The organism is Streptomyces sp. MspMP-M5, from assembly GCF_000373585.1.
Lineage (GTDB): Bacteria > Actinomycetota > Actinomycetes > Streptomycetales > Streptomycetaceae > Streptomyces.
The window spans coordinates 1-56,531 of sequence record NZ_KB891854.1; the positions used below are offsets into that span (position 1 = coordinate 1).

Here is a 56,531-nt window from a genome sequence, read left to right on the forward strand (position 1 = left end):
GGCAAGATGCTGGACGAGCGGCTGGGCAAGATCACGTTCTGGACGCTGTTCATCGGCTTCCACGGCACGTTCCTCGTCCAGCACTGGCTCGGCGCGGAGGGCATGCCCCGCCGCTACGCGGACTACCTCGCCGCCGACGGCTTCACCACGCTCAACACGATCTCCACGATCAGCTCGTTCCTGCTCGGCCTGTCGATCCTGCCGTTCTTCTACAACGTCTGGAAGACCGCCAAGTACGGCCAGAAGGTCGGCGTGGACGACCCGTGGGGCTACGGCCGCTCGCTGGAGTGGGCGACCTCCTGCCCGCCGCCGCGGCACAACTTCCTCACCCTGCCGCGCATTCGCTCCGAATCGCCGGCGTTCGATCTGCACCACCCCGAGATCGCCGCGCTGGACGCGCTGCACAACGGTCACGAGGGTGACAAGGCGCTGGCCGGCGGCAAGGAGGCGGGCAAGTGAAGATCCAGGGCAAGATGTTCATCTGGCTGAGCGTCTTCATCCTCGCCATGGCCGTGGTCTACGGCGTGTGGTCGAAGGAGCCGGCCGGTACCACGGCGCTCTTCCTGGCCTTCGGCCTGTGCATCATGGTCGGCTACTACCTGGCCTTCACGGCCCGGCGGGTCGACGCGGGCGCGCAGGACAACGAGGACGCCGAGGTCGCGGACGACGCCGGTGAGCTGGGCTTCTTCAGCCCGCACAGCTGGCAGCCGCTCTCCCTGGCGATCGGTGGCGCACTCGCCTTCCTGGGTGTCGTCTTCGGTTTCTGGCTGCTGTACTTCTCCCTGCCGGTGATCCTCGTGGGTCTCTTCGGCTGGGTCTTCGAGTACTACCACGGCGAGAACCGCACCCAGTAGTACGCGGTAACGCGACAACGCGGCAGACCCGCCGCACGGCCGGGCCCGGACACTCCAACAGGTGTCCGGGCCCGACCCGTTTGCAGTCATCCAGCGCGCCGCCGAACGGGATCCTTCGTACGTTTGGGGCATGAGTCACAGACCTCGAACCCGGACGGTGCTGAGCTGCGGCCTTCTGCTCGTGCCCCTCGCGGTGAGCACCACCGCGTGCGGTGGCTCGTCGTCGGAACCCCTCTCGGCCAATCCCTACGACGCGTCCGACCAGATATCGGCGAACATCCCGGCGGACGGCAGGCACAAGGCGGACCCCGACAAGCCGCTTGAGGTCACCCTCAACGGCGACGACTCCCGGATCACGGATGTGACCGCCACCGACGCGGCCGGCCGCCACGTCCGCGGCGAACTGAGCGCCGACGGCCGGCACTGGCGCACCACCGTGCCGCTGGCCGCCGGCACCCGCTACACGGTGCAGGTCAGCACCGAGGAGGAGGACGGCACCCCCGGCGCCAAGACCCTGGTGGTCGACACCAAGGACGCGGACGACCGGCTGACCGTCAAGTTCGGCCCGCAGAGCGGTGTCTACGGCGTCGGCCAGCCGATCACCGCCGAGCTCAGCAAGCCGGTCAACGACCCGAAGGCCCGGGCCGTCGTCGAGAGCGCCCTGAAGGTCGACTCCTCGCCCCGTGTGGAGGGCGCCTGGCACTGGGTGGACGGCAAGAAGCTGCACTTCCGCCCCAAGGACTACTGGCCCGCGCACGCCACCGTCGCCGTCCACAGCAACCTCGACGGCCTGAAGATCGCCGGCGGGCTCTACGGCGGCCCGGCCAAGCCGGTCCGGCTCACCACCGGCGACCGGCTGGAGGCCGTCACCGACGCCGCCGCGCACCGGATGACCGTGCTGCGCAACGGCAAGGCGATCAACACCATCCCGGTCACCACCGGCAAACCCGGCTTCTCCACCCGCAACGGCGTCAAGGTCGTGCTCGGCAAGGAGAGCTTCGTACGGATGCGCAGCTCCACCGTCGGCATCGCCGCCGGGAGTTCGGACGCCTACGACCTGCCCGTCTACTGGGCGACCCGGGTCACCTGGAGCGGCGAGTACGTGCACGCCGCGCCCTGGTCGGTCGGCTCCCAGGGCGCCGCCAACGTCAGCCACGGCTGCACCGGCATGTCCACGGGCAACGCCCAGTGGTTCTTCAACACCGTGCGGGTCGGCGACATCGTCAAGGTCGTCAACAGCGGCGGCGCCACCATGACGCCGTTCGACAACGGCTTCGGCGACTGGAACATGCCCTGGAAGGACTGGCGCGCCGGCAGCGCGCTCAGGAACCAGGCCCCCACGACCACAGGCGCGGCCGAGTGGGAGCAGGACCCCGCCGCCGACGCCCGGCTGCGCCCGCAGGTCTGAGGACCGCTCAGCGCCCCCGTGAGGGCCCCAGGGCGCTTGTGACCTAGGCCGGCACCGTGTCCTGGGCGAGCGGCCGGCGGCGCAGCAGTCCGGCGAGTGCCCCGGCGAACGCCACCGGGTCCAGCGGATGGGTCACCGCGGCGTCCGCGCGGCTCCAGGTGGCCAGCCAGGCGTCCTGCGGGCGGCCGATCAGCAGCAGCACCGGCGGGCACCGGAAGACCTCGTCCTTGATCTGCCGGCAGACGCCCATACCGCCCGCCGGCGCGGTCTCGCCGTCCAGCACGCAGACATCGATCCCGCCCTGCTCCAGGGCCTCCAGGACGGCCGGGGCGGTGGCGCACTCCAGGATCTCGATCTGCGGGGCGTCGGGGGCCGGGCGGCGTCCGGCCGCCAGCCGGACCTGCTCGCGGGTGTTGGCGTTGTCGCTGTAGACCAGCACCGTGGCAGTCGCCTGCATCGTTCCTCCACCTTTGTCGCGGCACGTTCATAGCGGCACGGTTCCGGATCAAACCGTTGCGCGATGCTACTCCCGGACGGGGCCCCGGCAGGAGAGGCCGTACGGCCCCCGGATGCGGCCGATGGCCCGTCAGGACCGGCCTTCCCAGGGGCTGCGACCGGCCCCGGGGTGCGCGTGTCCCCCCATCGGGCGACCGTCGTGACCGTCCGGACGAGCAGCGCATATGGCCTTGACACACCGAACGGCACCCCCCGGAGTGAGGGCGGGATAAGCGACCGACATAATGTCGGTCGTGGCGACAGCAACGACAGTAGAAACCGGGCACGCGCACCCGTCGGTCAATCGGCCGAACCTCACCAGCGTCGGAACCATCATCTGGCTGAGTTCCGAGCTGATGTTCTTCGCGGCCCTCTTCGCGATGTACTTCACCCTTCGATCGGTGACGGGCGAGGCGTATTGGAAGGAATCCGCCGATGCGCTGAATCTTCCGTTCTCCGCAACCAACACCACGATCCTGGTGCTCAGCTCCCTGACGTGTCAGCTCGGCGTTTTCGCCGCCGAGCGGGGCGACGTCAAGAAGCTCCGCGCGTGGTTCATGGTCACCTTCGTCATGGGTGCGATCTTCATCGGCGGTCAGGTCTTCGAGTACACGGAGCTGGTCAAGCACGAGGGCCTCTCGCTCTCGTCCGGCCCCTACGGCTCGGTGTTCTACCTGACCACCGGTTTCCACGGACTGCACGTGACGGGCGGTCTGATCGCCTTCCTGCTGGTCCTGGGCAGGACGTACGCGGCCAAGAGGTTCACCCACACGCAGGCCACCGCGGCCATCGTCGTGTCCTACTACTGGCACTTCGTCGATGTCGTCTGGATCGGCCTCTTCGCCACGATCTACCTGATTCGGTAACAGGTCCGACCGGGATCGGACCGGAACCGCATATCGGACAGACATAGCCAAAGCATCGACGCAGAAGATCCTGACACCGGGGTAATCCGTGAAAAAGCTCTCCGCACGACGGCGCCATCCACTGGCGGCGCTCGTCGTCCTACTCTTCGCGCTGGCGGTCACTGGGGGGCTGTACGCCGCGTTCGCGCCGGCGGACAAGGCTCAAGCCGATGACACCGCCCAGTCTCTTGCCATCAAGGAGGGCAAGAAGCTCTTCGCCGTGGGCTGCGCAAGCTGCCACGGCACCGGCGGTCAGGGCACCTCCGACGGCCCGAGCCTGGTCGGCGTGGGCGCCGCCGCCGTCGACTTCCAGGTGGGCACCGGCCGTATGCCGGCCCAGCAGCCCGGCGCCCAGGTGCCGCGGAAGCGGAACATCTACAACAACGCCCAGATCGACCAGCTCGCGGCCTACGTCGCGTCGCTGGGCCCGGGCCCGTCCGTGCCCGACAAGTCGCAGTACAGCGCGGACGGCGCCAACGTCGCCAACGGCGGCGAGCTGTTCCGCACCAACTGCGCCCAGTGCCACAACTTCACCGGTAAGGGCGGCGCCCTCACCAACGGCAAGTTCGCACCGACGCTCGAGGGCGTGGACCCCAAGCACATCTACGAGGCCATGCAGACCGGCCCGCAGAACATGCCCTCCTTCGGTGACGGCACGCTGAGCCCGCAGAACAAGAAGGACATCGTCGCGTACCTCGGTGCCGTCAACGGCGACAAGACCGCGAGCCCCGGCGGTATGGAACTCGGTGGTCTGGGCCCGGTGACCGAAGGTCTCTTCGGCTACATCTTCGGCCTGGGTGCGTGTGTCGCGGTCGCCATCTGGGTCGCAGCCCGGACTACGAAGGCCAAGAAGTCATGAGTGAGACAGAAGAAAACCTTCCCAGTGAGCGGGAGACGGCTCACGAGGGCGCGGTGGGGAAGGCGGACAACCCCTTCGCCGACCCCGGGCTGCCGCCCCACGAGCACCGCATCCAGGACATCGACGAGCGGGCCGCCAAGCGCTCCGAGCGCACCGTCGCCCTGCTCTTCCTGGTCTCCATGCTCGCCACCGTCGCGTTCATCGCGTCGTACGTGGCCATTCCGATCGACAAGATCGTCTACATCTTCCCGATCGGCCACATCAGCGGCCTGAACTTCGCGCTCGGTCTGACGCTGGGCGTGGCGCTCTTCTGCATCGGCGCCGGCGCGGTCCACTGGGCCCGCACGCTGATGTCGGACGAGGAGGTCGCCGACGACCGGCATCCGATCGAGGCCACCCCCGAGGTCAAGGCCAAGGTCCTGGCGGACTTCGCGCAGGGCGCCAAGGAGTCGCAGTTCGGCAGGCGGAAGCTGATCCGCAACACGATGTTCGGCGCGCTGGCCCTGGTGCCGCTCTCCGGCGTCGTCCTGCTGCGCGACCTCGGCCCGCTGCCCGAGAAGAAGCTGCGGACCACCGGCTGGAAGAAGGGCATCCGCCTGGTCAACCAGTCGACGAACCTCCCGCTGCGTCCCGAGGACATCGCGGTCGGCTCCCTCACGTTCGCCAAGCCCGAGGGCCTGGAGGAGAGCGACGAGAACTTCGCCAACAAGATCGCCAAGGACGCCCTGATGCTCGTGCGGATCCAGCCGCAGAACATCAAGGACAAGCAGGAACTCGCCTGGTCGCACGAGGGCATCGTGGCCTACTCGAAGATCTGCACCCACGTGGGTTGCCCGATCAGCCTGTACGAGCAGCAGACGCACCACGTGCTCTGCCCCTGCCACCAGTCGACCTTCGACCTTTCCGACGGCGGTCGCGTCATCTTCGGTCCGGCCGGACACGCCCTGCCGCAGCTGCACATCACGGTGAAGGACGGCTACCTCGAGGCCGTCAGCGACTTCGCGGAGCCCGTCGGCCCGAGCTTCTGGGAGCGCGGATGAGTAACGAGACAACCGCGACCACTGCGCGCCGTGGCCAGGCGCCACGGGGTGAGCGGATCGCCGACTGGGCCGACGGCCGGCTGGGCATCTACAGCCTCGCCAAGGCCAACATGCGCAAGATCTTCCCGGACCACTGGTCCTTCATGCTGGGCGAGGTCGCGCTCTACAGCTTCGTCATCATCATCCTGACCGGTGTCTACCTGACGCTGTTCTTCCACCCGAGCATGGCCGAGGTCACCTACCACGGTTCCTACGTGCCGATGCACGGGATCAAGATGACCCAGGCGTTCGAGTCGACGCTGAACATCAGCTTCGACGTGCGCGGCGGTCTGCTGATCCGGCAGATCCACCACTGGGCGGCGCTGGTCTTCCTGGCCGCGATGATGGTCCACATGATGCGGGTGTTCTTCACCGGCGCGTTCCGCAAGCCGCGTGAGGTCAACTGGCTCTTCGGCTTCCTGCTGTTCGTCCTGGGCATGTTCACCGGCTTCACCGGTTACTCCCTCCCGGACGACCTGCTCTCCGGCACCGGCGTCCGCTTCATCGAGGGCGTCATCCTGGCGATGCCGCTGGTCGGCTCGTACCTGCAGATGTTCATCTTCGGCGGCGAGTTCCCCGGGCACGACATCATCCCGCGGTTCTTCACGGTGCACGTGCTGCTGCTGCCGGGCATCATGCTGGGCCTGCTGGTGGCGCACCTGATCCTGGTCTTCTACCACAAGCACACGCAGTTCCCGGGTGCCGGCAAGACCAACAACAACGTGGTCGGCATGCCGCTGCTGCCGGTCTACATGGCCAAGGCCGGAGGCTTCTTCTTCCTGGTCTTCGGTGTGATCTCGGTGATCGCCGCGGTCGCCAGCATCAACCCCGTGTGGGCCATCGGCCCGTACCGGCCGGACCAGGTGTCCACCGGTGCGCAGCCAGACTGGTACATGGGCTTCGCCGAGGGCCTGGTGCGTGTCATGCCGGGCTGGGAGTGGAACTTCTGGGGCCACACCATCAACTTCGGTGTGCTGATCCCGATCCTGGTCTTCCCGCTGGTCCTGATCGCCATCGCGGTCTACCCGTTCATCGAGTCCTGGGTCCGCGGCGACAAGCGCGAGCACCACATCCTGGACCGCCCGCGCAACGTGCCCAACCGCACCGGCTTCGGTGTGGCCTGGCTCGTCGCCTACTTCGTGATGCTGATCGGTGGCGGCAACGACCTGTGGGCCACCCACTTCCACCTGTCGATCAACTCGATCACCTGGTTCGTCCGGATCGCGTTCTTCGTCGGGCCGGTGCTGGCCTTCATCGCCACCAAGCGGATCTGCCTGGGTCTCCAGCGCCGCGACAAGGACAAGGTGCTGCACGGACGCGAGTCCGGCATCATCAAGCGCCTGCCGCACGGTGAGTTCATCGAGGTCCACGAGCCGCTCGACCAGGAGCAGCTGCACGTCCTCACCCAGCACGAGCAGCCCGAGCCGTTCGAGCTCGGTCCCGAGGTCGACGAGAACGGTGTCCGGCGCAAGTTCAAGCGCTCGCAGAAGCTGCGCGCCAAGCTCTCCAAGAGCTACTACGGCGAGGACAGCGTCATCCCCAAGCCGACCGTCGAGGAGTACAAGGAGATCACCAGCGGCCACGGCCACCACTGATCTGCGCGGGCGCGGCGACGCGCACCGCTGGTAGTACGCCACCCAGAGGGCCCCGTCCACGAAGAGGACGGGGCCCTCCGGCATGCCCGGGGGTCGATAGGGTGACGACACAGGCAGGAGACGAACCAGGAGCGTGCACCATGAACGTCGTGACCCCGGCAGGCGGCGGCAACGTGGCGGCCCGCACCTGGCCGGCCGTACTCAACGCCCTCCTCGACGGCCGGGACCTCACCGCCGACGACACCGCCTGGGTCATGGACCGGATCATGCGCGGCGAGGCCACCGACGCGCAGATCGCCGGCTTCGCGGTGGCGCTGCGGGCCAAGGGCGAGACCGTCGCGGAGATCTCCGGCCTGGTCCGGACGATGTACGCGCACGCCAGCCTGATCGAGGTGCCGGGCCCCAGCGTCGACATCGTCGGCACCGGCGGCGACGGCGCGAACACCGTCAACATCTCCACCATGTCGGCCATCGTGGTCGCCGGCACCGGCGCCAAGGTCGTCAAGCACGGCAGCCGCGCCGCGTCCTCGGCCAGCGGCGCCACGGACGTCCTGGAAAAGCTCGGCATCAATCTGGACCTGTCGCCGCGGCGGGTGGTGGAGGTCGCGGAGGAGGCCGGGATCACCTTCTGCTTCGCCGCCAAGTTCCACCCCGCGCTGCGGCACGTCGCGGCCGCCCGCGGCCAGCTGGGCATCCGGACGACCTTCAACGTCCTGGGGCCGCTGACCAACCCGGCCCGGGTCAGGGCCCAGGCCACCGGCGTCGCCGACGCCCGGATGGCGCCGATCCTGGCCGGTGTGCTGGCCGAACGCGGCTCCTCGGCCCTGGTCTTCCGCGGCGACGACGGCCTGGACGAGCTGACCACCACCGCCACCTCCCGGGTGTGGATCGTCCGCGACGGCGCGGTCCGTGAGGAGCCCTTCGACCCGCGGGACGTCGGCATCGGGCTGGTTCCGGTGGAGGCGCTGCGCGGCGGCGACGCGTCGTACAACGCGGAGGTGGCCCGGCGGCTGCTGGACGGCGAGACCGGCCCGGTCCGGGAGGCGGTGCTGCTGAACTCGGCGGCCGCGCTGGCCGCGCTGGAGCCCTCCGCCGCCCCGCTGACCGACCGGATCCGGGACGGTCTGCGCAAGGCCGCCGAGGCGATCGACTCGGGCGCGGCCCGGCGGACGCTGGAGCGCTGGGTGGCGGCCAGCAACGCCTGACGCCCGTCGGATGTGACGCGGCTCCCGGTCCGGAATGCGGACCGGGGCTTGCGCCCCGATGATCGTGTGGCATGATTCAGCGCAGGTCACGAGTGACAGCGACACAGGCCCCGGCCCGCTGTCCGGCAACCCTCCTTCCGTGGCGGGGTGCCCCGGGTGATGACCAGGCCGCAGGCAGCGAGGTCTGCGGCAAGCGCGGATCCCTCGCCAGGGATCCTGGTCCCCGAGGGAGTCCCCCCGTGATGAAGCGAATGCGCTAGGGCCCAACGGCCCCTTTCCACGCCTCCTTTCTCTTTCCCTTTCACGCTGCGACGCCGCGTCCGCCGCGCCTTGACGTTTCCCGTGCCGGAGACATCCGCCGCACCTTTCACGTCCCGCGCGACGCCCCCGCCGCAGCGAACTCGCCTACTTCTCACGGGAGTTCGCCATGTCTGTCTCCACCGCTGCCGCCGACCGCTCCGTCTGTGCCCCACTGCCGGTTCTGGGCCGGGATGTCCTCGTCCCGCTGGTGACCGGCGGCGAGGCCGTCTACGCCGCGCTGGACTACGCCGCCAGCGCCCCCGCCCTCCAGCGCGTCTGGGACGACGTCGCCGCCTACGCCCCGTACTACGGCAGCGTCCACCGCGGCGCCGGCTACCTCTCCCAGCTCTCCACCGACCTCTTCGAGAACGCCCGCAGGACCGTCGCCGACTTCCTCGGCTGCCGCGCCGAGGACCAGGTGGTCTTCACGCGGTCGACCACCGACTCGCTGAACCTGCTGGCCACCGCGCTCCCGCAGGGCACCCGGGTGTTCGTCTTCGAGACCGAGCACCACGCCTCGCTGCTGCCCTGGGAGCACCGCGCGGACCTGAAGGTGACCTACCTCGACGCCCCGCGCACCCCGCGGCAGGCGGTCGACACCCTGGAGAAGGCGCTGGCCGCCCGCGAGCCCTACGGGCCGGCGCTGCTCTGCGTCACCGGCGCCTCCAACGTCACCGGCGAACTGTGGCCGGTACGCGAACTGGCCGCCGCGGCCCACGCCCACGGCGCCCGGATCGTCCTGGACGCCGCCCAACTCGCCCCGCACCACCCCGTGGACCTCGCCGACCTCGACGTCGACTGGGTCGCCTTCTCCGGCCACAAGCTCTACGCCCCGTTCGGCGCCGGGGTGTTGGCCGGCCGCGCCGACTGGCTCCGGGCGGCCGAGCCGTACCTGGCCGGCGGCGGTGCCAGCCGGAAGGTCGCCCGCCGGACCGACGGCGGCGTGGACGTCGAGTGGCACGAGAGCGCCGCGCGGCACGAAGCGGGATCGCCCAACGTGATCGGCGCCTACGCCATCGCGTCGGCCTGCAAGGCGCTCACGGAGGCCGGTTGGGACACCCTGGTCGCCCGTGAACGGGAACTGATCGCCCGCGTCCAGGAGGGCCTGTCCGACATCCCGGAGGTCCGCGTGCTCTCCCTCTTCGGCGACGACGCACCGCGGGTCGGCGTCCTCTCCTTCGTCGTCGACGGCTGGAACAGCTCGCACTTCGCCGCCGCCCTCTCCGCGGAGTACGGCATCGGCGTCCGCGACGGCCTCTTCTGCGCCCACCCGCTCGTCCGCACGCTGCTGGGCTCCGCCCCCCAGGCCCAGGGCGAATGCGGCGCCCCGGAGGCCGCGCCGGGGGAGCGGTCCCTCAACGCGATCCGCGTCTCCTTCGGCGCCGGCACGCCCGACGAGCACGTCGACCGCTTCCTGCGCGCGGTCCGCGAACTTGTCTCCGACGGGGCTCGCTGGAACTACCGCGTCGAGGACGGGCGTTGCGTGCCGGCGCGAAGCGCCGTCTGATTCCCACGTTGTCGGCCGCCCCGCCGTAGGGGTTCGCCTTGTTGCGCCCGGCGGCGCTTGCCGTTCCGCTTCGCGGGATTGTTGTCCGCTGCGCGGGGCGATGCCGCTGCGCTTGGCTGGCTTCCCACGTTGCCGGGTGCGGCGCCGTGTCGCCTGGCGGCGGGCGTTGTCCGCTGCGCGGGGCTGTTGGGTGCGGTGACGGGCCTGCGGGGGTGGTGTGCCGGACTGCTTCGCTTTACGTCCGGCACACCACCCCCTCCGGCCCGTCCCCTCCCGTTGAGGGTCATAAAGACGGTGAGTGGGGGCCGATCCGGCTGGTCCGCTGACGGTCGCTTGTCGATGGCTGACGGCCAGTCGTTGAGGGGCGGTCGCCCATCAGTCCAGAGCCTGCAGAGACCCGGCAACAGGCGCTCCGTCTACGGGTTTTTCTGACCCACAACGGGAGGGGACGGGTCGGAGGGGCAGGGGGTGTGTCCGGACGTAAAGCGAAGCAGTCCGGACACACCCCCTGCCCCGGAGGCCCGGCACCGCACCCAACAGCCCCGCGCAGCGGAATCGCACCGCGGCCGAACAGCCCCGCGCAGCGGACAAAGCAAAGCGCCGCAGGCGCACAAGCCAAGCGCCGCAGGCGCAAAGCAGCGGCGAACCCTACGGCGGGGAAGCCGACAATGTGGGAAGCCAGCCAAGCGCAGCGCTACGCTACGCGTCTAGCCCGATGGAAAACGCGGCCTCAAGGTCGTGTTGTGAATACGTCCGGAACGCGATATGCGTCTCCGTCGACGCGACGCCCGGCACCTTGCTGATGCGGCCGGGGATGACGTCGGCCAGATCGTCGTGTTGGGCGACCCGCACCATCGCGATGAGGTCATAGGCGCCGGTGACGGAGTAGACCTCGCTGACGCCGTTCAGAGCGGCGATCCGCTCGGCGATCTCGGGGATCTGATCCACGCTGGTCTTGATCAGCACGATCGACGTGATCACGGCTGGCTCTCTCCCTCGGCCGACGGTCCGTTGTCCCTGGTGGCACCCACAGTATCCCGCCGTCCGTAGCGGGCCCACGCGTAGAGGAAGCCCAGGGCGAAGCCGACGACGTGGGCGAGGTAGGCGACGCCGGGGCCGGCCGGGTCGTGGCCGGCCGCCTGCCACTGGAGGCAGAACCAGAACGGCAGGACGAGCCAGGCCGGGAACCGCAGCGGCAGGAAGAACAGGAACGGGAAGAGGCTGGTGACCCGGGCCCGCGGAAAGAGGAAGAGGCAGGCGCCGAGGACGCCGGAGATGGCGCCGGAGGCGCCGACCAGGGTCTGCGCCGAGGAGGCGTGCGCGGTCGCGTAGCCCAGCAGCGCCAGGTAGCCGACGGTCAGGTAGAAGACGGTGAATGGGAGCCGGCCCATCCGTGTCTCGACCATGCCGCCGAAAACGTACAGAAACAGCACGTTGCCGAGCAGATGCAGCCAGTTGGCGTGCACGAACAGCGCGGTGAGCGGGGTGAGCAGGGCGCGTGGCGAGCCGCTCCACACATCGAGCGGAATCACGCCCCAGCGCGCGAAGTACTTGTTCTGGACGTGGACCAGCGCGTCCCCCGTGCCGTACGTCCGGTTCAGGCCGGAGACCGGGCCGAGCGCGAAGAGTGCGCAGCACAGCCCGATCAGCAGGTTCGTCATACGGGAGAACACCGCGCGCAGCGAGCGGACGGGGTGGACGGGCGCCGTCATGAAGTGATCATGGCGTAATGCGGGCACACGGGACAGACCGCCTCGCCGCGTCCCGCCTTCCGGGCGGGCCCGCGCCGGCCTGCCGTCAGGCCGTAGGGTTACAAGCAGTACGTTGCGTATTTCCGCAGTCCGACGGCGCACCGCGTGAGCCGCAGCGCAGCACGAGCACGAAAGAGGACGACACGATGGCTGTTCCCCTGCCGACGGCGGAAACCCGGTGGCGTTGCACGCTGTGCGGGAACCTCACCCGGTTCGACGTGACCCGCCGGTCCAAGGTCGTGGAGTACGTCCACCTCGACCTCGCCGGGGAGCCGCGGGTGGAGGAGCGCGAGGTCGTCAGCGAGACCGTCGAGTCCGTGCGCTGCCGCTGGTGCAATGCGGTCGACCAGATCGAGCTGGTGGACCGTCCGGGCGCGAGCGCCTGAGATCGGAGCGATGCAGCCGTGGTGGAACGTCCAGAAGGGGATCCGGGGGCCGAGTGTGCGGACGCGCCCGGAGGGGTGGCCGACGAGGTGCTCGACCAGCCGCTGCCCGAGGGCGTACGGCGCCGTGTCGTGGCGCTCACCGCGGAGTGGTTCGGGGCGCTGACGGTCGCCGAACTGCCGCCGCCCTTGCGGCAGTACGCCCGGTTCACCCCGAGTCGTCGGGCCAAGTTCGCCGGCAACGCGATGGCCGCGGCGCTGGAGAGCGACGCGGCCTTCCGGCAGCGGATCGCCGGCAAGTTCAGGGAGGCCCAGCCGGAGCTCGCCGAGGCACTGGAGCAGGGGACCCCGCCGGCCGCCGCCGACCCGCTGGACGTCGCGGCCGCGGCGTATGTGCTGCGTCCCGAGGGCTGGGTGAAGCTGGTCGCGGCGGCCGGCGAGGAGGCGCAGCGGGCGCGGGCCGAGCGGGCCGGCGAGGAGGCCGAGCGGGAGCTGGCCCGGCTGCGCGAGGAGCTGGCGCGGGCGCGCGGTGAGGCCCGTACGGAGGCGGACCGGGTCCGGGCGGACCTGGATGCGGCCCGCAAGGAGAACGAGTCGTTGCAGCGCCGGCTGCGCAGCGCGCTCAGCGACGTCAAGCGCGGTGAGGCGGCGGCCCGCAAGGCCGAGGCCGCGCTGGCCGAGGTGCGGGAGCGGGCGGCGACGGAGAAGACCGCGGCCGACAGTGAACTGCGCCGCCTCAAGGGCCGGATCGCGGAGGCGGAGGCGGCCTTGGAGGCCAGCCGGCGGTCCGTCCGCGAGGGCCGCAGCGTCGAGGACATGCGGCTGCGGCTGCTGCTCGACACGGTGCTGGACGCGGCCCAGGGGCTGCGCCGCGAGCTGGCGCTGCCGCCCGCCGCGGGCCGCCCGGCGGACACCGTCGACGCGGTCGCGCCGGGCCGCATGACGCCCAGGGACATCGCCGCCCGGGCGCTGTCGGAGACCGATCCGGCGCTGCTGGACCAACTCCTGGCGCTGCCCCAGGCGCACCTGGTGGTGGACGGCTACAACGTCACCAAGACCGGCTATCCGACCATGCCGTTGGAGAAGCAGCGGCTGCGGCTGCTGGGCGGCCTGGCGGTGCTGGCGGCGCAGACCGGTGCGGAGATGACGTGTGTCTTCGACGGGGCGGAGCTGGCCGCGCCGGTGCTGCTGGCGCCGCCGCGCGGGGTGCGGGTGCTGTTCAGCAAACCGGGCGTGACGGCGGACGAGTTGATCCGCCAGCTGGTCCGGGCCGAGCCGGCCGGCCGGCCCGTGGTGGTGGTCTCCTCGGACCGCGAGGTCGCCGACGGGGTGGCCAAGGCGGGGGCCCGGCCGGTCGCATCGGCCTTGCTGCTCAAGCGACTTGCCCGAACCTGACATATCCCCTGTTGACCGGAATGGTGCCGGGGTGCTGCGCCTGTGCTCCGTACCAGAGTGTCAGTTGACGCTCACGGGCCGTGTGATGTTGGTAAAAGTTGGGGCTCCCGATGCACATTTTCCCCGGGAGGATTTGAAGCGATCACAACTCGGTTACTAAGGTCGGGCCTCGAACCTTCATACAGGTGATTATCCAACCGGGATGGTCAGTGGAGGTACCGCCGAGTCCGCGGCGTTCGCGCGGAGCCGGGGCCATGCTCCCCCCACTCCCGGTAGGCGGCTGGAGGAAGAAGGAGCTCGCCCCCGTGGCGTCCCACCGTCGACCCAAGCAGCCGAGCCGTACTCGTGTGACCGTGCTCACCGCGACCGCCGCCGCGGCCGTCGCCCTCTCGGCCCAGGCGGCGCACGCCGACCCGGGCCAGTCGAAGCAGGACGTCAAGTCCGAGGTCGACAAGCTCTACAACGACGCGGAGCAGGCCACCGAGAAGTACAACGGCGTCAAGGAGCAGCAGGACAAGCTCCAGAAAGAGGTCGACGACCTCCAGGACAAGGTCGCCCGCGGCCAGGGCGAGCTGAACCAGCTGCGCAAGGGGTTGGGCGCCATCGCCTCCGGCCAGTACCGCAGCGGCAGCATCGACCCCTCGGTCCAGCTGTTCCTCTCCGGCGACCCGGACACCTACCTCGAAAAGGCCGCCACCCTCGACCAGTTGAGCGGCAAGCAGGCCGAGCAGCTCAGGACGATCGCGGACAAGCAGCGCCAGCTCGCGCAGGAGCGCGCCGAGGCCGCGAGCAAGATCCAGGACCTCTCCGAGACCCGCAAGTCGCTGGGCGACAAGAAGGACGAGATCAAGGGCAAGCTCGCCAAGGCGCAGGAGCTGCTCAACACGCTGACCGCCAAGGAGCGGGCGGCCGTGGAGGGCGCGAACGACCGCGCCAACCGCAGCAACGACCGGGTCGACCTCGGCAACGACGTGCCCGCCTCGCAGCGCGGTGCGGCCGCCCTGGCCGCCGCCCAGTCGAAGATAGGGTCCCCCTACGTCTGGGGCGCGACCGGCCCGTCCTCCTTCGACTGCTCGGGCCTGACGTCCTGGGCGTACGCGCAGGCCGGCCAGTCGCTGCCGCGGACCTCGCAGGAGCAGGCCAACGCCGGCACCCGGATCGGTTCCGAGAGCGCCCTCAAGCCCGGCGACCTGGTGCTCTTCTACGGCGACCTGCACCACATCGGCCTCTACGCCGGCAACGGCACTGTGCTGCACGCCCCGAAGCCGGGCGCCGCGGTCCGCTACGAGTCGATCAACAACATGCCGTTCCAGTTCGGCGTGCGGGTCTGAAAAGCCTCACAACACCCGCAACCCCCCGCCCGTTCGGGCGAATTGCGGCCTGCGCCGCTGACCTGCCGCTCCGCCGGTGACCTGCGAAGTCACCGGCGGAGCGGCTTTTCGGGCAGGCGAAGCGGTCTTTGGCCGGTGTGCCGGGACGCGGTTACTGTCTGCCCTCGCAGCTGCCGGATCACCGACCGTCCCACCCGGGCGGCAGGGGCTGCACACGGAAGGAGTTGCGGCCCTCGTGGTGTCCCATCGCCGTACCTCGCAGCGCGGTCAGACCACCCTCGCCTCGGTCACCGTCCTGTCCGCCGCCCTGGCGACCGCGGCCGCCGCCCTGTCGGCCCAGCCCGCCAGCGCGGACCCGGCAGAGCATCCGCCGGCCGGCCGGGAGGGCGCCGCCGCACAGGTCGGCAAGCTCTACGAGGAGGCCGAGCGGGCCACCGAGAAGTACAACGGCGCCACCGCCCGCACCGACGCGCTGCGTGACGAGGTGTCGGCCCTCCAGGACGGCGCCGCCCGCACCCTGGCGCGGGTCAACCGCATGCGGGCCCGGCTCGGCGCGCTGGCCGCCGCCCAGTACCGCTCCGGCGGGATCGACCCCACCGTCCGGCTGATGCTCTCCGAACGGCCCGAGAGCTACCTGGAGAAGGCGTCCGCGCTGGACCGGCTCAGCGGCACCGAGGCCCGCGAGCTGCACCGGCTCCGGGCCGCGATCCGGCAGCTGGAGCAGCAGCGCCACGAGGCGGCCGGGAAGCTGGCCGTGCTGGAGGTCGGCCGGGCCGAGGTGGCCCGCCACAAGAAGGAGGTCCAGCGGAAGCTGGCCAGTGCGCGGCGGCTGCTCGCATCCCTTCCCGCACCGGCCCGGGCGGCCTACGACCGGGCCACCCGCAGCGACGGCCAGGACGAGTTCATCCCGGACCTCACGGGGATCGTGCCGGACTCGGACCGGGCCTCGGCGGCGGTCGCCGCGGTGCGCGCTGCGGTCGGCTCCCCGTACGCCTGGGGCAGCGCCGGTCCCGGGGCGTTCGACTGCTCCGGTCTCACCCAATGGGCCTACGGCAAGGCCGGCGTCTCGCTGCCGCGCACCTCGCAGGCCCAGCGCGGCGCCGGCGCGCGGGTCCCGCTGTCCCAGGCCCGCCCCGGCGACCTGGTCATCTACCGCTCGGACGCCAGCCATGTCGGGATGTACGTCGGCAACGGGCAGGTCGTGCACGCGCCCTACCCGGGCGCCCGGGTGCGCTACGACCCGGTCGGCATGATGCCGATCGCGGCGATCACCCGGCCCTGAGCCGTCCCCGGCCGCGACCCCTGCGGTTTTGCCCCGGCCGGGCCGCGCTTACGATCGGCCGCATGCCGGACCACAGGGCGCGACGCAAGGGGCCGTGGCGGGCCGCACGGGCGGCCGGCTGCGCGGCGTCGCTGCTGGCGCTGCTCGTCCAGCTCACCGGTTGCGCCCCCGCGGACGGGCCCACCGACCAGTACCCCGGCGCCCAGCAGATGCTCGACGCGCGGGCTGACGCCGTCCGACGGCACGACGCCGCGGCCTTCCTGGCCTCCGTCGATCCCCGAGCCACCGCCTTCCGCGGCCGGCAGCGCGCGGTCTTCGACCACCTCGCCGCCGTCCCGCTCGCCGACTGGCGCTACGACCTGGTGTCCACCGGCGCCTTCCCGCTGCCGCTCGGCGCCGGGAAGACACTGGCCGCGCAGGTGCGGCTGCGCTACCGCCTCAAGGGCTTCGACACCGCGCCGGTCACCAGCGTCCAGTACCTCACCCTCACCGAGCGCGGCGGCCGCTGGCTGGTCAGCTCCGACTCCGACGGCGCGGGCGGCGGCAAGGGCGGGACCCGCCAGCTGTGGGACCAGGGCCCGGTCCGGGTGGTCCGCGGGCGGTACAGCCTGGTCCTGGGCGGGGCCGCGGACCTGTCGCGGCTGCGCGACCTGGCGTCCCGGGTGGACGCGGCGGTGCCCCGGGTCTCCGCGGCCTGGAAGGGGACCTGGGCGCGGAAGGTGGTGGTGGAGGCGCCGGACAGCGTCGAGCGGATGGCGCAGCTGATGGGCGGTGACGATCCGTCCGGGTACGCCGGGATCGCGGCGGTCACCACCGGCGAGGCGGGCGCGTCGGCCGCGGCCCCCGCGGACCGGGTGATCGTCAACCCGGACGCGTACGAGGAACTCAACGACCTGGGCCGCTCGGTGGTCCTCACCCACGAGACCACCCATGTCGCCACCCGTGCGCTCACCACGTCCGCCACCCCGCTGTGGCTCTCCGAGGGGTTCGCGGACTGGGTCGCCTATCGGGAGGTGCACCGGCGGCCCGCCGTCACCGCGCCGGAGCTCTCCCGGGCGGTCGCGGCCGGGCGGGAGCCGGGGAGCCTGCCGGGCGACGCCGACTTCGGCTTCCGGGCCGGCGCGGAACGGCTGGCCAAGGCGTACGAGGGCGGCTGGCTGGCCTGCCGGCTGATCGCGGAGAAGTGGGGCGCGGACCGGCTGATCGCCTTCTACCGGGACACCGGGCGGCGCGGGCTCCGCGACGCGGCGGCCGGCCCGGCGACGGCACCCATGGAGGCCCGTACCGCCGCCCCGACGGCCCCGGCCGGCCCGGCCGCCCCCGCGGTGGGCGGCACCCCCCGGAGCGGCCGCAGCGGCCTGGTGGAGCGCGCCTTGCGCGCCCAACTCGGCGTCGGGCTGGCGGAGTTCACCACGATGTGGCGCACCTACGTGCGCCGCGAACTGGGCTGAGGGAGGGGCGGGCGCCCCGGTCGTCAGACTCGCGTCGTCCGCCCGGCAGACGGGAGTTCGGCGGCAGGGCCGGGCAGCCCGGACGGTTGCCGGGGCCGGCCGGGGGCGGTGGCGGTCCGCAGCCGGCGGCAGGCGAGCAGGGACGCGGCCACCAGCAGGCCGTTGCGCAGCACCAGCAGGGCGATGCCCCGGGCGTCGCTCGCCACCACGTTGGCGAAGCCGACCGGGAACTCCAGCAGGGTCAGCCCGGCGGCCGGCAGCACCAGCACGGCCGGCAGGACCTGCCGGCTCGCCCGTACGGTCAGGCAGACCGCGGCCAGCCCGACCAGCCACAGCAGGTACTGCGGGCTGATCACCCGGCTGGTGGTGGTGAGGAGGAGGACGGCGGTGAAGGCGGCGTCGCAGAGCACCGCGGGACCGCCGGGCGTCCCGGCGCGCAGCCGCCAGTGGACCAGCCAGGCCAGCGCGGCGCCGGTCAGCGCCAACGAGAGGGCGCTGACGAGGGACACGCCGGGGCCGAGGAACTCCAGCGAGCCGTAGTGGAGTTGCACCTCGCCGGGCCAGCCGGCGTGCCGGGCGAGGTGCAGGACCAGCGCGCCCAGCGACTCGATCTCCGTGCCGCGGTCGCGCTGGAAGGTGAGGAAGGCCAGTGCGCCCGGCGCCGCCACGACCGCGGTCAGCGTCAGCCCGGCGGCCCAGCCGCCCGCACTCCGCCACAGGGCGCGGGCCCGGCGGCCGCGCAGCGGCGCCCCGGCCAGCAGCAGCGCCGGCCAGACCTTCAGCAGGGTGCCGCAGGCGATCAGCGCGCCCGCGGTGCGCGGCCGTCGGGCCGCCGCGAACAGCGCCGCCGCGGCCACCGCCGCCACCAGCAGGTCGTAGCGCGCGTAGGCGGTCGGGCCGAGCAGGGCGACGCCCGCGATCCATGCCCAGGCCCCGGCCCGGCGGTGCCCCGGCGTGCCGCCGACCCGCAGGAAGAGCGCCAGCGCGGCCGCGTCCACGGCCAGCACCAGCACGAAGAACGCGGTGGCGTAGGGGAGGAACGGCAGCAGGCCGGGGGCCAGGACGGGCAGCGCGGCGGCCGGCGGGTACTGCCAGGTGACGTCGTCCAGGGGGAAGGCGCCGGAGCGCAGGACCTCGGCCCAGCCGTGGTAGATCACCGAGACGTCGGTGGTGACGTCCGGGCCGGGCAGCACCAGCACCCGCAGGACGCACAGCAGGAGCAGCGCCCGGGTGGCGGCCCAGGCCGTCCAGGCGGCGGCTGCGGCACCGGCGGCCCGGGTGGCGCGGGCGGAGGTGCCGGGCGGCGCGGGCCGGGTGGGCCGGCCCGTCGTGTCCGTCCTGCTGTCGGTGCTGGTCATCGTCACCCCGTCGGTCGTCCTGCGTGCATGATGCCGGGAGGGGCGGTGCGCGCCGCCGAACGCGGCCGGGCGCCCCGGGCGCGGGGCGTGGCGGGGCGCGCCGCCCGGCCCCGGCCGGCCGCCGCCCGGACCCGCCCACCCGGTACTGTCGGCCCCGGACCCCGCGGGGCGCGCCGCGCCCCGCCCGCCGGGCGACCGCCGCTCACCGAGAGACCACCGACCGCTGAAGAGACCACCGTGCACAAGACCCTCATCGTCACCAACGACTTCCCGCCCCGGCCCGGCGGAATCCAGGCGTTTCTGCACAGCATGGCGCTGCGGCTGGATCCCGACCGGGTCGTGGTCTACGCGTCCACCTGGAAGCGGACCGAGGAGGGCCGGGCGGCCACCGCCGCCTTCGACGCCGAGCAGCCCTTCCCGGTGGTCCGGGACGCCACGACGATGCTGCTGCCCACGCCCCGGGTGACCCGGCGGGCGGTCTCGCTGCTGCGCGAGCACGGCTGCTCGTCGGTGTGGTTCGGGGCCGCCGCGCCGCTGGGGCTGATGGCGCCGGCGCTCCGCGCGGCCGGCGCCCGCCGGATCGTGGCCACCACCCACGGCCACGAGGCCGGCTGGGCGCAGCTGCCGGCCGCCCGGCAGCTGCTGCGGCGGATCGGCGAGGGCACCGACACCCTCACCTACCTCGGCGAGTACACCCGCACGCGGATCGCCGCCGCGCTCACCCCGGACGCCGCCGCCCGGATGGCCCAACTCCCGCCCGGCGTCGACGAGAAGACCTTCCACCCGGACTCCGGCGGCGACGCGGTACGGGCCCGGCTCGGGCTCGCCGGCCAGCCGGTGGTGGTCTGCGTCTCCCGGCTCGTCCCGCGCAAGGGGCAGGACACCCTCATCGAGGCGCTGCCGGCGGTCCGCGCCGCGGTGCCGGACGCGGTGCTGCTGATCGTCGGCGGCGGCCCGTACGAGGCGCAGCTGCACCGGCTGGCCCTGGAGAAGGGCGTCGCCGACGCGGTCCGCTTCACCGGTGCCGTCCCGTGGGAGCAGCTGCCCGCCCACTACGGCGCGGGCGACGTCTTCGCGATGCCCTGCCGCACCCGCCGCGGCGGGCTGGACGTCGAGGGGCTGGGCATCGTCTACCTGGAGGCGTCCGCCACCGGGCTCCCGGTCGTCGCGGGCGACTCGGGCGGTGCCCCGGACGCGGTGCTGGAGGGCGAGACCGGCTGGGTGGTCCCCGGCGGCTCCCCGGAGGCCGTCGCCGACCGCCTCGTCACGCTCCTGAAGGACCCCGGGCTGCGCCGCACGATGGGGGCCCGCGGCCGCGCCTGGGTGGAGGAGAAGTGGCGCTGGGACCTGCTCGCGGAGCGGCTCAAGGAGCTTTTGTAGTCCGGTCGTTGTGGCCGCACGGCGCGGGCCGGTGAGCGGTCACCCTGCTCACCGGCCCGCGGCACCGGCGTCCCCGCGTCAGCCGCGGTAGATCGCCTCGATCTCCTCCGCGAAGTCCTTCGCGACGACGTTCCGCTTCAGCTTCAGCGACGGGGTCACATGCCCCGACTCCTCGGTGAACTGGGTCGGCAGGATACGGAACTTGCGGACCGACTCGGCCTTGGAGACCGCCGCGTTGCCGTCGTCGACCGCGCGCTGCACGGCGGCCAGCAGCTCGGGGTCGTCGGCCAGCTGGACGGGCGTCGCGTCGGCCGGGCGGCCGTGCTCCTCGGCCCAGCGGGGCAGGAACTCCTCGTCCAGGGTGATCAGCGCGCCGATGAACGGGCGGCCGTCGCCGACCACCATGCACTCGGCGATCAGCGCGTGGGCGCGGATCCGGTCCTCGATGACGGCCGGGGCGACGTTCTTGCCGCCCGCGGTCACCAGGATCTCCTTCTTGCGGCCGGTGATGGCGAGGTAGCCGTCCTCGTCGAGGGTGCCGAGGTCGCCGGTGTGGAACCAGCCGTCGGAGAGCGCCTCCTGGGTGGCCGTCGGGTTGTTCCAGTACTCGCTGAAGAGGTGCTCGCCGTGCAGCAGCACCTCGCCGTCGTCGGCGATCCGGACCACCGAGCCGGGCAGCGGCTGGCCGACCGTGCCGATCTTCTGCCGGTCCCAGGGGTTGAACGCGGTGGCCGCACAGGACTCCGTCAGGCCGTAGCCCTCCAGGGCGGTGAAGCCGATGCCGCGGTAGAAGTGGCCCAGCCGCTCGCCGAGCGGGGCGCCGCCGGAGATGGCGTGGGTGGCCCGGCCGCCGAGCACCGCCCGCAGCTTGCCGTAGACCAGCCGGTCGAAGACCTTGTACTTCACCTTCAGGCCGAAGGACGGCCCGCCCGGGGTGTCCAGCGCCCGGCTGTAGGCCATCGCGGTCTCCGCCGCCTTGTCGAAGATCTTGCCCTTGCCGTCGGCCTGCGCCTTGGCCCGCGCGGAGTTGTAGACCTTCTCGAAGACCCGGGGGACGCCCAGGATCATCGTCGGCCGGAAGGAGGCCAGGTCGTCGGTGAGGTTCTTGATGTCCGGCGCGAGGCCCAGCTTGATGGGCGCCATGACGGAGGCGACCTGCACCAGCCGGCCGAAGACGTGCGCGACGGGGAGGAAGAGCAGCACCGAGGAGTCGCCGGTGCGGAAGAGGGGCTTCAGCCGCTCGACGACGTTGCCGCACTCGGCGAAGAAGCTGCGGTGGCTGAGCACGCAGCCCTTGGGGCGGCCGGTGGTGCCGGAGGTGTAGACGATGGTGGCGGGGGAGTCGGCGACGGCCAGCGCGCTGCGCTCGTCGACCTCCTCGTCGGTGATGCCGTCGCCGGCGGCCCGCAGCCGGGCGATGGCGTCCCGCTCGATCTGCCAGATGTTCGCCAGGTCCGGCAGCCGGTCGCGGACCGACTCCACCGTCGCCTCGTGGTCGGGCGTCTCCACCAGGCAGGCCGCCGCGCCGGAGTCACCGAGGATCCATTGGATCTGCTCGGCGGAGCTGGTCTCGTAGACGGGGACGGTGATGGCGCCCGCGCTCCAGATGGCGAAGTCCAGCAGCGTCCACTCGTAACGGGTGCGCGACATCAGGCCGATCCGGTCGCCCGGCTCGATCCCGGCGGCCATCAGGCCCTTGGCGACCGCCCGGACCTCGGCGAGGAAGGCGGCGGCGGTGACGTCCTGCCAGACGCCGTTCACCTTTCGTCCCAGGACCGCGACATCCGGGTACTGCGCGGCATTGCGGCGGATCAGGTCCGTCAGATTGCCGTCCGCGGGGACCTCGTACAGGGCCGGAAGGCTGAACTCGCGCAAGACTGCTGCTCCTCGAAAGCGCCGGCGCCACGACTGTGTGCGCACCGGCTGCGGTCCATGATCATGCGGGGGGATTGGACGGGCCGGACGTTACCCACCGGTATTGCCATTGGGATAGGGGTGCGCGGCCAGATGTTCGATGCGTCACATGCTGCGGACACGTCATGGGGACTGCACGCGCAGACTAGTCCAGCCCTGAGGTGACCCGAAAGTAACCGCCCAGCCGCCCCGCCTCCTCGCGGCGGCCCGCGCGCTCGTAGGGTGACGCCATGCGCGTGCATGTGGTGAGTGACGTCCATGGGAACAGCCGGGACCTGGCGACGGCCGGGGACGGGGCCGACGCCCTGGTCTGCCTCGGCGACCTGGTCCTCTTCCTCGACTACGCGGACCACTCGCGCGGCATCTTCCCCGAGCTCTTCGGCGCCGAGAACGCCGCCGCCCTGGTCGCACTGCGCACCGCCCGCCGCTTCGCCGAGGCCCGCGAGCTGGGCCGCCGCCTCTGGGCCGGGCTGGACCGCGACGGCGCGAGCCGCGAGGAGGTCATCGAGGCCGCCGTCCGCCGCCAGTACGCCGACCTCTTCGCCGCGTTCCCCGCCCCCACCTACGCCACCTACGGCAACGTCGACATCCCGCGTCTGTGGCCGGAATACGCCCGGCCCGGCACCACCGTCCTCGACGGGCAGCGGGTGGAGATCGGCGGCCGGGTCTTCGGCTTCGTCGGCGGCGGCCTGACCTCCCCGATGCGCACGCCCTACGAGATCGGCGACGAGGAGTACGCCGCCAAGATCGAGGCGGTCGGCGAGGTCGACGTGCTGTGCACCCACATCCCGCCGGACGTCCCCGAACTCTGCTACGACACCGTCGCCCGCCGCTTCGAGCGCGGCAGTTCGGCCCTGCTGGACGCCCTCCGCACCACCCGGCCGCGCTACGCCCTCTTCGGCCACGTCCACCAGCCGCTGGCCCGCCGGATGCGGATCGGCGGTACGGAATGCGTCAATGTCGGGCACTTCAACGCGACCGGCAGGCCGTACGTGCTGGAGTGGTGAGGCCCGGCACCGGGCCGCGCGGCCGGCCCGTCGCGGTGGGCCCGCTGGTGTCGGCCCGGGTTGCGCCGCGCGGTAGCCTTCAGCAGCACAGACACCGCGCAACGGGGTCGCCCCGGCTCGGAGTGGAGAGCCCGGGGAAGGGTCGGCGGACCGGCATGGATCGGCATGGAGGAGTCACGGCGATGGCCGAACACACCAGCTCGAACATCACGATCGAGGCGGCACCGGCCGAGGTGATGGGAGTGATCGCCGACTTCGCCCGCTATCCGGAGTGGACCGGAGAGGTCAAGGAGGCCGAGATCCTGGCCACCGACGACCGGGGCCGCGCGGAGAAGGTGCGCCTGGTGCTGGACGCCGGCGCCATCAAGGACGACCACACCCTCGCCTACACCTGGACCGGCGAGAACGAGGTCAGCTGGTCGCTGGTCAAGTCACAGATGCTGCGCGTCCTCGACGGCTCCTACCGGCTCGCCGCACTGTCCGGCGGCACCCGCACCGAGGTCACCTACCAGCTCACCGTCGACGTGAAGATCCCGATGCTCGGGATGATCAAGCGCAAGGCCGAGAAGGTCATCATCGACCGCGCGCTGGCCGGGCTGAAGAAGCGCGTCGAGGGCGGCCCCAAGGCGTCCGGCACGACCGCCGCCGACGAGGCCGAGAAGCACTGAGCGTGCGCACCGTCCTCGTCACCGGCCCCGGCGGCGCGGGCCGCACCACGCTCGCCGCCGCGACCGCCCTGGCCGGGGCCCGGCAGGGCGCGCGGACCCTCCTGCTCACCACCCAGAGCAGCGCCCCGGAGGCGGTCCTCGGCGTCCGCCCCGGCGTCGCCGAACCCGCGCCGATAGCGGCGGCCCCCGGCCTGCACGCCCACCGCATCGACCCCGCCGACCGCTTCCGCCAGGAGTTCCTCGCCTTCCAGGAGCGCGCCGGCGCCGCCCTCGACCTGCTCGGCGCGGCCCCGCTCGACGAGGACGAACTCACCGAACTCCCCGGCTCCGAGTCCTTCGCGCTGCTGCACGCGCTGCGCGCCGCACACGCCTCGGACGCCTGGGACCTCGTGGTCGTCGACATGCCGCCGGCCGCCGAAACGATCCGGCTGCTCGCCCTGCCCGCGCAGGTCCGCCGCTACCTCCGCCGCCTGCTGCCGCCCGAGCGGCAGGCCGCCCGCGCGCTGCGCCCGGTGCTCGCCCAGCTCGCCGGCGTCCCCATGCCGGCCCAGAAGCTGTACGAGGCCGCCGAGCGCTGGGGGCACGAACTCGCCGCCGTCCAGCGGGTGGTGGACGCCCCCGGCACCACCGTCCGGCTGGTCACCGACGCCGGCCCGGTCGCCACCGCCGCGCTGCGCACCCTCCGCGCCGGCCTGGCGCTGCACGGCCGCCGCACCGACGCCGTCCTCGTCAACCGGCTGCTGCCCACCGGCTCCGCCGACCCCTTCCTCGCCGGGCTCTCCGGCAGCCAGCAGACCGCCCTGAAGGCGCTGCGCGAGGAGTTCCCCGACGTCCCGGTGCACGAGGTGCCGCACCTGGGCCGCGACCCCCAGGGCGTCGAGGAGCTCGGCGCGCTGCTCGACGGCGCCGCCGACGCCCCGGCCCCCGCGGCCGCGCCCGCCGACCCCTGGACCGTCGAGGACCGGCTGGCGTCCGAGGGCCTGCTCGTCTGGCGGGTGCCGCTGCCCGGCGCCCGGCGGGACGGCCTCGGCCTGGTGCGCCGCGGCGACGAGATCGTGGTGACCGTCGGCCGCTTCCGGCGGATCCGCACCCTGCCCTCCGCGCTGCGCCGCTGCACCGTCTCCGGCGCCTCCCTGCGCGACGGCGCCCTGGAGATCCGCTTCACCCCCGACCCGGGGCTCTGGCCGCGGACCGCGCCGAGCGACTGATCCCGGCACCCCCGTTCGGGTAACGTCGTAAGACGTCACCGTCGTGCGTCCGCGCACGGCACCCGTACGGTCCGTACCGCCCGCAGGAGTCCACGGAGTCCGCCATGAGTGATGCCACCGAGCGCCCCGCCGACCGCCGCGCCGAGCCGGACGCCGACGCCTGGAAGACGGCCTGCGCCGAGGACCTCGCCGCGGAACAGGCCCGCCGCCGGGCCGAGTACGGCCCCCAGCCGGGCACCGCCGCCGAGGAGCTGCGCCGGCTCGCCGAGGCGGTGACCGACAAGCTCGCCGCCATCCAACTGCCCGGCGCGCTCGGCGGGATCGCCGCCGGCGGCGGCGAGCTGCTGCGGCAGGCCAAGGCCGCCGTCGAGCCGGTCATCGAGCGCAACCCCGACGTCTTCGACCACCTCGCCGCGGCCGGCTCCGAGCTGCTCGCCGCCTACCGCTCCGCCGTGGCGGGCAGCGAGCGCCGCTGGACCCGCGACACCGGCCCGGCCGACCGCCCCGAGGGCCCGGCCGCCGACCCGCGCGACGACGGCCCGGCCGGCACCGAGCGCATCGACCTCGACTGACGCCCGCCGCCCGCGGCCGGCGTCAGATCCCCCGCGATCCCCCGCCCCGGCGGCCCTGACCGGCGGGGAAGCTCCCGCTGCCTCCGGTACGGTGGGTCCCGGCGGGGTTCGAGCGAAAACTGAGGGACACATGGGACTCACCATCGGCGTCGACATCGGCGGCACGAAGATCGCGGCCGGCGTGGTCGACGAAGAGGGTTCGATCCTTGAGACGTGCAAGGTAGCGACCCCGCAAGGCCCCGATGCGCTGACCGAGGCCATCGCGGACGCCGTCCGCACCGTCGGAGCCGGCCACCACGTCGAGGCCGTCGGCATCGGCGCCGCCGGCTACGTCGACGAGAAGCGGGCCACGGTGCTGTTCGCCCCGAACATCAACTGGCGCCACGAGCCGCTCAAGGACAAGGTCGAGCAGCGCGTCGGCCTCCCCGTCGTCGTCGAGAACGACGCCAACGCCGCGGCCTGGGGCGAGTACCGCTTCGGCGCCGGCCAGGGCCACAGCGACGTCATCTGCATCACCCTCGGCACGGGCCTGGGCGGCGGCATCATCATCGGCAACAAGCTCCGCCGCGGCCGCTTCGGCGTCGCCGCCGAGTTCGGCCACATCCGGGTCGTCCCCGACGGCCTGCTCTGTGGCTGCGGCAGCCAGGGCTGCTGGGAGCAGTACGCCTCCGGCCGCGCCCTGCTGCGCTATGCCCGGCAGCGCGCCTTCGCCACCCCCGAGAACGCCGAGATCCTGCTGGCGCTCGGCGACGGCACCCCCGAGGGCGTCGAGGGCCGGCACATCAGCGCCGCCGCCCGCCAGGGCGACCTGGTCGCCATCGACTCCTTCCGCGAACTGGCCCGCTGGGCCGGCGCCGGCCTCGCCGACCTGGCCTCGCTCTTCGACCCCTCGGCCTTCATCGTCGGCGGCGGCGTCTCGGACGAGGGCGAGCTGGTCCTCGACCCGATCCGCAAGTCCTTCCGGCGCTGGCTCGTCGGCAGCCAGTGGCGGCCGCACGCCCAGGTGCTCGCCGCCCAACTCGGCGGCAAGGCCGGGCTGGTCGGCGCCGCCGACCTGGCGCGCCAGGGCTGACGCGGATGGCGGCGGAGCGCTCCGGACTCGCGCCCTCGGCCACGGAGGCCGACGGCAGCGCGGTCGTCCGGGTGCTCAGCTACAACATCCGCTCCCTGCGCGACGATCGGGCGGCGCTGGCCCGGGTCATCCGGGCCTGCGCCCCCGATCTCGTCCTCGTCCAGGAGGCGCCGCGCTTCTTCCGCTGGCGCAAGGCCGCCGAGCGCCTGGCCCGGGCGAGCGGCCTGATGTACGTCACCGGTGGCGCCACCACCGCGGGCCCGATGATCCTCGCCCGGCTCCGCGCCCACGTGGAGCGCACCGAGGACGTCCTGCTGCCCCGTACCCCCGGCCTGCACCAGCGGGGCCTGGCCACCGCCGTGCTGCGCTTCGCCGGGGCCCGGCTCGGGGTCGTCAGCTGCCACCTCAGCCTCGACGCCCGGGAGCGGTACGGCCAGGCCGGGCTGCTGCTGGAGCGGGTCGCCGGGCTGGGCGTGCCGCACGCGGTGGTCGGCGGCGACCTCAACGAGCGGCCGGACGGCCGGAGTTTCCGGCGGATCGCCGGGGCGCTCCGGGACGGCTGGGCGGCCGAGCCGTGGGGCGGGGAGTTCACCTCCACGCCGCACGCACCGCGGCAGCGGATCGACGCGCTGTTCACCACTGGTGGCGTCGAGGTGCTCGGCTGCGGTGTGCCGTACGACCTGCCGGGCCTGCGGGCGGCCGATCTGCTGGCCGCCTCGGACCATCTGCCGGTGCTGGCGGCCCTGCGGGTGCCGGCCGGCGGCTGACCGGCCGGCAGTCCTCAGACCACCGCGCCGCCGCCCGGCAGGTCCTCGTCGTCGTCCCGGTCGTTGCCCATCCGCGCGAAGAGGGTGGCCAGGCCGCCCAGGAAGCCGCCGATGCCCGGCACCGCGATCCACCAGGTGACCGGCTGCTGGAGGACGACCGCGCCGACCAGCAGCAGCGGACCGCCCAGGGCCGCGATCCAGGCGAACTTGGTGGTGGTGTCGGCGCTCGGCAGCGGCGGCGGCTCGGGCGGGGTGAAGTGGCCCTCGTCGGTCTCGTCGAAGTCGTCGTCGGAGGGCTTCTCGGGGGCCCAGTCGCGCGGCCCCACGCCGGGGGCGTAGACCACGAAGCTGCCGGGGCGCGGCGGCGGACCGTCGCCGGGCGTGCCGTCACCGGGGCGCGCGGCGGGGGCCTCCGGGGCGTCGCCGTCCGCCGGCGCGCGGTCCGGGCGCTCCCCGGTCGCCGGGAACTCCGGCCGCTCGCCGTACCCCGCGACGATCTCGGCCCACGCGGCCTCCTCGTCCAGCGGGTCCCGGGGATCGCGGGGGCTACGCTCCGCCACGGGCCGCCGCCCCCTCCTCGGCCGCCTCCGGCCGGGCCTCCGGGGCGAGCCGGGTGATGAAGTCGTGGGTGTCCTGGAAGATCCGCTCCGCGTCGTGGTCGAGCGTGGCGACGTGGTAGCTGCGCTCCAGCAGGACGTGCCGGACGTCGGTGGAGGAGACCCGGCCGAGGATGCGCTCGGAGTCGACGGGCGGGACGACGTGGTCCTGCCGGCTGGTCAGCACCAGCAACGGCTGGGTGACGCGCGGGAGTTCGGCGTCGACCAGCTGGAAGAACCGCCGCAGCGAGTGCGCGGCGTGCAGCGGCACCCGGTCATAACCCACCTCCGCCGCACCGGGCTTGGCGATGTCGCTGGCGATGCCCTTCGTCGAGCGGACGACGTGCCGCAGCGCCGGCAGCAGCGGCGCCGCCCTGTCGTGGACCCTGTTGCCCGGGTTGACCAGGGCGACGCCGCTGAGGGTGTCGCCGTGCCGGGCGGCCAGCCGCAGGGCCAGCGCGCCGCCCATGGACAGTCCGCAGACGAAGACCTTGGCGCAGCGCCCGGCCAGTGCGCGCAGCTCGCGGTCGACCTCGGCGTACCAGTCCTGCCAGGTGGTGAGCTGCATGTCCTCCCAGCGCGTGCCGTGGCCGGGCAGCAGCGGGACGGTGACGCTCAGGCCCCGGTCGGCCAGATACTCGGCCCAGGGGCGGACGGACTGCGGGGAGCCGGTGAAGCCGTGGCAGACGAGGACGCCGACGTCTCCGCCGTCGCGGCGGAACGGCTCGGCTCCGGGGAGGAGCGGCACCGGGGGACTCCGATCGGTGAGAGGGCTCGCGGGTTACCTCAGGGTACGCGGAGTGACCGCGGCGGGGGTAGGGCCATGGCCCGGCCGGGGGCGCGGACGCCCATGGAGACCGCCCCGCGCACGGCCTCCGGCGGGCCCGTACGCCGTCGCGTGGCTCGCCGCGGCCCCCGGCGCGCCGCGCGGGGGTTAAGGTCAGTGCGTCAGACACAGGAGGCAGTCGGTTGATCTACGGCGCAATGAAGTTTTCCATCGGCGGTCCGCTGAGGCTCGCGTTCCGTCCCTGGGTGGAAGGCATCGAGAACGTTCCCGCCGAGGGCCCGGCGATCCTCGCGAGCAACCATCTGTCCTTCTCGGACTCGTTCTTCCTGCCCGCGGTGCTCGACCGCAAGGTCACCTTCATCGCCAAGGCCGAGTACTTCACCTCCCCGGGCGTGAAGGGGAAGCTCACCGCCGCGTTCTTCAAGGGCGTGGGGCAGCTCCCGGTCGACCGCTCGGGCGCCCGCGGCGCCGGCGAGGCCGCCATCAAGAGCGGTATCGAGGTGCTGGAGCGCGGCGAGCTGTTCGGCATCTACCCGGAGGGCACCCGCTCCCCGGACGGGCGGCTCTACCGCGGCAAGCCGGGCGGCCTGGCGCGGGTGGCGCTGGCCACCGGGGCACCGGTCATCCCGGTGGCGATGATCGACACCGAGAAGGTGCAGCCGCCCGGCAAGGTCCTGCCCAAGATGGTCCGGCCCGGCATCCGGATCGGCAAGCCGCTGGACTTCAGCCGCTACCAGGGCATGGAGGGCGACCGCTACATCCTGCGCTCGATCACCGACGAGGTGATGTACGAGATCATGAAGCTCTCCGGCCAGGAGTACGTCGACATCTACGCGACCGCGGCCAAGCGGCAGATCGCCGAGGCGGCCAAGGCCGCGGAGGCGCAGAAGAAGGCCGGGGCGTAGGCCCTCTCGCGCGGCGCGGGGTCGTTCGGGCCACCGCCGGGGAAACGGGACGGACGAGCCGAGACCGGGGCGGGGCGGCCCCGTTGAGGGGTGGGGCCGGCATGACGGATGCCGACACGGACGACATACGGACGACGGGCGACGGCGCCGGGGGCGGCCGCGGCGCACGGCCGGGCGGCCCCCCGAAGGCGCTGCGGATGTCCGTCGAGCTGCCGCTGTGGCGGGCGCTCACCGGCTACCGCATCCTGACCCTGGTCTACGTCCTGGGCCTGTTCGCGGTCGCCTACCCGCGCTACGCGCACCCGCTGGGCGGCGCCGCCTACATGGCCGCGCTCACCCTCTGGACGGCGCTGACCTGGCGCCGGACGACGTCCGCCGAGCGCTGCACCCGGCAGTTCCTCCTCGGCGACCTTGGTTTCGCGGTCGGCGGCATCCTGCTGACGTCGCTGATCGACACCCAGGCCCGCATCATGGGCGGCGCCCCGACGCTGCCGTCCATCTGGGCGGCGGGGGCGGTACTGGGCTTCGCCATCAAGGGCGGCTGGCGGTGGGCCGCGGTGGCCTCCAGCATCGTGGCGGCGGCCAACCTCGTCGAGCGCCAGGCGCTGGCCCGGGACACCGTCCACAACGTGGTGCTGGTGTGGGTGGCCAGCGTCGCCATCGGCTATGTCGTCGAGGTGGCCCGGGCCAGTGAGCGCACCCTGGCCCGCGCCCTCCAGATCGAGGCCGCCACCCGCGAGCGGGAGCGGCTGGCCCGCGACATCCACGACAGCGTGCTGCAGGTGCTCGCCATGGTGCAGCGGCGCGGCGCCGCGATCGGCGGCGAGGCGGCCGAGCTGGGCCGGATGGCCGGCGAACAGGAGGTGGCGCTGCGCACCCTGGTCGCCGGCGGACCGGTGCCCCGGCAGCGGACGGCGGCCGACGCCGCGGAGGGCGCCGCGGTCCCGGCCGGCCCGGCGGTCCCCGGCCCGCCGCCGGGCGGCCCCTGCGACCTGATGGCGCTGCTCGCCCCGCACGCCGGGGCCGGGGTGGCGCTCTCCGGCCCGGGCACCCCGGTCGGGCTGCCGGCCGCCGCCGCGGGGGAGCTGGCCGCCGCTGTCGGTGCCGCGTTGGACAATGTCCGGGTGCACGTGGGGGCCGACGCCCGCGCGTGGATCCTGGTGGAGGACGAACCGGACGCGGTGCTGGTGACGGTGCGCGACGAGGGCCCCGGCATCCCCGAGGGGCGGCTCGCCGCGGCCGAGCGCGAGGGCCGCCTCGGGGTGGCCCTGTCGATCCGCGGCCGGCTGCGGGAGCTGGGCGGCAGCGCCGAGTGGATCTCGGTCCCCGGCCAGGGCACGGAAGTGGAGCTGAAGGTTCCCAAGGGCCGCGCGCCCGAGGGCGGACGACGGGGGAGGCACGGACATGAGTGACGAGACGGGCCTGCGGGTCATGGTGGTCGACGACCACCCGATGTGGCGGGACGCGGTCGCCCGGGATCTGGCGGAGGCCGGGTTCGACGTGGTGGCGACGGCCGGGGACGGGCTCCAGGCGGTGCGCCGGGCGCAGGCCGCGGCGCCCGACGTACTGGTCCTGGACCTCAATCTGCCGGGCCTGCCCGGCGTCCAGGTGTGCAAGCAGCTGGTCGGCGGCGATCCGTCGCTGCGGGTGCTGGTGCTCTCCGCCAGCGGCGAGCACGCCGACGTCCTGGAGGCGGTGAAGTCCGGTGCCACCGGCTATCTGCTGAAGTCCGCCAGCACCGAGGAACTGCTCGACGCGGTCCGCCGCACCGCCGCCGGCGACCCGGTCTTCACCCCGGGCCTGGCCGGCCTGGTCCTCGGCGAGTACCGCCGGCTGGCGACGGAGCCGTCCCCCGCGACCGCCGACGACCCGGGTGCCCCCCGGTTGACGGAGCGGGAGACGGAGGTGCTGCGCCTGGTCGCCAAGGGGCTCTCGTACAAGCAGATCGCCGAGCGGCTGGTCATCTCGCACCGCACGGTGCAGAACCACGTCCAGAACACCCTCGGCAAGCTCCAGTTGCACAACCGCGTCGAGCTGGTGCGCTACGCGATAGAGCGCGGCCTCGACGGCGTCTGAGGCGTCGGGCGTCCCCGCCGGGGCCGCGGCCGTCCGCTCGTAAGGGTGAACGCCGTGCGTCAACTCCCGTGCAGCGGACGGGATTCGGCCGCCCGCACCATCCCTGAGTGAGCCAGGTCACCATTAGCGTGGCCGACGTTAACGCTCACGGACGGCCGTACGCGGCCACGGACGGGATGAAGGTGAAGCGATGCGGGTCGGAGTACTGACCGGCGGCGGCGACTGCCCGGGTCTGAACGCGGTGATCAGGGGCATCGTCCGCAAGGGCACCCAGGAGCACGGATACGAGTTCGTCGGCTTCCGGGACGGCTGGCGCGGTCCCCTGGAGGGCCACACCGTGCGGCTGGACATCCCGGCGGTGCGCGGCATCCTGCCGCGCGGCGGCACCATCCTCGGCTCGTCGCGGACCAACCCCTTCAAGCAGGAGGACGGGGTCCGCCGGATCACGGAGACGCTCGCCAAGCAGGAGGTCGAGGCGCTGATCGCGATCGGCGGCGAGGACACCCTCGGCGTCGCCTCGCGGCTCTTCACGGAGCACGGCATCCCCTGCGTCGGCGTGCCCAAGACCATCGACAACGACCTGTCGGCCACGGACTACACCTTCGGCTTCGACACCGCGGTCGGGGTCGCCACCGAGGCCATCGACCGGCTGCACACCACCGCCGAGTCCCACATGCGGGTCCTGGTCGTGGAGGTGATGGGCCGGCACGCCGGCTGGATCGCGCTCCACTCCGGCCTGGCCGGCGGCGCCAACGTCATCCTCATCCCGGAGCAGCGCTTCGACGTCGGCGACGTCTGCCGCTGGATCGAGTCCCGCTTCAAGGCCAGCTACGCGCCGATCGTGGTGGTCGCCGAGGGTGCCATGCCCAAGGACGGCGAGATGGTGCTCAAGGACGGCAGCACCGACTCCTTCGGGCACGTCCGGCTGTCCGGCGTCGGCGAGTGGCTGGCCAAGGAGATCGAGCAGCGCACCGGCAAGGAGGCCCGGACCACCGTCCTCGGTCACACCCAGCGCGGCGGCACCCCCAGCGCCTTCGACCGCTGGCTGGCCACCCGCTTCGGGCTGCACGCCATCGACGCGGTGCGGGACGCCGACTACGGCACGATGGTCGCGCTGCGTGGCACGGACATCGTCCGGGTGCCGCTGGCGGAGGCGACCGCCAAGCTGAAGACCGTCGATCCGGCGCTCTACGCCGAGGCCGGCGTCTTCTTCGGCTGAACTCGGCGCGCACGGTGCCGCCCGCGCCCCGGGCGGCACCGCACGACGAGCGGCCGTATATTCGCCATGACGCGACATTTCCGGCCCACCGCGGGGGAGAACGGGGAGAAGACCGTGGAGATCGTCGCCTTCGGCGTGCAGGCGGACGAGCGGCCGCTCCTGGAGCAGGCGTTCGCGGGCCGCCATCAGGTCCGCTGCCTGGACGTCCCCCTCAACCGCGACACCGCCCCCATCGCGCACGGCTACGAGGTCGTCTCCACCAGCGTCAACGACGACCTGCGCGCCGAGGTGCTGCAGACCCTCGCGGCCGGCGGCACCAAGATGCTCGCCCAGCGCTCCACCGGCTTCAACAACATCGACCTGGAGGCCGCGGCCGATCTCGCCCTGACCGTCGGCCGGGTCTCCGCCTACTCGCCGTACGCGGTCGCCGAGTTCGCCTGGCTGCTGGCGCTGGCGGTGAACCGGCGGCTGGTCCCGGCCGCCCACCGCACCCGCAACTTCGACTTCCGGCTGGACGGCCTGATGGGCCGCGATCTGCACGGCCGCACGGCCGGGGTGCTCGGCACCGGCCGGATCGGCACCGCCTTCGCCCGGATCGCCCACGGCTTCGGGATGCGGCTGCTGGGCTGGGACCTCACCGAGAACCCGGAGTGCCGGGCGCTGGGCATGCACTACGTCTCCCGGGAGCGGCTGTTCGCCGAGGCGGACCTCGTCACCCTGCACGTCCCGCTGACCGGCGACACCCGGCACCTGGTCGACGCCGCCGCGCTGGCCGCCATGAAGGACGACGCCATCCTGGTCAACTCCAGCCGCGGCGGGCTGATCGACACCGCCGCCCTGGTCGACACGCTCAAGACCGGCCGGCTCACCGGCGTCGGCCTGGACGTCTACGAGGAGGAGGCCGGGCTGTTCTTCCAGGACAAGTCCCTGGACGTCATCGGCGACGACGTCCTGGCCCGGCTGATGACCTTCGCGAACGTGCTGGTCACCTCGCACCAGGCGTACTTCACCGAGGAGGCGGTCGGCCAGATCATCGCGGCCACCGTGGCCAACGTGGAGGACCATCTGGCCGGCCGCGCCAGCGAGAACCTCCTGGTCACACGAGGACAGCTGCCAGCAGCTGCGCGGTGACCCCGGCACCGTCCAGGGTCAGCACCGACTCGGGGTGGAACTGCACCCCGGCGAAGCCCGGGCCGCGCAGCGCGTGCACCTCGCCGGTGGTCTCGTCCCGGCTCAACTCCACGCGGTGCATGGCGAGTTCGGCCGCGGTCCGGTCGTCGCAGCGGGCCGTGAAGGTGTTGTAGAAGCCCACCGTCTCGGCCCGCCCGAAGAAGTCGATCCGCTCCTGGGCGCCCTGGAACGGCACCTCCTTGCGGACGATCTCCAACCCCAGCTCCGCGGCGAGGAGTTCGTGGCCCAGGCACACGCCGAGCAGCCGGTGGCGGTGGCCGGCCACCAGGTCGGCGGTGAGGGACCGCAGGAAGCGCATCTTGGGGTCGGCGGTGTCGGACGGGTCGCCTGGGCCCGGGCCCAGCACCACCGGTCCCTCGTGTGCCAGGGCGGCCGCCCGCAGCCCCGGCTCGTCGTAGCGGTGGACCGTCACCGTCAGCCCCGAGGTGCGCAGCAGGTGCGCCAGCATCGCGGTGAAGGTGTCCTCGGCGTCGACGACCAGGGCGTGGCCGTGCAGCCCGGCGACCGGGGCGGTGGTCTGCATCCGGAGCCAGAAGGGGGCCAGGTCGGCGCGGCGGGCGTCCAGCGCGGCCCGCACCCGCGGGTCGTCGGCCAGCCGCGGCGCCGGCCCGGCCGCGGGCCGCGCGGGCGCCGGCCGGACCCCCAGCGCGGTGAGCACCCCGGCCGCCTTGGCGTGCGTCTCGGCGACCTCGCCGGCCGGGTCGGACGCGCGCACCAGGGTGGCGCCGACCGGCACCCGCAGCCGGCCGCCCGCACCGTCGATGTCCGCGGTGCGGATCAGGATCGGCGAGTCCAGGGTCTGCGTCCCGCTCGCGTCCCGGCCGATCAGCGCCAGCGCGCCCGCGTAGTAGCCGCGGCCCCGCCCGTCCGGGCTGGCCGGCTCGTGCCGCGCGATGACCCGGCAGGCGTTCTGCACCGGCGACCCGGTGACCGTCGCCGCGAACATCGTCTCCTTGAGGACCTCCCGCACGTCCAGGCTCGAGCGGCCGCGCAGTTCGTACTCGGTGTGCGCGAGGTGCGCCATCTCCTTGAGCCGCGGCCCGACCACCACCCCGCCCTGGTCGCCGACGGTGCACATCATCTTCAGTTCCTCGTCGACCACCATCGACAGCTCCTCGACCTCCTTGCGGTCGCCGAGGAACGCCAGCAGGCTCTCCGCGGAGGGCCCCTCCGCGGGGTAGCGGTAGGTCCCGCTGATGGGGTTCATCACGACGGTGCCGCCGGCCATCCGGACGTGCACCTCCGGGCTGGCGCCGACCAGCGTGCGCACCCCCGGCCGGTGCACCACGAACGTCCAGTACGCGCCGCGCTCGCCGGCCAGCAGCCGCCGGAACAGCGCCAGCGCGTCGGCCGCCGAGAAGCCGGGGATCTCCCCCTCGAACGTCCGGCGGACGACGAAGTTGGCGCCCTCGCCGGTGCCGATCTCCTCCCGCACCACCCGCTCGACGATCTCCGCGTAGGCCGCGTCGTCGACGTCGAAGGCCCCGCCGTCCACCCGTACGGCGTGCGCCGGGAGCGCGGCCAGCAGCGCGTCCATCGGCAGCTCGTGGCGCTCGGCGGGGCGCAGCACGGCCAGCGGGGTGCCGTCGTCGTGCGCCCGGAAGCCGCGCTCGCGGATCTGCCGGAACGGGATCAGGGCCAGCGCGTCGGTGACCGGCGCGGCCGGCGCCCCTTCGCCGAGTGGGATGTCGGCCAGCCGCTCGACCTCGGTCACCTCGCCGATCAGCACCTCGACGAGGGTGCCGTCCCGGCCCGGTGCGCGGCGGCGGAGCAGGGCGAACGGCGGGCAGGCGGGGTCCAGCAGCCGCTGGACCAGCGCGACGGCGTCGGGCCGGGTCTGGGGATCGGGGTGCATGGCGGTTCCTTCCGGGAGTGCTTCCGGTACGGAGGGAACGGCCGCGGGAACACCGAAGGCCGCCCCTCGGGCGGCCTTCGCGGTCTGTGGGATGCGTACGCGAATCAGTGGGCCGCCGGCTGGGCGGTCCACCACCAGTACATGTTCATGGTCGGTCGCGTCTGCATGGCCGGCACCCTACCGGATCTCCGGTGCGGCGGTGTCTCACAGTCCGGATGGCGGACGGACACCCCGGCCGGACCCCGTAATGTGGGGGTGTGACCGTGAACGCTGAAACCCACGCCGGTGGCAACACCTGGCGAGACCTGCCCGCGGCGCAGCAGCCTGACTGGCCGGACCAAGAGGCTCTGCGCGATGTGATCGCCGAGCTCGAGTCCTATCCGCCGCTCGTCTTCGCCGGCGAGTGCGACCAGCTGCGCGAGCGCCTGGGCGCGGTCGCCCGAGGCGAGGCGTTCCTGCTGCAGGGCGGCGACTGCGCGGAGGCGTTCGACGCCGTCTCCGCGGAGCACATCCGCAACAAGCTCAAGACGCTCCTCCAGATGGGCGCCGTGCTGACGTACGCCGGGTCCGTCCCGGTGGTCAAGGTCGGCCGGATCGCCGGCCAGTACAGCAAGCCGCGCTCCAAGCCGACCGAGACCCGCGACGGGGTCACCCTGCCGACCTACCGCGGCGACTCCGTCAACGGCTTCGAGTTCACCCCCGAGGCCCGCATCCCGGACCCGAAGCGGCTCCAGCGGATGTACCACGCCTCCGCGGCGACCCTGAACCTCGTCCGCGCCTTCACCACCGGCGGCTACGCCGACCTGCGCCAGGTGCACGCCTGGAACCAGGACTTCGTGAAGTCCTCGCCCTCCGGCCAGCGGTACGAGGCGCTGGCCCGCGAGATCGACCGGGCGCTGAACTTCATGAACGCCTGCGGGGTGGAGCCGGAGGAGTTCCGGACCGTCGAGTTCTTCGCCTCGCACGAGGCGCTGATCCTGGACTACGAGTCGGCGCTGACCCGCGTGGACTCCCGCACCGGGAAGCTCTACGACGTCTCCGGCCACATGGTCTGGATCGGCGAGCGCACCCGTCAACTCGACGGCGCGCACATCGAGTTCGCCTCCCGGATCCGCAACCCGATCGGTGTGAAGCTCGGCCCGACGACGACGCCGGAGGACGCGCTCACCCTCATCGACCGGCTCGACCCGGACCGCGAGCCCGGCCGGCTCACCTTCATCACCCGCATGGGCGCGGACAAGATCCGCGAGAAGCTGCCGTCCCTGGTGGAGAAGGTCACCGCCTCCGGCGCCCAGGTCGTGTGGATCTGCGACCCGATGCACGGCAACACCTTCGAGGCGGCCTCGGGCCACAAGACCCGCCGCTTCGACGACGTGCTGGACGAGGTCAAGGGCTTCTTCGAGGTCCACAAGAGCCTCGGCACGCACCCGGGCGGCATCCACGTCGAGCTGACCGGTGACGACGTCACCGAGTGCGTGGGCGGCGGCGACGAGATCTTCGTCGACGACCTGCACCAGCGCTACGAGACCGCCTGCGACCCGCGGCTGAACCGCAGCCAGTCGCTGGACCTGGCCTTCCTGGTGGCGGAGATGTACCGCGACCAGTAGCGAGCGGCGTACGACGAGTGGGGCGCGGATCCTGTGATCCGCGCCCCACTGCGTTGCCCCGCGTTGTTCCCCGCCCGCCGCCGCAGGTAAGGTAAGGGTTACCTCACTGACGATCACCGGGATCGGACGAGGCGCCCTTACGGAGGTGAACCCGCGTGTACGTCTGCTCCTGCTTCGGCATCACCGAGCAGCAGGTCCGCGAGCACGCGGACCGGGGCGCCTGCACGCCCCGGCAGGTCGCCTCCGCCTGCAAGGCCGGCACCGACTGCGGCAGCTGCGTGCGCCGCATCCAGGCGCTGCTGGGCCGGGGCGCGTGCCCCCGCCGGGAGCTGATCGACAGCGGTGCCCCCGACGCGCTGCGGCCGGAGTCCGAGCCGTCGGACCCTGAGCAGGCGCCCGGTGAGCCGGCTGTGCCGTCCGTGCCCGCTGTGCCGCTGGCCGCGGAGGCGGCCGCACCGGCGCCCGCGGGCCTCCGGGCGGTCGCGTGACCCCCTGGGGCGCCCCGCCGGTGTGCGTCATGCCGGGCCGTCAGCTCGGCTGCTCGATCACCTGGGCGAGGTAGAGCGCCTCCCCGAGCTTCTCGACCAGTTCCAGCTGGGTGTCGAGGTAGTCGATGTGGTGCTCCTCGTCGGCGAGGATGTCCTCGAAGATGTTGGCCGAGGTGACGTCCCCCTTGGCCCGCATGATCTCGATGCCGCGCTTGAGCCGGTCGATCGCCTCCACCTCGATCTGCCGGTCGGCCTGGAACATCTCGGTGACGGTCTGGCCGACCCGGACGTGGAACAGCCGCTGGTAGTTCGGCAGCCCTTCGAGGAAGAGGATGCGGTCGGTCAGCACCTCCGCGTGCTTCATCTCGTCGAAGGATTCCGAGCGGGTGTACTTGGCGAGCTTGTACCAGCCGAAGTTCTCCTGCATCTTCGCGTGCAGGAAGTACTGGTTGATCGCGGTCAGCTCGGCGGTCAGCTGCTCGTTGAGGAATTCGATGACCTCGGGGTCGCCCTGCATGGCTGCGGGCCCCTTTCACGCGAGTTCTGGGCAGGTGCCGCGCATCCTCGCACCGCGCCGAGCAAGCCGTCCAGTAAGTTCACACTTAGCACGAGTTGCCCGATTCCATACCGCCCTGGTCATCGGCACCCTCCGGGGTCTGACACCATGGGGGCATGGGTCAGCCGGAACGTCGCGACGAGGAGCCTGTGCTGCCTCCGGGACAGCGGCTGCAGCGCGGCTGGCCGGTGACGCACTACGGGCCGGTCCCGAAGTTCCGCCCCGAGCGCTGGGAGTTCCGGGTCTTCGGCGCCACCGCCGACGGGGCCAAGCACTGCTGGACGCACGAGGAGTTCACGGCGCTGCCGTACACCACCGTCGTCGCCGACATGCACTGCGTCACCAAGTTCAGCATGCTGGGCGCCGAGTGGGGCGGGGTGCTGACCCGCACGATCCTGGAGCTGGCGCCGCCCGCGCCCGAGGCCACCCATGTGATGGTGTGGGCCGAGTACGGCTTCAGCTCCAACCTCCGGCTCGGCGACTTCGGCGCCGAGAACTGCCTCTTCGCCACCCACCGCTCCGGTGAACTGCTCACCGCCGAGCACGGCTTCCCGGTCCGGCTGATCGTGCCGCACCTCTACGCCTGGAAGGGCCCCAAGTGGGTCCGCGGCGTCGAGTACATGACGGCCGACCGCCGCGGCTTCTGGGAGGAGCGCGGCTACCACAACCTCGGCGACCCCTGGCGCGAGCAGCGCTACACCTACCAGGAGGAGCCGGGCGAGGGCCCGGAGATCTGAACCCCGGGCCGGCCCGCCCGCTCAGGCCGTCCGCAGTTCCTTCAGCCGCGCCACGTCCGCGGCGTGGCCCTCCTCGCCGCCCGGGGTCTCGATCACCAGCGGGACGCCGCTGGTCGCGGGGTGGGTGAACAGCTCGGCGAACGGCTGCGCGCCGATGTGGCCCGCGCCGATGTTCGCGTGCCGGTCCTTGTGCGCGCCGACCACGTCCTTGGAGTCGTTGGCGTGGATCAGCTTCAGCCGGCCCTCGCCGGTGACCTCCACCAGCTCGTCCAGCAGCGCCTTCGTCCCGCCGGGCGCCGCCATGTCGTGCCCGGCGGCGAAGGCGTGGCAGGTGTCCAGGCACACCCCGAGCCGCGGATGGCGGTCCAGCGCGTCGAAGTACGGCCCCAGGTCCTCCGCCAGCGCGCACAGCGAGGCGCCCTGGCCGGCCGTGGGCTCCAGCAGCAGCCACGGGTCGTCGTCGTGCGTCAGCTCGTCCAGCAGCGGCCGCACCTGCTCCCTGACCTGCGCCAGCGCCGTCTCCCGGGGCCGTCCGCCGGTCGCCGAACCGGTGTGCACCACCACTCCGAGCGCGCCGATCTCCCGGCCGCGGCGCAGCGAGTGGCGCAGTGACGCCACGGACCTCTCGACCGTCGCCGCGGTGTGCGAGCCGAAGTTGATCAGATAGGGCGCGTGCACATACGCCGGGATGCCCTCGTCGGCGCACGCCGCGCGGAACGCCGCGTCCTGCTCGGGGCTGCCGGGCGGCGTCGCCCAGCCGCGCGGGTTGGCGACGAAGACCTGGACGGCCTCGCAGCCGATCTGCCGGGCGTACGACAGGCCCACCTTGGCCAGGCCGCCGGCCACCGGCACATGGCCGCCGACCGGATTGCGTGCGCGGGCGCGCTGCGCGGCGCCCTCGGGGGACAGGGGAGTACTCACCCTCCCAGGGTGCCAGGTGCCCCACGACCACCCGTGGGGCACCCGGGACGACAGAACTACAGCGCGCCCTTGAGCCGGATCGTGATCGTGCTGCCCTTGGGGGCCTGGTCGCCGGCCGCGACCGACTGGGAGGCGACGCTGTCCTGGGGGAACAGGAACGGCTTGTCCACCGTGACCGCGAAGCCGAGGTCGGTCAGCGCCTTGGTGGCGTCCGCGGTGTTCTTGCCGCCGACGTCCGGCACCGTGACCATCTCCGGGCCCTTGGACAGCGTCAGGGTGACCGTGTCGCCCTTGCCCAGGGTGCCGCCGGCGCCGGGCGACTGGCGGGCCACCGCGTCCTTGTCCTGCGGCGCGAACACCGGCTGGTCGGCGAAGCGCACCTGGAAGCCGGCCTGGCGCAGCGCCGACGCGGCATCCTCCCGCGCCTTGCCGACCACGTCCGGCACGTCGACCGGCGCGCCCCGGCTGACGGTGAGTGCCACCGCGGTGTCCGGCCGCCGGCTGCTGCCCGCGGCCGGGTCCGTACGGATCACCGACCCCTTGGCGACCTCGTCGCTGAACGTCCGGGTCTCGGTGCCGGGCACCAGGCCCAGGTCGCGCAGCTTGCGCCGGGCGTCGGCGAGCGGGGTGCCGGCCAGATCGGGGACGGCGACCCGCTCCGGGCCGCGGGAGACGACCAGGGTGACCGTGCCGTTGCCGCGGATCCGCTCGCCCGTCCCCGGCTTGGTGGCCATCACGTGGCCGCGCTGGACGTTGGCGCTGAAGCCGCGCTCCACCTTCACGCCCAGCCCCTCGTCGCGCAGGGTCTGCTGCGCCTTGGCCTGCGTCATGTCCAGCACCGCGGGGACGTGGGTGAACCGGCCGACGTTGACGTACCAGACGCCGGTGCCGATGCCGAGGACCAGCAGCACGGCCGCCACGATGGTGGTGATCCGCCGCTGCCGGAGCCGTCGGTCGGCCGGCGCCGCGCCGGGCTCGGGGCGCACCGGCCGCAGCCGGGTGGTCCGGCCGTCCGCGGGCGGCGGGTCCGCCGGCGGCATCTCCAGCCGGCTGGTGCGGTCCAGCGGCGCCTCGTCCTCGGCCGGCAGCGGGAGCTGCACACCGGCCGGGCGCGGTATCACGTCCGTCCGCTCCTCGTCCGCGGCCGCCGCCTCCCTGGCCTGCGGCGGGACGACGTCCAGCTGTGCGTCGGTGAGCAGCGCGCGGGCCGAGCGGGCCCGGGCCAGCAGCGCCACCGCGTCCTGCGGGCGGGCCTCCGGGGCGCGGGCGGTGGCTGCCGCGACCAGCTCGTCCAGCTCCGGGGCCAGGCCCGGCACCAGCTGGGAGGGCGGGGTGATGTCGTCGTGCAGGTGGCTGTAGAGGATCTGCGCGGCGGAGCCGCCGGTGTGCGGCTTGCCGCCGGTGAGCATCTCGTAGAGCACCACACCGCAGGCGTAGACGTCGACCCGGGCGTCCGCGGTGCCGTGCTCCATCTGCTCGGGGGCCAGATACGAGACCGTGCCCAGGACCGAGCCGGTGGAGGCGGTGGTGTGCGTGTCGACCGCGCGCACCAGGCCGAAGTCGGCGACCTTGACCCGGCCGTCGTCGCCGATCAGGACGTTCTCCGGCTTCATGTCGCGGTGCACCAGGCCGGCGCGGTGCGCGGCCCCCAGCGCGGCCAGGATCGGCTCCAGGATGTCCAGCGCGGCCCGCGGCTGCAGGGCACCGCGCTCGCGCAGCACGTCGCGCAGGGTGCAGCCGGCGACGTACTCCATCGCCAGATAGACGTAGGTGCCGTCGGTGCCCTGGTCGAAGACGCCGACCACATTGGGATGCGAGAGGCGCGCGACGGACTTGGCCTCCCGGATGAAGCGGTCGACGAACGCCCCGTCCACGGCCAGGCTCGGATGCATCACCTTCAGCGCGAGCACGCGGTCCAGCCGGGTGTCCACGGCACGGTAGACGGTGGCCATGCCTCCGGCGGCGATGCGCCCCTCGACGCGATAGCGGCCGTCGAGCAGCCGGCCCACGAGCGGGTCCTGCAGCGTCGTATCCACGGCAGACGAGTCTACGAGCCCGCACCGACACGCCGGACGCCCCGGCCACTCTCCCGGGCGACCGCAGCGGAACCGTGACAAGGAGGGCGGCCGGGCGCGGCCCGGTCCGGGCCCGGAATAATCCGGCCCCGGACGTGGTCGCACCCCAGGGGACGGGGCGCGCCGCCCCCACCGCACCACCCGCACCAGAAGAGGGGAAGCCGATGACGACGCTGCTGATCGGTGAGCTGGCCCGGCGGACCGACACCACCGAGCGGCTGCTGCGCTACTACGAGGAGCAGGGACTGCTGAGCCCCGGGCGGACGGCCGCCGGCTACCGCCTCTACGAGGAGGCCGACGTCGCCCAGGTCCGCCGCATCCGCACCCTGCTCACCTCCGGGCTGAACACCGCGACCATCGCGCAGGTGCTGCCCTGCCTGCGCGACGACGACGGGCGCCTGGTGCCGACCTGTCCACAGCTGGTCGGTGAGCTGCACCGGGAGCGGGCGCGGCTCACCGACTCCATCGAGGCGCTGCGGGCCTCCCGGGACCTGCTCGACGAGGTGATCACCGCCGCCCCGGCAGAGTTCGCGGACCGGGCCGGGACGGCGGCGGACCGCGTGGCCTAGGGCGCTGCTGACGGATCTCCGCGGCGTCGGAGGTCCGTCAGCAGCGCCCTAGAACGCCGGCCGCTCCGGGTCCAGCTCCGGTACGCCCTCGGTCGGCGAGGACGCCAGTGCGAAGTGGCGGCGCGGGATCCGGCCCGCGCGGTGCGCCAGCCGGCCCGCCGCCACCGCGTGCCGCATCGCCGACGCCATCAGCTCCGGCTCCTGCGCACGGGTCACCGCCGACGCCAGCATCACCGCCGCACAGCCCAGCTCCATGGCCAGCGCGGCGTCCGAGGCGGTGCCCGCGCCGGCGTCCAGGATGACCGGGACGCCCGCGCGCTCGGTGATCAGCTGGAAGTTGTGCGGATTGCGGATGCCCAGGCCGGAGCCGATCGGCGAACCGAGCGGCATGATCGCCGCACAGCCCACGTCCTCCAGCTTCCGGGCCAGGACCGGATCGTCGTTGGTGTACGGGAGCACGGTGAACCCGTCGTCCACGAGGGTCTCGGCGGCGTCCAGCAGCTCCACCGGGTCCGGCAGCAGGGTCCGCTCGTCGGCGACGACCTCCAGCTTGACCCAGTCCGTGCCGAGCGCCTCCCGGGCGAGCCGGGCGGTGAGCACCGCCTCGCCCGCGGTGAAGCAGCCCGCGGTGTTCGGCAGCACCCGGATTCCGTTGCGGGTGAGGACGGAGAGCACCGAGCCCTGCACGGTCGGGTCCAGCCGCCGCATGGCGACGGTCGTCAGCTCCGTGCCGGAGGCCAGCAGGGCGCGCTCCAGGATGCCGAGGCTGGGCGCGCCACCGGTGCCCATGATGAGCCGGGACCGGAAGGAGGTCCCGGCGATGGTGAGCGGGTCGTCGCCGGCGGGGTCGGTGCCGGGCGCCGCGGGGGCGGCGCCCCGTTCGACTGCGGTGTCGGTCATGACGGCGATCAGCCTCCCTGGACGGCGGTCAGCACCTCGACGCGGTCGCCGTCGCCGAGTGCGGTGGTGGGCCACTGGGTGCGCGGCACCACGGTCTCGTTGACCGCGGCCGCCACCCCGGTCGGTGCCTGGGCCAGCGTGGCGACCAGTCGGTCGAGGGTCAGCCCGCCGGGAATGCGGCGGGCCTCCCCGTTGACGGAGACGGACACCGTGGAGCCGTCGGGGGCACCGGAGTTGACGGTGATGTCGGTGCGGTCAGTGGGGTCGGTGATGTCGGGGGTACCGGGTGTACCGGCGGCGCTCATACGGGCTGCTCCTCTGAGGCGCGGGTGCGCTGCTCCTCCTGGACGGCGGGGGAGAAGCGCGCGGGGGAGAAGGGGCGGGCCGCTTCCGGAACGGTCCCGGTGGACAGCAGCTCGGCCATCACGTCCCCGGTGACCGGCGTCAGCAGGACGCCGTTGCGGAAGTGGCCGGTGGCCAGGTGGAGGCCGGGCAGCGCGGTCGGCCCGAGCAGCGGCGCGTTGTCGGGCGAGCCGGGGCGCAGCCCGGCCAGGCTCTCGGTCAGCGGCAGTTCGGTGAGGCCCGGGACCAGTTCGTGGGCGTCCCGCAGCAGCTCGTAGACCCCGCCCGCGGTGACCGTGGTGTCCCAGCCCAGCTCCTCGGTGGTGGCGCCGAGGACCAGTTCACCGCTTTCCCGGGGCACCAGGTAGACGGGATTGCCCCGGACCACGGCCCGTACGGTGCGGGAGAGGAACGGCGGGCCGCCCGGCGGCGGATCCGGCAGCCGCAGCCGCAGCACCTGGCCCTTGACGGGGCGCACCGGCGGCCGCACGGCCTCCGGGACGCCCGCCAGCCGCCCGCTGAGGCTGCCCCCGGCCAGCACGACCTGGCCGGCCGACAGCCGTGTCCCGTCGGCGAGTTCGGCGCCCGAGGCGCGCCCGCCGGCGGTCGTCAGGCGCTCCGCCCGCGTGCGGTGGAAGGCCACCCCGGCCCGCTCGCAGGCGGCCAGCAGGGCGCCCGCCAGCCGGCGCGGATCGACCTGGTGGTCGCCGTCCACCCGGAGGCCGCCGCGCACCCCGGGGGCGAGCATCGGCTCCAGCCGACGGCACTCGCGGCCGGTCAGCCACTGCGGGTCCAGCCCGCAGCGGACCTGGAGGGCGTGCAGTTCCCGCAGGTGGGCGCGGTCGTCGGCGTCCAGCGCGACCTGAAGGGTGCCGCTCCGCCGGTAGCCGATCCGCTGCCCGCTCGCCTCCTCCAGTTCCCGGGTGAACTCCGGATACCGTTGCGCCGAGGCCAGGTTGAGCCCCAGCAGCGTCTCCTCGCCGTAGTGCAGCTCGGTGACCGCGGCCAGCATGCCGGCCGCGACCTGTGCCGCGCCGCCGCCGGGCGCGGGGTCGGCGAGTGCGACCCGCAGGCCGCGGCCGGCCGCCCGCCAGGCGGTGACCAGCCCGATGATGCCGCCGCCGACGACCAGCACATCGGGGTGCCGGTCCGCCGCCCGCGGCGGGTCCGATGGTGTGGCGGATGGATGCATGGGCGTCCAGCCCCTCCCTTCGCCGGCATGACCCGGATCAGGTTCGTACGGTCGGAGGCCGGCCAGCCTCCCTCTCAGCCCGGTGCGTCCGGGCTCCCGCGAGTGCGTGCACCGGCCACCCTAATACGGGCCGCGGGCCGCCGTAAGGGAGCGCCCGGGCCACGGACCGCGCCGCCTCAGGGCCGTGCGCCGGTGCCACGGCGTGTGACGCTGTGTCAGAGATCTCCTTGCGCGGTGCTGCGGGCCGCGTCCCCCGCCGTCCTAAAGTGAGCGGGTGAGCGAGCAGAGCAAGTCTCCCCAGGCCCCTGACCGCACGCCGCGCGTGGTGATCGCCGGCGCGGGGATGGCGGGTGTGCAGACCGCCGTGGCCCTGCGCGAACAAGGCTGGCGCGGCGCGATCACGCTCCTCGGCGACGAGCCCCACCAGCCCTACGACCGCCCCCCGCTCTCCAAGGCGGTGCTGCTCGGCAAGGCCGACGGCTCCGCGTTCGACATCGACTTCGCCGGCCTCGGCATCGACCTCCACCTCGGCCGCCCGGTCACCGCGCTGCGCCCCGAGGAGCACGTCGTGGAGACCGCCGAGGGCCCGGTCCGCTACGACTACGCGGTCCTCGCCACCGGCGCCGAACCGGTCCGGCTGCCCGGCAGCGAGGGCCTCCCCGGCGTCCACCTGCTGCGCACCCTGGACGACGCCGAGCGGCTGCGCCCGGTGCTCGCCGCCCAGCACCGGATCGTGGTGGTGGGGGCCGGCTGGATCGGCGCCGAGTTCGCCACCGCCGCCCGCGAGGCCGGCTGCGAGGTCACCGTCGTCGAGGCCGCCGACCACCCGCTGGCCGGGGCACTGCCCGCCGAGGTCGCCGCGTACATGACCGGCTGGTACGCGGACGCCGGCGCCGAGCTGCGCACCGGCGCCAGGGTCGCCTCCGTCACGGGCGACGCGGTGACCCTCGCCGACGGCACCGTGCTGCCCGCGGACGCCGTGGTCGTCGGGGTCGGCGCCCGCCCCGCCACCGCCTGGCTGGCCGGCTCCGGCGTCGCGCTCTCGCCCGAGGACGGCTCGGTGCTGGCCGACGAGCGGCTGCGCACCTCCGTTCCCGGGGTCTACGCGGTCGGCGACTGCGCCTCCTTCCCGTCGGCCCGTTACGGCACCCGGCTGCTGGTCCACCACTGGGACAACGCCCTCCAGGGCCCCCGCACGGTGGCCGAGAACATCGCCCGTGGCGAGGCGGAGGGGGTCGTCTACGACCCGGTGCCGTACTTCTGGTCCGAGCAGTTCGGGCGGTTCGTGCAGTACGCCGGCCACCACGTGGACGCCGACGAACTGGTCTGGCGCGGCGATCCGGCCGGCGCCGCCTGGTCGGTGATCTGGCTCCGGGGCACCCGGGAGCCGGGCGCGGGCCGGTCGGCGGGCCGGCTGGTCGCGCTGCTGGCCGTGGGGCGGCCGCGGGACCTGGCTCAGGGGCGGCGGCTCATCGAGAAGGGCGCGCTGCTCGACCGGGAGCGGGCCGCGGACGCGACCGTTCCGCTCAAGTCCGCGGTCCTGTAGGGCGGTCCGGCCCCGGGCCGCCGGACGGGGCGGCGCGCGCCCCGGCCCGCCCGGCTCACCCGGCGGTGTGCACGCGCGCCCCGACGGCGATGCCCGGCTACCGGCTGTCAGTGGGAGGTGGCACGCTTGTCCTGTGACCGAGATTGACGCAAACATCGATGGACTCGTCCCCGCCTGGCTCACCCTCCCCGACATCGCCGAGGAACTCGGCGTCGAGGTGACCCGCGTGCGGCAGCTGGTGAAGGAGGGCCAGCTGATCGCGGTGCGCCGCGGCGAGAACCACGTCCTCCAGGTGCCCGCCGAATTCATCAAGGACGGCAAGGTCGTCAAGGGCCTCGCCGGCACGCTGACGCTCCTGCGGGACGACGGCTTCGCCGACGAGGAGATGCTGGAGTGGCTCTTCACCGCCGATGACACCCTGCCCGGCACCCCGGCGCAGGCGCTGCGCGAGAATCGCGGCACGGAGGTCAAGCGCCGGGCCCAGGCACTGGCCGTCTGACGCCACCCGCGTCCCGCAGCAACCGCACCACACCACCGCATCCACGCGGCGTACGGACCGGCCCGCCCGGTCCGTACGCCGCCGACGAGGGGGAAGCCGCCCGATGACCACCGCCCGACAGGCCCTGGCCGACGCCCGGCTCTATCTGTGCACCGACGCGCGCACCCGCCAGGGCGACCTCCCGCAGTTCCTGGACGCGGTGCTGTCCTCGGGCGTGGACATCGTCCAGCTGCGCGACAAGGGCATGGAGGCCGGCGAGGAGCTGCGCCACCTGGAGGTCTTCGCGGACGCCTGCCGCCGCCACGGCACCCTGCTCGCGGTCAACGACCGCGCGGACGTCGCTCACGCCGCCGGCGCCGACGTCCTCCACCTCGGCCAGGGGGACCTGCCGGTCCCGGCCGCCCGCGCCCTGCTCGGCCCGGAGCCCCTGATAGGCCGCTCCACCCACGCCGAGGCGGAGGTGGACGCCGCGCTCACCGAGCCCGGCGTGGACTACTTCTGCACCGGCCCCTGCTGGCCCACCCCGACCAAGCCCGGCCGGCACGCCCCCGGGCTGGACCTCGTCCGGTACGCCGCCGCGCGCAAGCCCGAGCGCCCCTGGTTCGCCATCGGCGGGATCGACGCCGGCAACCTCGACGAGGTGCTGGCCGCCGGCGCCCGCCGGGTGGTGGTGGTCCGCGCGATCACCGAGGCCGACGACCCGGGCGCGGCCGCCGCGGAGCTCGCCAAGCGCATCCGGACCTGGTCCGCCTGAGCGGCGGCCGGTGCCCCGGGGCAGCCCAGGGATGGCCACGAGATGTCCACGGAGTGGACAGGAACCGCACCAACCAGGCATTACGCCGATGCCGGTTGGTGTCCGTCCGGGGTGTGGTTAACCTGCCGGTATGGCCCTAGGTACAGCTTCCACCAGGACTGATCGCGCACGAACCGTGCGCGACCTGCTTGCCTCCGGCAAGCGCTCCTACTCGTTCGAGTTCGCCGCCCCGAAGACGGAGAAGGGCGAGCGGACGCTGTGGAACGCCATTCGCCGCATCGAGGCCGTCGCCCCGACCTTCGTGTCGGTGACCTACGGAGCCGGTGGCACCTCCCGCGACGGCACGGTCCGCGCCACCGAGCGGATCGCCACCGACACCACCCTCACCCCGGTCGCCCACCTGACCGCGGTCAACCACTCCACCGCCGAGCTGCGCAACGTCATCGGCCAGTACGCCGACGCCGGGATCCGCAACATGCTCGCGCTGCGCGGCGACCCGCCCGGCGACCCCATGGGCGAGTGGATCAAGCACCCCGACGGCGTCGTGCACGCCGCCGAGCTGGTCCGGCTGATCAAGGAGTCCGGCGACTTCTGCGTCGGCGTGGCCGCCTTCCCTGAGATGCACCCGCGCTCGTCGGACTGGGACACCGACATCCGGCACTTCGTCGACAAGTGCCGCGCGGGCGCCGACTTCGCCATCACGCAGATGTTCTTCTACCCGGAGGACTACCTCCGGCTGCGCGACCGGGTCCACGCCGCGGGTTGCCCGACGCCCATCATTCCGGAGATCATGCCGGTCACCAACGTGCGCCAGATCGAGCGGTTCGCGCAGCTCAGCAATGCCGCCTTCCCGCCCGAGCTCGCAGCGCGCATCCTCGCCGTCAAGGACGACCCGGCGGCGGTACGCTCCATTGGCATCGAGTACGCGACGGACCTGTGTGCGCGCTTGATGGCCGAGGACGTGCCCGGGTTGCACTTCATCACCCTGAACCACTCCACGGCGACGCTGGAAATCTACGAGAATCTGGGGCTGCACCAGCGGCCCTGAGCACGGCGGCCGGAATCCGGCGGAAGAGGGGCGCATATGGGCTGGACGATCCTCTACATCGCGTTCGGCCTGGTCGCCCTGTGGCTGCTCGGCGAGGTGCTGTTCCAGAACAAGGCACCGCTGCGCTGGCGGTCGCTGGCGCTGGGCGGCTTCCTCGGCGTGGTGACCGGCGTGCTCCTGCCGTCGGTCATAGTGATCGCGCTGGGGGCGGTCGCCTTCGCCGTCGGGCAGACGTATGTCACGCTCTCCGTCCGCCGCGGCTACACCGAGGGCTGGACGATCGGCGGCCGGCCCAAGCCGGGCCGCCGGCGCCGCGCCCGCCCCTCCCGCGGCGCCGCCGCCGGGCCGAACCTCCAGGTCTCCGGGCTGACGGAGGAGACGGCGCCGGACGCCGCCGGGAGCGCCGCGGAGCCGGCGGCCGGCGGCCACGACGCGGACGGCACCGGGACCGGTGACCCCTACGCGCCGCCGCAGGACCCGGCCGCCACCGGTGAACAGCCCGCCGCCGCCCCGGACTTCGGCTACGCCTATGCCTACGCCGACGCCCCCACCGTCTACGCCCCCCAGCCCATGCCGGACGAGACCGGGACCTACGGCGTCTACAGCCCCGACGCCCGCCCCGACCAGCCTGCCGGCCCCTCCTACGACCTCTTCGGAAACGTCACTGCAGAAGACGACGGCCACGGCTACGGCGAGGGCAACGGCCATGGCTACGGCGGCGGTTACGGCCAGCCGGCCGGCCAGCCCGCAGGTCAGCCCGCCGGCCAGGACGGCTACGCCGACCCCTACCCGTCCTACGACGACGGCTCCTACCACCACGGCGCCCAGGCGCCCTACTCCGACCCGTACATCGGCGCCCAGCAGTACGCCGCGCACTACGACCCGTACGCGGAGCCCGATCCGTTCACCGGGGCGCCGTACCAGGCCGGGGCCTACGACGCCTTCGGCGGGCAGCCGGGCCATCAGGGCCAGCAGGCAGAACAGGGCCAGCCGTACAGCCAGGAGCAGTACTCCCAGACGCCGCCGGACGGGATGTGGGTGCCGCAGCAGCGCGACACCGGGCACCCGGCGGAGCAGCCGCCCTACCCGCCCCATGAGCCGGGGTACGGCGAGCAGCGGTACCACTACTGAGGGGCGGGAACGGGGCGGGGTGGTCCAGCCGGGCCTGGTGGCCGGTCGCCGGTGAGGGGCGATTCGGCGGGTGAACTCCGGGTGCCACGGCGCTAGTTGCGTGCAGCCCGGCCGTTGGCGCCGCCTCGGCCCCCTGGCCCCGCCTCCGGCGCCCCCGGCGCTCCGGGCGCCCCGGGCTCACTCCGAGCCGTGCCAGTCGTCGCCGTTCACGATCAGGCCGGCGACGAGCGCGCCGGACATCCCCGCGTGTGCCAGCCCGCCGCCCGGGTGGGACCAGCCGCCGACGGCGTAGAGCCCCGGTATCCGGGTGCGGTTGCCGGGCCGCAGGAAGCGCCCCTCCTGGCCCGGCAGTGCCGGACCGGGCACCGGGCCGCTGTCGGCCGGCGAGCGGACCTCCCGCCACAGCACCCGCTCCCGCAGGCCCGGTATCGCCGCCCCGGCGGTCTCGACCAGGCTGTCCGCGGCCCGTTCCAGGGCCTCGGGGGCGAGCCGGTCCACGGGGCCGTGCGGGGCGACGGCGGCGCTGAGGGTCACCGCCTCATGGTCGTCGTCGGGCCGGGTCGCGGGGTCGTCGGGACGCAGCACCGTCACCGTCGGCCGGGCGCACGGCTCCCGGAGGCCGGGTCCGCCGCCGAAGACGCCGGCCAGCTCCGCGGCGCGGTCGGCGGCGTGGACGACCGTGCGGTGCACCGCGTCCGCCGGGCGCGCGCCGCGCAGTGCCAGGCAGACCGTCAGCCGTGCGGCGGCCCCCTCGACCGGCCCGGGAGCGGGGCGGACGTCGCCCTCGCCCCACAGTGCGCGGCCGGCGCACAGCTCCGCCAGCCGGACCGGGGCGACGCCCGCGACCACGAACTCGGCGTCGGCGAGCCGCCCGTCGGCCAGCTCCACACCGGCGGCCCGGCCGCCCTTCTCCATGATCCCGGTCACCTCGGCGCCGAAGGTGAACTCCACCTTGCGGGCCCGGCAGCGCGCGTACAGCGCGTCGGCCAGCGCCCGCATGCCGCCGCCGACGTACCAGCTGCCGAAGGTCTGCTCCATGTACGGCAGCACGGCCGCGCTCGCCGGGGCGGTGCGCGGGTCGAAGCCGTACGCCAGGGCGTGGCTCTCCAGGAGGGCGGTCAGCCGGGGGTCGGCCAGCTCGCGGCGGGCGACCTCGGCAAGGGTGGCGGTCGTCGGGCCCCTGCCGCCGCCCAGCCCGAACAGGCGGCGGCGCACCGCCGGATACGGATCGCGGCCCAGCACGCGCCAGTCGGCCCACAGCGGCTCCTCCAGGAGCGGCCGGCGGGTGGCGTCCCACGCCTCCCGGGCGCGGACCATCAGGTCGCTCCAGCGCTCGCCGCGGCCGGTGCCGAGGGCCTCGTCGAGGGCGGCGAGGACGCCGGCCCGCGAGGCGTTCGGCAGCGTGGCGACGGTGCCGTCGGGGAAGACATGCCGGCTCGCCGGGTCGACCTGGGTCAGCTCGACGCACTGCTCCAGCGGCTCACGGCCGGTCTTGACGAACAGATCGCGGTAGACCGCCGGCAGATGCAGCAGGCCGGGCCCCGTATCGAAGGCGAAGCCGTCCCGCTCGAACCGCCCCACCGCGCCGCCGTACGTCGCACCGCGCTCGAACACCGCCACCCGGTGGCCCGCGACGGCCAGCCGGGCGGCGGCCGCCATGGCGCCCATCCCGGCGCCGATCACCGCAATCCCTGCCATGCCTGCGACTGTATCCGGCGGCACTGACAACGCCGACGGTCGCCGCCGGCCCGGCAGCGGGCTCAGCCGGCCGGTGGCGCGGCGTCGGCGTCCGCCGCGGCGAGCCGCTTCTCCGCGCGCCGCGCGCGCCGGCGCCGCAGGTACCGGCGGATCCGCGACCACAGCAGGACCACCACCGCGATCCCCGCGACGAGCAGCGCCGCCGCGATGCCCGCCGCGAGCCACGGGTGGAACAGCGCGAACGAGACGAGCCCGGCGACGCCCAGGTCCTCGGCCAGGCTCACCACGATGTTGCTGGCCGGCTCCGGGGAGGTGTTGACCGCGATCCGGGTGCCCGCCTTGACCAGGTGGCTGACCAGCGCCGTGGAGCCGCCCACGGCACCGGCCGCCAGCTGGGGCAGCGACCCGTCGTGCCCGGCCAGCAGCGCCGCCACCACCCCGCCGGCGATCGGCCGGATCACGGTGTGCACGGCGTCCCAGACGGAGTCCACGTACGGGACCTTGTCGGCGATCGCCTCGGCCACGAAGAGCACCGCCGCGACGATCAGCACATCCGGCCGCTCCAGTGCGGCGGGGACCTCGTCGGAGACCCCGGTCACGCCGAGGAGGCCGAGGAGCAGGACGACGGCGTAGGCGTTGATCCCGCTCGCCCAGCCGCTGGTGAAGACCAAGGGAAGTACGGACACCCGGCAGATCGTAGGCGCTGCGCGGGCCCCGCCGCGCGGCTCATGGCGCCGGGTGCTCAGCTTTGAGTATCCGTACTCAGACGGCGAGATGAGTAGGTACGCGGATGGGCCGGCGCCCGCCCGGACGGAAGAGTGGGGGCCACGGACGGGAAGCGGCGCCGCACCGCCGACACGGGGCGGCGGAACGGCGCGGCTCCCGGACGGAACGGGGGAACGACGGGGGAGTACGGGGGAACGACGGGGGACGGTGCTGCCCTGGTCGGATCGGTCGGGGGAACGATCCGTGCCAGGGCAGCACCCATATGCCCGCACGGGCCCGTGCGGCGCTCCGGGAGCGGGGGCTCCAGGCAGGGGCTCTAGGCAGGGCGGCCGCTGACCCGGCCCTGGAGGAGCCGCGACAGTGCCGCGTGCACGTCGTCGATCGACCGGTCCGGCTGGTACGACTGCCAGTCCAGGGCGGCCACCAGGACCATCCCGAACAGGGCCGAGGCGGTCAGCGGGATGTCGATCTCCTCGCTCAGCTCCCCGCCGGCCACGGCCTCCCGCAGGACGTCCTCCACCACCGTGATGGCCCGCTCCCGCACCACCATCAGCGTGGACTGCCACGCCCGGTTGGTGCGCCACAGTTCGGCGACGTAGAGCTGGGTGAGCGCCGGGTAGCGGGCGATGAAGTCCAGGCCCGCCCGGATCATCGCGTCCAGGGCGTCGACCCGGGTGCCGCCCCCGTCGGCGACCTTCTCGGCGGCCGTCTGCAGGGACGTCGCCAGCAACTCGATGCCGTGCCGCAGCAGCTCCTCGAAGAGGACGTTCTTGCTCGCGAAGTTGTAGTACACCGTGCCCTTCGCGACCCCCGCCCGCTCGGCGATCTCGTCCACCGTGGTGGAGGAGAAGCCCTGTTCGGCGATGAGTGTGACCGCGGCCTCGAAGAGCTTGCGCCGGGTGGCGTCGCGGCGTGTGTGGGAGCTGTCCATAGGGGCGATTCTGCCGGTATCCACGGTGCGCGCGCTCACAGGCTCAGTTCCGGGTGGAGGTCCTTCATCCGCACCACCTGGCGGCCAGGGCGGCAGCGCGAGCCCCCCGAGGGTGAAGCCCAGCAGCACCGCGCCGCCCTGCCGTACGGGCGCCAGGCCGCCGCCCGTGATGAGCCGACGCAGCCCCTCGACGACGTAACTCATCGGCAGGAAGGGGTGGATGGCCCCGAAGAAGCCCGGGCTGGTCTCCACCGGACAGGTGCCGCCCGCCGACGTCAGCTGGAGCATCAGCAGCGCCAGGACGAGAAGCCGGCCGACCCGAACTTCGCGTTCAGCCACTGCACGAGCGCCGAGAAGCAGCCCGTGACCAGGACCAGGAAGCCGATCGTGCCGGCCGCCCGGGCCATCTGGAGGCCGAGCGCGAAGTGCAGCACGGCCATCGGCGCGGCCGTCTGGAGCACCCCGATGCCGAACACCGGCAGCCAACCGGACAGCGCCACCCGCCAGGAGGGCGCGCCCATCGCCGGCGCCCTCCGGTTGAGCGGCGGGATCAGCATGTACGCCACCATCGCGCCGACCCACAGGGACAGCGGGATGAAATACGGGGCGAACCCGGTGCCGTAGTGGGCGCCTTGTGGGCCGAACCGGACGCCGGCCGCACCGGGTCGGACATGACCAGGGTGCGCGCGTCGCGGTCCTTCCTGCCGTAGTCAGGGATCTGCCGCGCCCCGTCGTGCAGTCCGCCGGCCAGCTGCGCGGAGCCGTCGGAGAGCTTGAACATCCCGCCGTCCAGCGTCTGCGCGCCGTCCTTGAGGCGGCCGACGCCGGCATCCAGGTCGGTCATCCCGGAGGCGGCGCGGCCGGTGCCGTCGTGCAGCTGCCGGGCCCCGGCGCCCAGCCGGTCCGCCCTGGCCGCCAACTGGGCGTTGCCCGCGGCCGGTTGGCGGGCTCCCGCGGATACCTTGTGCGCGCCTTCGTTGAGGTCGTTGATCTTCCGCGCCGCGGCGTCCATGTCGGCGCCGAGGGTCGGGCCGTGCGCGGCCAGTTCGGAGGCGAGGGAGTGCAGGGCGTCCAGGTCCCGGCTGAACCGCCCGGCGCTGGACAGCGGCAGCCCGCCGACCTCGGCGGTGCCCGCGGCGGGCCGCATCGCCCGGTGAGCGCCGGCAGCAGGCGCGTCCGCCCGGAGCCCGACGGGCCGTGCACGGCGATCAGCGCGGCCGGCTGCGCGGCCACGTCGATGTCCCGGAAAGCCCATCCGCGGGGGCCTCGACCCCGAATCCCGCGGCCGTGACCGCCGCCCCCGTGCGGGGTGCTGTCCACGAACCCCTCTTGTGCTGACTGGTCAGTGCAAAGTAGGGAGCCCCTCCCGCCCTCCGCAAAGGGTTCCCCGGAATTGCGCGAAAACCCGTTCCGGTTCCCTGCCCGATGTCCGCTTTTCCGGCAAAACCGCAGGTCAGGGCCGATTGTCAGTGGTGTGCCGCACGATGGGTGCATACGGTCCGCATCGGCACGCCGGTCCCAACCGCCGTGCGACGACAGGAGGTTCGTCATGGCAGCTCGTCCCGCCGCGGGCAGCTCCGCTGCGTACGGTCCCCCGAGCGATGTCCACCCCGTCCTGCGCCGGGCGGCCGCGCCGCCCCCCGCCCTCGACCTGCTCGCCAAGGCCCAGCACGGTCTCGACGAGGCCGCGACCCTGCAATCCGCCAACGAACGCTTCGCCACCGCCCATCTGGCCGCGCTGCGCGCCGCGGCCGCGGTCCTCGCCGTGCGCGGCCGGCCGGAGCCCACCGCGCGCCGCCGGAAGACCATCCGGAGCGCCTGGGAGGTGCTCCCCGAGGTCGCTCCCGAACTCGCCGAGTGGAGCGCCCTGTTCGCCTCCGGCGCCGACCGCCGACCGCCGGGCCCGGGCCGAGGCCGGCATGGCCGGCGCGGCAAGCCGGCGCGGCAAGCCGGCGCGACGCCGACGACCTCCTGCGGGACGCCGGGATGTTCCTCCGCCTCGTCGAGCGGATACTCCGGCTCCAGCCGGTGCTGCCGCCGCAGCGGGTCGAGCGGGCCGGCTGACGGCCCGCACCTCCGGCGGCGCGCGGGCCGGGCGAGGCACCCGGCGGAATACGGAATAGGGTGGTGAACGACTGGATGTTCTTGCCCCGCCGAGGAGCCACCCACCGTGTCTGACCCGCTGCGCCCGCGCGCCTCCCTTCGTACCGCCGTGGTCTGGGACGTCCTCAAGGACGCCCTGGAGCGCCGGGTCAAGGCCGCCGGGCGCGACGCCCTGGACGTCCTCGACACCGGCGGCGGCAGCGGCAACTTCGCCGTCCCGGTGGCCCGCCTCGGCCACCGCGTCACCGTCGTCGACCCCAGCCCCAACGCCCTCTTCGCCCTGGAGCGCCGGGCCGCCGAGGCCGGGGTCGCCGACCGCATCCGCGGCGTCCA

At 73.5% G+C, this 56,531-nt stretch carries 53 protein-coding genes, 2 pseudogenes and 2 riboswitches (1 of these 57 running past the window's edge); of the genes and pseudogenes, 37 read left to right on the top strand and 18 right to left on the bottom strand.

Features of this window, described 5'->3' with window-relative positions; translation table 11 throughout:
- The 3 genes from B073_RS38990 to B073_RS0103160 form a co-directional block, all read left to right on the top strand.
- The coding region (locus B073_RS38990; protein ID WP_037810824.1) for a cbb3-type cytochrome c oxidase subunit I at positions 1-459 on the top strand (459 nt) is incomplete at its 5' end.
- Positions 456-854, top strand: a complete 399-nt coding sequence (locus tag B073_RS0103155; protein WP_018536636.1) for a cytochrome c oxidase subunit 4 — start codon at positions 456-458, stop codon at positions 852-854. The genes B073_RS38990 and B073_RS0103155, both read left to right, overlap by 4 nt.
- A 130-nt stretch (positions 855-984) precedes the next feature.
- Complete coding sequence (locus B073_RS0103160) at positions 985-2,262, top strand: L,D-transpeptidase (protein ID WP_026247005.1); 1,278 nt, start codon at positions 985-987, stop codon at positions 2,260-2,262.
- A 43-nt stretch (positions 2,263-2,305) separates the two neighbouring features.
- Here B073_RS0103160 and B073_RS0103165 read toward each other — a convergent pair whose 3' ends face one another.
- The gene (locus B073_RS0103165) at positions 2,306-2,719 is read right to left on the bottom strand and encodes a hypothetical protein (protein ID WP_018536638.1); all 414 of its coding nucleotides are present in this window, start codon (positions 2,717-2,719) and stop codon (positions 2,306-2,308) included.
- Positions 2,720-3,002: 283 nt separating this feature from the next.
- Here B073_RS0103165 and B073_RS0103170 point away from each other — a divergent pair, with 283 nt between their 5' ends.
- From B073_RS0103170 to B073_RS0103195, 6 genes are all read left to right on the top strand, one after another.
- Positions 3,003-3,623, top strand: coding sequence for a cytochrome c oxidase subunit 3 (locus B073_RS0103170; RefSeq protein WP_026247006.1), 621 nt, complete (start codon positions 3,003-3,005; stop codon positions 3,621-3,623).
- 88 nt (positions 3,624-3,711) lie between these two features.
- Entirely contained in the window at positions 3,712-4,521 is an 810-nt protein-coding gene (locus B073_RS0103175; protein ID WP_018536640.1) for a c-type cytochrome, read from the top strand.
- Positions 4,518-5,561, top strand: coding sequence for a ubiquinol-cytochrome c reductase iron-sulfur subunit (locus tag B073_RS0103180; protein WP_026247007.1), 1,044 nt, complete (start codon positions 4,518-4,520; stop codon positions 5,559-5,561). Before B073_RS0103175 ends, B073_RS0103180 begins: the two co-directional genes overlap by 4 nt.
- Entirely contained in the window at positions 5,558-7,195 is a 1,638-nt protein-coding gene (locus B073_RS0103185; protein ID WP_018536642.1) for a cytochrome b, read from the top strand. The genes B073_RS0103180 and B073_RS0103185 overlap by 4 nt, the downstream gene beginning before the upstream one ends.
- Positions 7,196-7,335: 140 nt before the next feature.
- Positions 7,336-8,400: an anthranilate phosphoribosyltransferase gene (gene trpD / locus B073_RS0103190; RefSeq protein ID WP_018536643.1), complete on the top strand. Its 1,065-nt coding sequence runs from the start codon at positions 7,336-7,338 to the stop codon at positions 8,398-8,400.
- A gap of 84 nt (positions 8,401-8,484) precedes the next feature.
- Positions 8,485-8,602: riboswitch (SAM riboswitch) on the top strand.
- Between the two features lie 225 nt (positions 8,603-8,827).
- Positions 8,828-10,207, top strand: a complete 1,380-nt coding sequence (locus B073_RS0103195; protein ID WP_018536644.1) for an aminotransferase class V-fold PLP-dependent enzyme — start codon at positions 8,828-8,830, stop codon at positions 10,205-10,207.
- Between the two features lie 699 nt (positions 10,208-10,906).
- Here B073_RS0103195 and B073_RS0103200 read toward each other — a convergent pair.
- Positions 10,907-11,188, bottom strand: coding sequence for an Lrp/AsnC family transcriptional regulator (locus B073_RS0103200; protein WP_018536645.1), 282 nt, complete (start codon positions 11,186-11,188; stop codon positions 10,907-10,909).
- A complete protein-coding gene (locus B073_RS0103205) occupies positions 11,185-11,919 on the bottom strand; it encodes a rhomboid family intramembrane serine protease (protein ID WP_018536646.1) in 735 nt (244 codons plus the stop codon). Before B073_RS0103205 ends, B073_RS0103200 begins: the two co-directional genes overlap by 4 nt.
- A 185-nt stretch (positions 11,920-12,104) precedes the next feature.
- Between B073_RS0103205 and B073_RS0103210 the strand changes: the two genes are divergently transcribed.
- From B073_RS0103210 to B073_RS0103230, 5 genes are all read left to right on the top strand, one after another.
- On the top strand, positions 12,105-12,344 hold the full coding sequence (locus B073_RS0103210; protein ID WP_018536647.1) for a hypothetical protein: 240 nt from the start codon (positions 12,105-12,107) through the stop codon (positions 12,342-12,344).
- An 18-nt stretch (positions 12,345-12,362) separates the two neighbouring features.
- Positions 12,363-13,736, top strand: a complete 1,374-nt coding sequence (locus tag B073_RS0103215) for an NYN domain-containing protein (protein WP_026247008.1) — start codon at positions 12,363-12,365, stop codon at positions 13,734-13,736.
- Between the two features lie 305 nt (positions 13,737-14,041).
- A complete protein-coding gene (locus tag B073_RS0103220) occupies positions 14,042-15,067 on the top strand; it encodes a C40 family peptidase (protein WP_026247009.1) in 1,026 nt (341 codons plus the stop codon).
- Positions 15,068-15,302: 235 nt separating this feature from the next.
- Entirely contained in the window at positions 15,303-16,349 is a 1,047-nt protein-coding gene (locus tag B073_RS0103225; protein ID WP_018536650.1) for an NlpC/P60 family protein, read from the top strand.
- A gap of 62 nt (positions 16,350-16,411) precedes the next feature.
- Positions 16,412-17,800 (top strand): hypothetical protein, encoded by a 1,389-nt coding sequence (locus B073_RS0103230; RefSeq protein ID WP_018536651.1) that lies wholly within the window; start codon positions 16,412-16,414, stop codon positions 17,798-17,800.
- A gap of 23 nt (positions 17,801-17,823) precedes the next feature.
- Here the strand turns inward: B073_RS0103230 and B073_RS0103235 are convergent, their stop codons facing one another.
- Positions 17,824-19,158 carry a glycosyltransferase family 87 protein gene (locus B073_RS0103235; RefSeq protein WP_018536652.1) on the bottom strand — a complete coding sequence of 445 codons (1,335 nt, stop codon included), beginning with the start codon at positions 19,156-19,158 and terminating at the stop codon, positions 17,824-17,826.
- Positions 19,159-19,395: 237 nt separating this feature from the next.
- Between B073_RS0103235 and B073_RS0103240 the strand changes: the two genes are divergently transcribed.
- Positions 19,396-20,538, top strand: coding sequence for a glycosyltransferase family 4 protein (locus tag B073_RS0103240; protein ID WP_018536653.1), 1,143 nt, complete (start codon positions 19,396-19,398; stop codon positions 20,536-20,538).
- Positions 20,539-20,616: 78 nt separating this feature from the next.
- On the opposite strand, the gene B073_RS0103245 is transcribed toward B073_RS0103240, so the two are convergent.
- The gene (locus tag B073_RS0103245) at positions 20,617-22,413 is read right to left on the bottom strand and encodes an AMP-dependent synthetase/ligase (protein ID WP_018536654.1); all 1,797 of its coding nucleotides are present in this window, start codon (positions 22,411-22,413) and stop codon (positions 20,617-20,619) included.
- Between the two features lie 269 nt (positions 22,414-22,682).
- On the opposite strand from B073_RS0103245, the gene B073_RS0103250 reads away from it, so the two are divergent.
- The 6 genes from B073_RS0103250 to B073_RS0103275 all read left to right on the top strand — a co-directional run bounded on the left by B073_RS0103250 (position 22,683) and on the right by B073_RS0103275 (position 27,746).
- Positions 22,683-23,459 (top strand): metallophosphoesterase family protein, encoded by a 777-nt coding sequence (locus tag B073_RS0103250; RefSeq protein ID WP_018536655.1) that lies wholly within the window; start codon positions 22,683-22,685, stop codon positions 23,457-23,459.
- A 182-nt stretch (positions 23,460-23,641) separates the two neighbouring features.
- Complete coding sequence (locus tag B073_RS0103255) at positions 23,642-24,127, top strand: SRPBCC family protein (RefSeq protein WP_018536656.1); 486 nt, start codon at positions 23,642-23,644, stop codon at positions 24,125-24,127.
- 2 nt (positions 24,128-24,129) lie between these two features.
- Positions 24,130-25,335 (top strand): ArsA family ATPase, encoded by a 1,206-nt coding sequence (locus B073_RS0103260; RefSeq protein WP_018536657.1) that lies wholly within the window; start codon positions 24,130-24,132, stop codon positions 25,333-25,335.
- A 104-nt stretch (positions 25,336-25,439) separates the two neighbouring features.
- The gene (locus tag B073_RS0103265; protein ID WP_018536658.1) at positions 25,440-25,907 is read left to right on the top strand and encodes a DUF5304 domain-containing protein; all 468 of its coding nucleotides are present in this window, start codon (positions 25,440-25,442) and stop codon (positions 25,905-25,907) included.
- 130 nt (positions 25,908-26,037) lie between these two features.
- The gene (locus B073_RS0103270; protein WP_018536659.1) at positions 26,038-26,979 is read left to right on the top strand and encodes an ROK family glucokinase; all 942 of its coding nucleotides are present in this window, start codon (positions 26,038-26,040) and stop codon (positions 26,977-26,979) included.
- 5 nt (positions 26,980-26,984) lie between these two features.
- On the top strand, positions 26,985-27,746 hold the full coding sequence (locus B073_RS0103275; protein WP_018536660.1) for an endonuclease/exonuclease/phosphatase family protein: 762 nt from the start codon (positions 26,985-26,987) through the stop codon (positions 27,744-27,746).
- 14 nt (positions 27,747-27,760) lie between these two features.
- On the opposite strand, the gene B073_RS0103280 is transcribed toward B073_RS0103275, so the two are convergent.
- The gene (locus B073_RS0103280; RefSeq protein WP_018536661.1) at positions 27,761-28,306 is read right to left on the bottom strand and encodes a hypothetical protein; all 546 of its coding nucleotides are present in this window, start codon (positions 28,304-28,306) and stop codon (positions 27,761-27,763) included.
- The gene (locus B073_RS0103285; protein WP_018536662.1) at positions 28,293-29,090 is read right to left on the bottom strand and encodes an alpha/beta hydrolase; all 798 of its coding nucleotides are present in this window, start codon (positions 29,088-29,090) and stop codon (positions 28,293-28,295) included. The genes B073_RS0103280 and B073_RS0103285 overlap by 14 nt, the downstream gene beginning before the upstream one ends.
- 236 nt (positions 29,091-29,326) lie before the next feature.
- On the opposite strand from B073_RS0103285, the gene B073_RS0103290 reads away from it, so the two are divergent.
- The 5 genes from B073_RS0103290 to B073_RS0103315 all read left to right on the top strand — a co-directional run bounded on the left by B073_RS0103290 (position 29,327) and on the right by B073_RS0103315 (position 34,460).
- A complete protein-coding gene (locus B073_RS0103290; protein WP_018536663.1) occupies positions 29,327-30,034 on the top strand; it encodes a lysophospholipid acyltransferase family protein in 708 nt (235 codons plus the stop codon).
- Positions 30,035-30,135: 101 nt separating this feature from the next.
- Positions 30,136-31,446, top strand: coding sequence for a MacS family sensor histidine kinase (gene macS / locus B073_RS0103295; RefSeq protein ID WP_018536664.1), 1,311 nt, complete (start codon positions 30,136-30,138; stop codon positions 31,444-31,446).
- The gene (locus tag B073_RS0103300; RefSeq protein ID WP_018536665.1) at positions 31,439-32,110 is read left to right on the top strand and encodes a response regulator; all 672 of its coding nucleotides are present in this window, start codon (positions 31,439-31,441) and stop codon (positions 32,108-32,110) included. Before macS ends, B073_RS0103300 begins: the two co-directional genes overlap by 8 nt.
- Positions 32,111-32,300: 190 nt before the next feature.
- Entirely contained in the window at positions 32,301-33,329 is a 1,029-nt protein-coding gene (locus tag B073_RS0103310) for a 6-phosphofructokinase (protein WP_018536666.1), read from the top strand.
- 114 nt (positions 33,330-33,443) lie between these two features.
- Positions 33,444-34,460, top strand: coding sequence for a 2-hydroxyacid dehydrogenase (locus tag B073_RS0103315; RefSeq protein ID WP_026247010.1), 1,017 nt, complete (start codon positions 33,444-33,446; stop codon positions 34,458-34,460).
- Here B073_RS0103315 and B073_RS0103320 read toward each other — a convergent pair.
- Positions 34,426-36,375 carry a phenazine-specific anthranilate synthase component I gene (locus B073_RS0103320; RefSeq protein ID WP_018536668.1) on the bottom strand — a complete coding sequence of 650 codons (1,950 nt, stop codon included), beginning with the start codon at positions 36,373-36,375 and terminating at the stop codon, positions 34,426-34,428. The two genes, B073_RS0103315 and B073_RS0103320, sit on opposite strands and share 35 nt — an antisense overlap.
- Positions 36,376-36,632: 257 nt before the next feature.
- Here B073_RS0103320 and B073_RS0103325 point away from each other — a divergent pair, with 257 nt between their 5' ends.
- Positions 36,633-37,982, top strand: a complete 1,350-nt coding sequence (locus B073_RS0103325) for a class II 3-deoxy-7-phosphoheptulonate synthase (RefSeq protein WP_018536669.1) — start codon at positions 36,633-36,635, stop codon at positions 37,980-37,982.
- A 155-nt stretch (positions 37,983-38,137) separates the two neighbouring features.
- Positions 38,138-38,470 (top strand): (2Fe-2S)-binding protein, encoded by a 333-nt coding sequence (locus B073_RS0103330; RefSeq protein WP_018536670.1) that lies wholly within the window; start codon positions 38,138-38,140, stop codon positions 38,468-38,470.
- 40 nt (positions 38,471-38,510) lie between these two features.
- Here the strand turns inward: B073_RS0103330 and bfr are convergent, their stop codons facing one another.
- Positions 38,511-38,987: a bacterioferritin gene (gene bfr / locus B073_RS0103335; protein ID WP_018536671.1), complete on the bottom strand. Its 477-nt coding sequence runs from the start codon at positions 38,985-38,987 to the stop codon at positions 38,511-38,513.
- 155 nt (positions 38,988-39,142) lie between these two features.
- Here bfr and B073_RS0103340 point away from each other — a divergent pair, with 155 nt between their 5' ends.
- Positions 39,143-39,763 carry a sulfite oxidase-like oxidoreductase gene (locus tag B073_RS0103340; RefSeq protein ID WP_026247011.1) on the top strand — a complete coding sequence of 207 codons (621 nt, stop codon included), beginning with the start codon at positions 39,143-39,145 and terminating at the stop codon, positions 39,761-39,763.
- Positions 39,764-39,784: 21 nt separating this feature from the next.
- Here B073_RS0103340 and B073_RS0103345 read toward each other — a convergent pair whose 3' ends face one another.
- Positions 39,785-40,684, bottom strand: a complete 900-nt coding sequence (locus tag B073_RS0103345) for a deoxyribonuclease IV (protein ID WP_018536673.1) — start codon at positions 40,682-40,684, stop codon at positions 39,785-39,787.
- Positions 40,685-40,740: 56 nt separating this feature from the next.
- Positions 40,741-42,720 carry a Stk1 family PASTA domain-containing Ser/Thr kinase gene (pknB, locus tag B073_RS0103350; RefSeq protein ID WP_026247012.1) on the bottom strand — a complete coding sequence of 660 codons (1,980 nt, stop codon included), beginning with the start codon at positions 42,718-42,720 and terminating at the stop codon, positions 40,741-40,743.
- A 203-nt stretch (positions 42,721-42,923) separates the two neighbouring features.
- Between pknB and B073_RS0103355 the strand changes: the two genes are divergently transcribed.
- On the top strand, positions 42,924-43,328 hold the full coding sequence (locus tag B073_RS0103355) for a MerR family transcriptional regulator (protein WP_018536675.1): 405 nt from the start codon (positions 42,924-42,926) through the stop codon (positions 43,326-43,328).
- A gap of 48 nt (positions 43,329-43,376) precedes the next feature.
- Here B073_RS0103355 and B073_RS0103360 read toward each other — a convergent pair whose 3' ends face one another.
- From B073_RS0103360 to thiO, 3 genes are all read right to left on the bottom strand, one after another.
- Positions 43,377-44,228 carry a thiazole synthase gene (locus B073_RS0103360; protein WP_018536676.1) on the bottom strand — a complete coding sequence of 284 codons (852 nt, stop codon included), beginning with the start codon at positions 44,226-44,228 and terminating at the stop codon, positions 43,377-43,379.
- Between the two features lie 8 nt (positions 44,229-44,236).
- Positions 44,237-44,437: a sulfur carrier protein ThiS gene (gene thiS / locus B073_RS0103365; protein ID WP_026247015.1), complete on the bottom strand. Its 201-nt coding sequence runs from the start codon at positions 44,435-44,437 to the stop codon at positions 44,237-44,239.
- Between the two features lie 92 nt (positions 44,438-44,529).
- A complete protein-coding gene (gene thiO / locus B073_RS0103370) occupies positions 44,530-45,762 on the bottom strand; it encodes a glycine oxidase ThiO (protein ID WP_199788101.1) in 1,233 nt (410 codons plus the stop codon).
- Positions 45,760-45,872, bottom strand: a riboswitch (TPP riboswitch). Its footprint overlaps the gene before it by 3 nt.
- A 164-nt stretch (positions 45,873-46,036) precedes the next feature.
- Here thiO and B073_RS0103375 point away from each other — a divergent pair.
- From B073_RS0103375 to B073_RS0103395, 5 genes are all read left to right on the top strand, one after another.
- Positions 46,037-47,308, top strand: a complete 1,272-nt coding sequence (locus tag B073_RS0103375; protein ID WP_026247016.1) for an NAD(P)/FAD-dependent oxidoreductase — start codon at positions 46,037-46,039, stop codon at positions 47,306-47,308.
- 133 nt (positions 47,309-47,441) lie between these two features.
- Complete coding sequence (locus B073_RS0103380; protein ID WP_018536680.1) at positions 47,442-47,807, top strand: Rv2175c family DNA-binding protein; 366 nt, start codon at positions 47,442-47,444, stop codon at positions 47,805-47,807.
- 103 nt (positions 47,808-47,910) lie between these two features.
- Complete coding sequence (gene thiE, locus B073_RS0103385; RefSeq protein WP_018536681.1) at positions 47,911-48,561, top strand: thiamine phosphate synthase; 651 nt, start codon at positions 47,911-47,913, stop codon at positions 48,559-48,561.
- Between the two features lie 130 nt (positions 48,562-48,691).
- Positions 48,692-49,609, top strand: coding sequence for a methylenetetrahydrofolate reductase [NAD(P)H] (metF, locus tag B073_RS0103390; RefSeq protein WP_026247017.1), 918 nt, complete (start codon positions 48,692-48,694; stop codon positions 49,607-49,609).
- 36 nt (positions 49,610-49,645) lie between these two features.
- Complete coding sequence (locus tag B073_RS0103395) at positions 49,646-50,740, top strand: CvpA family protein (protein ID WP_018536683.1); 1,095 nt, start codon at positions 49,646-49,648, stop codon at positions 50,738-50,740.
- A gap of 177 nt (positions 50,741-50,917) precedes the next feature.
- Here the strand turns inward: B073_RS0103395 and B073_RS0103400 are convergent, their stop codons facing one another.
- The 4 genes and pseudogenes from B073_RS0103400 to B073_RS38995 form a co-directional block, all read right to left on the bottom strand.
- A complete protein-coding gene (locus B073_RS0103400; protein WP_026247018.1) occupies positions 50,918-52,438 on the bottom strand; it encodes a phytoene desaturase family protein in 1,521 nt (506 codons plus the stop codon).
- 62 nt (positions 52,439-52,500) lie between these two features.
- Complete coding sequence (locus B073_RS0103405) at positions 52,501-53,124, bottom strand: DUF4126 domain-containing protein (RefSeq protein ID WP_037810833.1); 624 nt, start codon at positions 53,122-53,124, stop codon at positions 52,501-52,503.
- Positions 53,125-53,480: 356 nt separating this feature from the next.
- Positions 53,481-54,095, bottom strand: a complete 615-nt coding sequence (locus B073_RS0103410; protein ID WP_026247019.1) for a TetR/AcrR family transcriptional regulator — start codon at positions 54,093-54,095, stop codon at positions 53,481-53,483.
- 35 nt (positions 54,096-54,130) lie between these two features.
- Positions 54,131-55,170 (bottom strand): annotated as a pseudogene (locus B073_RS38995) (YhgE/Pip family protein); the annotation flags it as partial.
- Between the two features lie 474 nt (positions 55,171-55,644).
- On the opposite strand from B073_RS38995, the pseudogene B073_RS39000 reads away from it, so the two are divergent.
- Together B073_RS39000 and B073_RS0103430 are read left to right on the top strand one after the other, a co-directional pair.
- A pseudogene (locus B073_RS39000) lies at positions 55,645-56,159 on the top strand (SAV_6107 family HEPN domain-containing protein).
- Between the two features lie 106 nt (positions 56,160-56,265).
- On the top strand, positions 56,266-56,531 hold the 5' end (the start) of the coding sequence (locus B073_RS0103430) for a methyltransferase (protein ID WP_018536687.1). The gene runs 490 nt beyond the window's last position; 266 of the gene's 756 nt are visible here — the first part of the coding sequence; its start codon is at positions 56,266-56,268; its stop codon lies beyond the right edge, outside the window.

Bases quoted from the DNA above. Each gene is read 5' to 3' on its own strand.
- macS (WP_018536664.1), top strand. From the start codon at position 30,136: ATGACGGATGCCGACACGGACGACATACGGACGACGGGCGACGGCGCC.
- B073_RS0103270 (WP_018536659.1), top strand. From the start codon at position 26,038: ATGGGACTCACCATCGGCGTCGACATCGGCGGCACGAAGATCGCGGCC.
- thiE (WP_018536681.1), top strand. From the start codon at position 47,911: ATGACCACCGCCCGACAGGCCCTGGCCGACGCCCGGCTCTATCTGTGC.
- B073_RS0103360 (WP_018536676.1), bottom strand. From the start codon at position 44,228: ATGACCGACACCGCAGTCGAACGGGGCGCCGCCCCCGCGGCGCCCGGC.
- B073_RS0103310 (WP_018536666.1), top strand. From the start codon at position 32,301: ATGCGGGTCGGAGTACTGACCGGCGGCGGCGACTGCCCGGGTCTGAAC.
- B073_RS0103235 (WP_018536652.1), bottom strand. From the start codon at position 19,158: ATGACCAGCACCGACAGCAGGACGGACACGACGGGCCGGCCCACCCGG.
- trpD (WP_018536643.1), top strand. From the start codon at position 7,336: ATGAACGTCGTGACCCCGGCAGGCGGCGGCAACGTGGCGGCCCGCACC.
- B073_RS0103210 (WP_018536647.1), top strand. From the start codon at position 12,105: ATGGCTGTTCCCCTGCCGACGGCGGAAACCCGGTGGCGTTGCACGCTG.
- B073_RS0103255 (WP_018536656.1), top strand. From the start codon at position 23,642: ATGGCCGAACACACCAGCTCGAACATCACGATCGAGGCGGCACCGGCC.
- B073_RS0103165 (WP_018536638.1), bottom strand. From the start codon at position 2,719: ATGCAGGCGACTGCCACGGTGCTGGTCTACAGCGACAACGCCAACACC.
- B073_RS0103355 (WP_018536675.1), top strand. From the start codon at position 42,924: ATGACGACGCTGCTGATCGGTGAGCTGGCCCGGCGGACCGACACCACC.
- thiO (WP_199788101.1), bottom strand. From the start codon at position 45,762: ATGCATCCATCCGCCACACCATCGGACCCGCCGCGGGCGGCGGACCGG.
- B073_RS0103395 (WP_018536683.1), top strand. From the start codon at position 49,646: ATGGGCTGGACGATCCTCTACATCGCGTTCGGCCTGGTCGCCCTGTGG.
- B073_RS0103195 (WP_018536644.1), top strand. From the start codon at position 8,828: ATGTCTGTCTCCACCGCTGCCGCCGACCGCTCCGTCTGTGCCCCACTG.
- B073_RS0103400 (WP_026247018.1), bottom strand. From the start codon at position 52,438: ATGGCAGGGATTGCGGTGATCGGCGCCGGGATGGGCGCCATGGCGGCC.
- B073_RS0103160 (WP_026247005.1), top strand. From the start codon at position 985: ATGAGTCACAGACCTCGAACCCGGACGGTGCTGAGCTGCGGCCTTCTG.
- metF (WP_026247017.1), top strand. From the start codon at position 48,692: ATGGCCCTAGGTACAGCTTCCACCAGGACTGATCGCGCACGAACCGTG.
- B073_RS0103340 (WP_026247011.1), top strand. From the start codon at position 39,143: ATGGGTCAGCCGGAACGTCGCGACGAGGAGCCTGTGCTGCCTCCGGGA.
- B073_RS0103185 (WP_018536642.1), top strand. From the start codon at position 5,558: ATGAGTAACGAGACAACCGCGACCACTGCGCGCCGTGGCCAGGCGCCA.
- B073_RS0103300 (WP_018536665.1), top strand. From the start codon at position 31,439: ATGAGTGACGAGACGGGCCTGCGGGTCATGGTGGTCGACGACCACCCG.
- B073_RS0103205 (WP_018536646.1), bottom strand. From the start codon at position 11,919: ATGACGGCGCCCGTCCACCCCGTCCGCTCGCTGCGCGCGGTGTTCTCC.
- B073_RS0103170 (WP_026247006.1), top strand. From the start codon at position 3,003: ATGTCGGTCGTGGCGACAGCAACGACAGTAGAAACCGGGCACGCGCAC.
- bfr (WP_018536671.1), bottom strand. From the start codon at position 38,987: ATGCAGGGCGACCCCGAGGTCATCGAATTCCTCAACGAGCAGCTGACC.
- B073_RS0103250 (WP_018536655.1), top strand. From the start codon at position 22,683: ATGCGCGTGCATGTGGTGAGTGACGTCCATGGGAACAGCCGGGACCTG.
- B073_RS0103290 (WP_018536663.1), top strand. From the start codon at position 29,327: ATGAAGTTTTCCATCGGCGGTCCGCTGAGGCTCGCGTTCCGTCCCTGG.
- B073_RS0103410 (WP_026247019.1), bottom strand. From the start codon at position 54,095: ATGGACAGCTCCCACACACGCCGCGACGCCACCCGGCGCAAGCTCTTC.
- B073_RS0103265 (WP_018536658.1), top strand. From the start codon at position 25,440: ATGAGTGATGCCACCGAGCGCCCCGCCGACCGCCGCGCCGAGCCGGAC.
- B073_RS0103275 (WP_018536660.1), top strand. From the start codon at position 26,985: ATGGCGGCGGAGCGCTCCGGACTCGCGCCCTCGGCCACGGAGGCCGAC.
- B073_RS0103230 (WP_018536651.1), top strand. From the start codon at position 16,412: ATGCCGGACCACAGGGCGCGACGCAAGGGGCCGTGGCGGGCCGCACGG.
- B073_RS0103180 (WP_026247007.1), top strand. From the start codon at position 4,518: ATGAGTGAGACAGAAGAAAACCTTCCCAGTGAGCGGGAGACGGCTCAC.
- B073_RS0103320 (WP_018536668.1), bottom strand. From the start codon at position 36,375: ATGCACCCCGATCCCCAGACCCGGCCCGACGCCGTCGCGCTGGTCCAG.